Annotated in this window: 51 protein-coding genes (1 of these 51 cut by a window edge); 34 read left to right on the top strand and 17 right to left on the bottom strand. The window is 70.7% G+C overall.

Annotated features, from left to right (window positions below):
* Nucleotides 1–44: 44 nt before the first annotated feature.
* The 4 genes from hutU to hutI all read left to right on the top strand — a co-directional run bounded on the left by hutU (nt 45) and on the right by hutI (nt 5,603).
* Entirely contained in the window at nt 45–1,706 is a 1,662-nt protein-coding gene (gene hutU / locus OG978_RS16495; protein ID WP_326765954.1) for a urocanate hydratase, read from the top strand.
* 101 nt (nt 1,707–1,807) lie between these two features.
* A complete protein-coding gene (locus OG978_RS16490) occupies nt 1,808–3,022 on the top strand; it encodes an allantoate amidohydrolase (protein WP_326770050.1) in 1,215 nt (404 codons plus the stop codon).
* Complete coding sequence (locus tag OG978_RS16485) at nt 3,013–4,398, top strand: formimidoylglutamate deiminase (protein ID WP_326765953.1); 1,386 nt, start codon at nt 3,013–3,015, stop codon at nt 4,396–4,398. Before OG978_RS16490 ends, OG978_RS16485 begins: the two co-directional genes overlap by 10 nt.
* Nucleotides 4,399–4,430: 32 nt before the next feature.
* The gene (gene hutI / locus OG978_RS16480) at nt 4,431–5,603 is read left to right on the top strand and encodes an imidazolonepropionase (protein ID WP_326765952.1); all 1,173 of its coding nucleotides are present in this window, start codon (nt 4,431–4,433) and stop codon (nt 5,601–5,603) included.
* A gap of 179 nt (nt 5,604–5,782) precedes the next feature.
* On the opposite strand, the gene OG978_RS16475 is transcribed toward hutI, so the two are convergent.
* On the bottom strand, nt 5,783–6,787 hold the full coding sequence (locus tag OG978_RS16475) for an RNA polymerase sigma factor SigF (protein WP_326770049.1): 1,005 nt from the start codon (nt 6,785–6,787) through the stop codon (nt 5,783–5,785).
* 283 nt (nt 6,788–7,070) lie between these two features.
* Here OG978_RS16475 and OG978_RS16470 point away from each other — a divergent pair, with 283 nt between their 5' ends.
* The 6 genes from OG978_RS16470 (at nt 7,071) to OG978_RS16445 (ending at nt 12,595) form a co-directional block, all read left to right on the top strand.
* Entirely contained in the window at nt 7,071–7,439 is a 369-nt protein-coding gene (locus OG978_RS16470) for an STAS domain-containing protein (RefSeq protein ID WP_326765951.1), read from the top strand.
* 192 nt (nt 7,440–7,631) lie between these two features.
* A complete protein-coding gene (locus tag OG978_RS16465; RefSeq protein WP_326765950.1) occupies nt 7,632–8,147 on the top strand; it encodes an ATP-binding protein in 516 nt (171 codons plus the stop codon).
* 190 nt (nt 8,148–8,337) lie between these two features.
* Nucleotides 8,338–9,009, top strand: a complete 672-nt coding sequence (locus tag OG978_RS16460) for an LPXTG cell wall anchor domain-containing protein (RefSeq protein WP_326770048.1) — start codon at nt 8,338–8,340, stop codon at nt 9,007–9,009.
* A gap of 51 nt (nt 9,010–9,060) precedes the next feature.
* Entirely contained in the window at nt 9,061–10,068 is a 1,008-nt protein-coding gene (locus OG978_RS16455) for a hypothetical protein (RefSeq protein WP_326765949.1), read from the top strand.
* Entirely contained in the window at nt 10,065–11,210 is a 1,146-nt protein-coding gene (locus OG978_RS16450) for a hypothetical protein (RefSeq protein WP_326765948.1), read from the top strand. The genes OG978_RS16455 and OG978_RS16450 overlap by 4 nt, the downstream gene beginning before the upstream one ends.
* Nucleotides 11,211–11,248: 38 nt before the next feature.
* Nucleotides 11,249–12,595, top strand: coding sequence for a hypothetical protein (locus OG978_RS16445; protein ID WP_326770047.1), 1,347 nt, complete (start codon nt 11,249–11,251; stop codon nt 12,593–12,595).
* 112 nt (nt 12,596–12,707) lie between these two features.
* Here OG978_RS16445 and OG978_RS16440 read toward each other — a convergent pair whose 3' ends face one another.
* Nucleotides 12,708–14,198, bottom strand: a complete 1,491-nt coding sequence (locus tag OG978_RS16440; protein ID WP_326765947.1) for a peptide MFS transporter — start codon at nt 14,196–14,198, stop codon at nt 12,708–12,710.
* 490 nt (nt 14,199–14,688) lie between these two features.
* On the opposite strand from OG978_RS16440, the gene OG978_RS16435 reads away from it, so the two are divergent.
* Both OG978_RS16435 and OG978_RS16430 read left to right on the top strand, forming a co-directional pair.
* Nucleotides 14,689–15,366 (top strand): response regulator transcription factor, encoded by a 678-nt coding sequence (locus tag OG978_RS16435; RefSeq protein WP_072488330.1) that lies wholly within the window; start codon nt 14,689–14,691, stop codon nt 15,364–15,366.
* A gap of 60 nt (nt 15,367–15,426) precedes the next feature.
* Nucleotides 15,427–16,692 (top strand): ATP-binding protein, encoded by a 1,266-nt coding sequence (locus tag OG978_RS16430; protein ID WP_326765946.1) that lies wholly within the window; start codon nt 15,427–15,429, stop codon nt 16,690–16,692.
* 13 nt (nt 16,693–16,705) lie between these two features.
* On the opposite strand, the gene OG978_RS16425 is transcribed toward OG978_RS16430, so the two are convergent.
* Nucleotides 16,706–17,254 (bottom strand): GtrA family protein, encoded by a 549-nt coding sequence (locus tag OG978_RS16425; protein WP_326765945.1) that lies wholly within the window; start codon nt 17,252–17,254, stop codon nt 16,706–16,708.
* 175 nt (nt 17,255–17,429) lie between these two features.
* Between OG978_RS16425 and OG978_RS16420 the strand changes: the two genes are divergently transcribed.
* The 3 genes from OG978_RS16420 to OG978_RS16410 are packed head-to-tail and all read left to right on the top strand — an operon-like array spanning nt 17,430 to nt 20,332.
* A complete protein-coding gene (locus OG978_RS16420) occupies nt 17,430–18,569 on the top strand; it encodes a 5-(carboxyamino)imidazole ribonucleotide synthase (protein ID WP_326765944.1) in 1,140 nt (379 codons plus the stop codon).
* On the top strand, nt 18,566–19,105 hold the full coding sequence (gene purE / locus OG978_RS16415) for a 5-(carboxyamino)imidazole ribonucleotide mutase (RefSeq protein WP_326765943.1): 540 nt from the start codon (nt 18,566–18,568) through the stop codon (nt 19,103–19,105). Before OG978_RS16420 ends, purE begins: the two co-directional genes overlap by 4 nt.
* Before the next feature lie 6 nt (nt 19,106–19,111).
* The gene (locus tag OG978_RS16410; RefSeq protein WP_326765942.1) at nt 19,112–20,332 is read left to right on the top strand and encodes a dipeptidase; all 1,221 of its coding nucleotides are present in this window, start codon (nt 19,112–19,114) and stop codon (nt 20,330–20,332) included.
* A gap of 58 nt (nt 20,333–20,390) precedes the next feature.
* Here the strand turns inward: OG978_RS16410 and OG978_RS16405 are convergent, their stop codons facing one another.
* Nucleotides 20,391–20,753, bottom strand: a complete 363-nt coding sequence (locus tag OG978_RS16405; RefSeq protein ID WP_326765941.1) for a VOC family protein — start codon at nt 20,751–20,753, stop codon at nt 20,391–20,393.
* Nucleotides 20,754–20,869: 116 nt separating this feature from the next.
* On the opposite strand from OG978_RS16405, the gene OG978_RS16400 reads away from it, so the two are divergent.
* The gene (locus OG978_RS16400; protein ID WP_326765940.1) at nt 20,870–21,379 is read left to right on the top strand and encodes a CGNR zinc finger domain-containing protein; all 510 of its coding nucleotides are present in this window, start codon (nt 20,870–20,872) and stop codon (nt 21,377–21,379) included.
* A gap of 16 nt (nt 21,380–21,395) precedes the next feature.
* Here the strand turns inward: OG978_RS16400 and OG978_RS16395 are convergent, their stop codons facing one another.
* Complete coding sequence (locus OG978_RS16395; RefSeq protein ID WP_326765939.1) at nt 21,396–22,739, bottom strand: UDP-glucose dehydrogenase family protein; 1,344 nt, start codon at nt 22,737–22,739, stop codon at nt 21,396–21,398.
* A gap of 244 nt (nt 22,740–22,983) precedes the next feature.
* Here OG978_RS16395 and OG978_RS16390 point away from each other — a divergent pair, with 244 nt between their 5' ends.
* Both OG978_RS16390 and OG978_RS16385 read left to right on the top strand, forming a co-directional pair.
* Nucleotides 22,984–24,141: an acyl-CoA dehydrogenase gene (locus OG978_RS16390; RefSeq protein ID WP_326765938.1), complete on the top strand. Its 1,158-nt coding sequence runs from the start codon at nt 22,984–22,986 to the stop codon at nt 24,139–24,141.
* A gap of 316 nt (nt 24,142–24,457) precedes the next feature.
* On the top strand, nt 24,458–24,793 hold the full coding sequence (locus OG978_RS16385) for a hypothetical protein (protein WP_326765937.1): 336 nt from the start codon (nt 24,458–24,460) through the stop codon (nt 24,791–24,793).
* 262 nt (nt 24,794–25,055) lie between these two features.
* On the opposite strand, the gene OG978_RS16380 is transcribed toward OG978_RS16385, so the two are convergent.
* Both OG978_RS16380 and OG978_RS16375 read right to left on the bottom strand, forming a co-directional pair.
* Nucleotides 25,056–26,027, bottom strand: coding sequence for a helix-turn-helix domain-containing protein (locus OG978_RS16380; protein WP_326765936.1), 972 nt, complete (start codon nt 26,025–26,027; stop codon nt 25,056–25,058).
* 204 nt (nt 26,028–26,231) lie between these two features.
* Entirely contained in the window at nt 26,232–26,723 is a 492-nt protein-coding gene (locus OG978_RS16375) for an ATP-binding protein (protein WP_326765935.1), read from the bottom strand.
* A gap of 165 nt (nt 26,724–26,888) precedes the next feature.
* On the opposite strand from OG978_RS16375, the gene OG978_RS16370 reads away from it, so the two are divergent.
* The 3 genes from OG978_RS16370 (at nt 26,889) to OG978_RS16360 (ending at nt 28,186) form a co-directional block, all read left to right on the top strand.
* Complete coding sequence (locus OG978_RS16370; protein ID WP_326765934.1) at nt 26,889–27,767, top strand: helix-turn-helix domain-containing protein; 879 nt, start codon at nt 26,889–26,891, stop codon at nt 27,765–27,767.
* Nucleotides 27,764–27,973, top strand: a complete 210-nt coding sequence (locus tag OG978_RS16365; protein ID WP_326765933.1) for a DUF397 domain-containing protein — start codon at nt 27,764–27,766, stop codon at nt 27,971–27,973. The genes OG978_RS16370 and OG978_RS16365 overlap by 4 nt, the downstream gene beginning before the upstream one ends.
* An 87-nt stretch (nt 27,974–28,060) precedes the next feature.
* Nucleotides 28,061–28,186, top strand: coding sequence for a DUF5954 family protein (locus OG978_RS16360; protein WP_442817697.1), 126 nt, complete (start codon nt 28,061–28,063; stop codon nt 28,184–28,186).
* Here OG978_RS16360 and OG978_RS16355 read toward each other — a convergent pair.
* Nucleotides 28,173–29,465: an LCP family protein gene (locus OG978_RS16355; RefSeq protein ID WP_326765932.1), complete on the bottom strand. Its 1,293-nt coding sequence runs from the start codon at nt 29,463–29,465 to the stop codon at nt 28,173–28,175. The two genes, OG978_RS16360 and OG978_RS16355, sit on opposite strands and share 14 nt — an antisense overlap.
* A gap of 119 nt (nt 29,466–29,584) precedes the next feature.
* Between OG978_RS16355 and OG978_RS16350 the strand changes: the two genes are divergently transcribed.
* Nucleotides 29,585–30,133, top strand: a complete 549-nt coding sequence (locus OG978_RS16350; RefSeq protein ID WP_326765931.1) for an acyl-CoA thioesterase — start codon at nt 29,585–29,587, stop codon at nt 30,131–30,133.
* A 33-nt stretch (nt 30,134–30,166) separates the two neighbouring features.
* On the opposite strand, the gene OG978_RS16345 is transcribed toward OG978_RS16350, so the two are convergent.
* Nucleotides 30,167–31,663 (bottom strand): LCP family protein, encoded by a 1,497-nt coding sequence (locus OG978_RS16345; RefSeq protein WP_442817696.1) that lies wholly within the window; start codon nt 31,661–31,663, stop codon nt 30,167–30,169.
* Between the two features lie 182 nt (nt 31,664–31,845).
* Here OG978_RS16345 and OG978_RS16340 point away from each other — a divergent pair, with 182 nt between their 5' ends.
* Entirely contained in the window at nt 31,846–32,859 is a 1,014-nt protein-coding gene (locus OG978_RS16340) for a glycosyltransferase family 2 protein (protein ID WP_326765929.1), read from the top strand.
* Between the two features lie 63 nt (nt 32,860–32,922).
* On the opposite strand, the gene OG978_RS16335 is transcribed toward OG978_RS16340, so the two are convergent.
* The 4 genes from OG978_RS16335 to OG978_RS16320 form a co-directional block, all read right to left on the bottom strand.
* Nucleotides 32,923–34,608 (bottom strand): LCP family protein, encoded by a 1,686-nt coding sequence (locus tag OG978_RS16335; protein ID WP_326765928.1) that lies wholly within the window; start codon nt 34,606–34,608, stop codon nt 32,923–32,925.
* Nucleotides 34,609–34,657: 49 nt separating this feature from the next.
* Nucleotides 34,658–36,190, bottom strand: a complete 1,533-nt coding sequence (locus OG978_RS16330) for an LCP family protein (RefSeq protein WP_326765927.1) — start codon at nt 36,188–36,190, stop codon at nt 34,658–34,660.
* 490 nt (nt 36,191–36,680) lie between these two features.
* The gene (locus tag OG978_RS16325) at nt 36,681–37,922 is read right to left on the bottom strand and encodes an LCP family protein (RefSeq protein WP_326765926.1); all 1,242 of its coding nucleotides are present in this window, start codon (nt 37,920–37,922) and stop codon (nt 36,681–36,683) included.
* 181 nt (nt 37,923–38,103) lie between these two features.
* Nucleotides 38,104–38,856 (bottom strand): TIGR03089 family protein, encoded by a 753-nt coding sequence (locus OG978_RS16320; RefSeq protein WP_326765925.1) that lies wholly within the window; start codon nt 38,854–38,856, stop codon nt 38,104–38,106.
* Nucleotides 38,857–38,993: 137 nt separating this feature from the next.
* Between OG978_RS16320 and OG978_RS16315 the strand changes: the two genes are divergently transcribed.
* The 3 genes from OG978_RS16315 (at nt 38,994) to OG978_RS16305 (ending at nt 42,779) form a co-directional block, all read left to right on the top strand.
* Nucleotides 38,994–40,415, top strand: a complete 1,422-nt coding sequence (locus OG978_RS16315; RefSeq protein ID WP_326765924.1) for a peptidoglycan recognition protein family protein — start codon at nt 38,994–38,996, stop codon at nt 40,413–40,415.
* 122 nt (nt 40,416–40,537) lie between these two features.
* On the top strand, nt 40,538–41,629 hold the full coding sequence (locus tag OG978_RS16310; protein WP_326765923.1) for an NDP-sugar synthase: 1,092 nt from the start codon (nt 40,538–40,540) through the stop codon (nt 41,627–41,629).
* Nucleotides 41,630–41,780: 151 nt separating this feature from the next.
* Complete coding sequence (locus tag OG978_RS16305; protein WP_326765922.1) at nt 41,781–42,779, top strand: DNA-3-methyladenine glycosylase family protein; 999 nt, start codon at nt 41,781–41,783, stop codon at nt 42,777–42,779.
* Between the two features lie 15 nt (nt 42,780–42,794).
* Here the strand turns inward: OG978_RS16305 and OG978_RS16300 are convergent, their stop codons facing one another.
* From OG978_RS16300 to OG978_RS16290, 3 genes are read right to left on the bottom strand one after another with little or no spacing between them, the layout of a single operon-like run.
* Nucleotides 42,795–44,117 (bottom strand): coenzyme F420-0:L-glutamate ligase, encoded by a 1,323-nt coding sequence (locus OG978_RS16300; protein ID WP_326765921.1) that lies wholly within the window; start codon nt 44,115–44,117, stop codon nt 42,795–42,797.
* Complete coding sequence (cofD, locus tag OG978_RS16295; protein WP_326765920.1) at nt 44,114–45,070, bottom strand: 2-phospho-L-lactate transferase; 957 nt, start codon at nt 45,068–45,070, stop codon at nt 44,114–44,116. The genes OG978_RS16300 and cofD overlap by 4 nt, the downstream gene beginning before the upstream one ends.
* 13 nt (nt 45,071–45,083) lie before the next feature.
* Nucleotides 45,084–45,584 (bottom strand): cysteine dioxygenase, encoded by a 501-nt coding sequence (locus OG978_RS16290; RefSeq protein WP_326765919.1) that lies wholly within the window; start codon nt 45,582–45,584, stop codon nt 45,084–45,086.
* Between the two features lie 709 nt (nt 45,585–46,293).
* Here OG978_RS16290 and OG978_RS16285 point away from each other — a divergent pair.
* The 3 genes from OG978_RS16285 to OG978_RS16275 all read left to right on the top strand — a co-directional run bounded on the left by OG978_RS16285 (nt 46,294) and on the right by OG978_RS16275 (nt 52,242).
* A complete protein-coding gene (locus OG978_RS16285) occupies nt 46,294–46,557 on the top strand; it encodes a WhiB family transcriptional regulator (protein WP_003968728.1) in 264 nt (87 codons plus the stop codon).
* Between the two features lie 373 nt (nt 46,558–46,930).
* Nucleotides 46,931–50,728: a glycosyltransferase gene (locus OG978_RS16280; RefSeq protein WP_326765918.1), complete on the top strand. Its 3,798-nt coding sequence runs from the start codon at nt 46,931–46,933 to the stop codon at nt 50,726–50,728.
* Nucleotides 50,725–52,242: a DUF5719 family protein gene (locus OG978_RS16275; protein ID WP_326765917.1), complete on the top strand. Its 1,518-nt coding sequence runs from the start codon at nt 50,725–50,727 to the stop codon at nt 52,240–52,242. Before OG978_RS16280 ends, OG978_RS16275 begins: the two co-directional genes overlap by 4 nt.
* 53 nt (nt 52,243–52,295) lie before the next feature.
* On the opposite strand, the gene OG978_RS16270 is transcribed toward OG978_RS16275, so the two are convergent.
* Nucleotides 52,296–52,724 carry a metallopeptidase family protein gene (locus tag OG978_RS16270; RefSeq protein WP_326765916.1) on the bottom strand — a complete coding sequence of 143 codons (429 nt, stop codon included), beginning with the start codon at nt 52,722–52,724 and terminating at the stop codon, nt 52,296–52,298.
* A gap of 322 nt (nt 52,725–53,046) precedes the next feature.
* Between OG978_RS16270 and OG978_RS16265 the strand changes: the two genes are divergently transcribed.
* The 5 genes from OG978_RS16265 to manA form a co-directional block, all read left to right on the top strand.
* Nucleotides 53,047–53,424, top strand: coding sequence for a DUF3499 domain-containing protein (locus OG978_RS16265; protein WP_206433804.1), 378 nt, complete (start codon nt 53,047–53,049; stop codon nt 53,422–53,424).
* Between the two features lie 85 nt (nt 53,425–53,509).
* A complete protein-coding gene (locus tag OG978_RS16260) occupies nt 53,510–54,883 on the top strand; it encodes a phosphomannomutase/phosphoglucomutase (protein ID WP_326765915.1) in 1,374 nt (457 codons plus the stop codon).
* A gap of 294 nt (nt 54,884–55,177) precedes the next feature.
* Complete coding sequence (locus OG978_RS16255) at nt 55,178–55,360, top strand: Trm112 family protein (RefSeq protein ID WP_326765914.1); 183 nt, start codon at nt 55,178–55,180, stop codon at nt 55,358–55,360.
* Between the two features lie 75 nt (nt 55,361–55,435).
* Complete coding sequence (locus OG978_RS16250) at nt 55,436–56,572, top strand: SIS domain-containing protein (RefSeq protein ID WP_326765913.1); 1,137 nt, start codon at nt 55,436–55,438, stop codon at nt 56,570–56,572.
* Nucleotides 56,573–56,668: 96 nt separating this feature from the next.
* On the top strand, nt 56,669–57,671 hold the 5' portion of the coding sequence (gene manA, locus OG978_RS16245) for a mannose-6-phosphate isomerase, class I (RefSeq protein WP_326765912.1). Its footprint extends 203 nt past the window's final position; 1,003 of the gene's 1,206 nt are visible here — the first part of the coding sequence; its start codon is at nt 56,669–56,671; its stop codon lies beyond the right edge, outside the window.

Genomic DNA, 57,671 nt, shown 5'->3' with positions numbered 1-57,671 from the left:
TCAGGATGTGAATAGGAGACTTACAGTCGCGAGGAGGCACCGCCATGTCAGGACCCCGCCCCGTACGGGCACCGCGCGGTACGGAACTGAGCGCCCTGGGATGGCAGCAGGAGGCCGCCCTGCGCATGCTGCAGAACAATCTCGACCCCGAGGTCGCCGAGCACCCCGACAAGCTCGTCGTCTACGGCGGCACCGGCAAGGCGGCCCGGGACTGGCGCTCGTTCGACGCGATGGTGCGCACGCTGCAGACGCTCAAGCAGGACGAGACGATGCTCGTCCAGTCCGGGCGCCCGGTCGGTGTCATGCAGACGCACGAGTGGGCGCCGCGCGTCCTGATCGCCAACTCCAACCTGGTCGGCGACTGGGCGAACTGGGAGGAGTTCCGCCGCCTGGAGGCGCTCGGGCTCACCATGTACGGCCAGATGACCGCCGGATCGTGGATCTACATCGGTACGCAGGGCATCCTGCAGGGCACGTACGAGACGTTCGCCGCCGTCGCGGCGAAGAAGTTCGGCGGGACGCTGGCCGGCACGATCACCCTGACCGCCGGACTCGGCGGCATGGGCGGCGCCCAGCCGCTCGCAGTGACCATGAACGACGGCGTCGCGATCTGCATCGACTGCGACCCGCGCGCCATCGAGCGCCGGATCGAGCACCGCTACCTGGACGTGCGCGCCGACTCCCTGGAGCACGCCCTCCAGCTGGCCACCGAGGCGCGGGACGCCCGCAGGCCGCTCTCCATCGGGCTGCTCGGCAACGCGGCGGAGCTGCTGCCCCGGATGCTCGCCGAGGGTGCCCCGATCGACATCGTCACCGACCAGACCAGCGCGCACGACCCGCTGGCCTACCTCCCGCTCGGGGTCGACTTCGACGACATGGCCTCGTACGCCGCCGAGAAGCCCGCCGACTTCACGCAGCGCGCACGGGAGTCGATGGCCAAGCACGTCGAGGCGATGGTCGGCTTCATGGACGCCGGGGCCGAGGTCTTCGACTACGGCAACTCGATCCGCGGCGAGGCCCAGCTCGCGGGCTACGACCGGGCCTTCGACTTCCCGGGCTTCGTGCCCGCCTACATCCGGCCGCTCTTCTGCGAGGGCAAGGGGCCGTTCCGCTGGGCCGCGCTCTCCGGTGAGGCGTCCGACATCCACAAGACCGACAAGGCGATGCTCGAACTCTTCCCGGAGAACGAGTCGCTGCACCGCTGGATCAAGATGGCCGGCGAGCGCGTCCACTTCCAGGGGCTGCCCGCCCGCATCTGCTGGCTCGGCTACGGCGAGCGCGACCGGGCCGGCGAGCGGTTCAACGACATGGTGGCGAGCGGTGAGCTGGCCGCGCCGCTGGCCATCGGGCGCGACCACCTGGACTGCGGCTCCGTGGCCTCCCCGTACCGGGAGACCGAGGCCATGCTCGACGGCTCCGACGCGATCGCCGACTGGCCGCTGCTGAACGCCATGGTCAACGTGGCGTCCGGGGCCTCCTGGGTCTCGATCCACCACGGCGGCGGCGTCGGCATGGGGCGCTCCATCCACGCCGGGCAGGTGACCGTCGCCGACGGCACGAAGCTGGCCGGCGAGAAGATCCGCCGGGTACTCACCAACGACCCGGGCATGGGCGTCATCCGGCACGTCGACGCCGGGTACGACATCGCGGAGTCGGTCGCCGCCGACAAGGGTGTGCGTGTGCCGATGACAGAGGATGGACAGTGAGCCTTCCGTCCGGGAACGGGAACGGGAACGGGGCAGGGACGGGGCCGGGGACAGTGACCGGCACCGGCGCAGGGGGCGGCGGCTCGTCGTCGTTCCAGGCCATGTGGCGGGAGCTCCTGCCGATCGGCCGGAACCAGGACAGCGGGGGATACCGCCGCTACGCCTGGACCGGGGCCGACGCCGACTGCCGTGCCTGGTTCCGGGCGCAGGCCGAGGCGCGCGGGCTCACCTACGAGGTCGACCGCAACGGCAACCAGTGGGCCTGGCTCGGTGACCCCCTGGCCGGGGACGCCGTCGTCACCGGATCGCATCTCGACTCCGTACCCGACGGCGGCGCCTTCGACGGGCCGCTCGGCGTGGTCTCCTCCTTCGCCGCGCTCGACGAACTCCGCCGCAGGGGAGCGGAGTTCACCCGGCCGCTGGCCATCAGCAACTTCGGCGACGAGGAGGGGGCCCGCTTCGGGCTCGCCTGTGTGGGCTCCCGGCTCGCCGCCGGACAGTTGACCGTCGATGCGGCGCACCGGCTCCGCGACGGCGACGGCATCACGCTGCCGCAGGCCATGGAGGCGGCCGGATACGACCCCGACGCCATCGGCCCGGACCCCGAACGGCTCGCCCGCATCGGCGCGTTCGTCGAACTCCATGTCGAGCAGGGGCGCGCCCTCGACCTCACCGGCGACCCGGTCGGCATCGCCTCCGCGATCTGGCCGCACGGCCGCTGGCGGTTCGACTTCCGGGGCGAGGCCAACCATGCGGGCACCACCCGTCTCGCCGACCGGCGCGACCCGATGCTCACGTATGCCGAGACCGTGCTCGCCGCCCGCCGCGAGGCGGAACTCGCCGGCGCCCTCGCCACCTTCGGCAAGATCGCCGTCGAGCCGAACGGCGTCAACGCCATCCCCTCCCTCGTCCGCGGCTGGCTCGACTCCCGCGCCGCCGACCAGGAGGCCCTCGACACGGTGGTCACCGGCATCGAACGGGCCGCCAGGGAACACGCCGAGCGGGCCGGGATCGACCTCGATGTCGTACGGGAGTCCTTCACGCCCGTCGTCGAGTTCGAGCACGCCCTGCGCGACGAGCTCGGCGCGATCCTGAAGGGCTCCGCCACCCGGGACACCGGTCGCGACGTTCCCGTCCTGGGTACCGGCGCCGGACACGACGCGGGTATTTTGTCCGCTTCGGTCCCTACCGCCATGCTGTTCGTACGGAACCCCACCGGGATCTCGCACTCGCCCGCCGAGCACGCGGGGGAGGACGACTGCGTGGCCGGGGTGATCGCACTCGCCGACGTACTGGAAGGTCTCGCGTGCAGCTGACAACGGAACCGACGGGCAGGCCCGCCACCGTGACGTACTGGTTGTCCCACGCCTGGCTCGGCACCCACGTCGAGCCGGGCGTCGCCCTGGACGTCTCCGGCGGGCTGATCGCGGGCGTCCGCACCGGCGTCGCCACCCCGCCGCCAGGCGCCACCGTGCTGCGCGGGCTCACCCTTCCCGGGCTCGCCAACACCCATTCGCACGCCTTCCACCGCGCCCTGCGCTCCACCGTCCAGGTGGGCTCCGGCACCTTCTGGACCTGGCGCGAGACCATGTACCAGGTCGCCGCCCGGCTCACCCCCGACTCGTACTACGACCTCGCCCGCGCCGTGTATGCCGAAATGGCGCTGGCGGGCATCACCGCGGTCGGCGAATTCCACTATCTGCACCATGCGCCGGGCGGCACCCCGTACGACAACCCGAACGCGATGGGCGAGGCCCTGATCGCGGCGGCGGCCGAGGCCGGCATCCGGATCACGCTGCTGGACACCGCCTACCTCTCCGCCGGATTCGGCAAGCGCCCCACCCAGTACCAGCAGCCCGACCGGCACCAGCTGCGCTTCTCCGACACCACCGCGGACGCCTGGGCCGAACGCGCCTCCCTCCTCAAGGGCGGCGACCACGCCACAATCGGCGCTGCCGTCCACTCCGTGCGCGCCGTGCCCGCCGCGCAGCTCGCCACCGTGGCCGCCTGGGCCGAGGCGCGGCAGGCCCCGCTCCATGTCCACCTCTCCGAGCAGACCGCGGAGAACGACGCCTGCCTCGCCGCCCACGGCTGCACGCCCACCCGGCTCCTCGCCGACCACGGCGTCCTCGGCCCGCGCACCACCGGCATCCACAACACCCACCTCACCGCCGAGGACATCGCACTCCTCGGCTCCTCGGCGACCGGCACCTGCATGTGCCCCACCACGGAACGCGACCTCGCCGACGGAATCGGCCCCGCCGTCGCCCTCCAGCGCGCCGGCTCGCCGCTCTCCCTCGGCAGCGACAGCCACGCCGTGATCGACCTCTTCGAAGAGGCCCGCGCGATGGAGCTCGACGAGCGCCTGCGCACCCGGGCACGCGGTCACTGGACGGCGGCCGCCCTGCTGCGCGCCGCGACCGTCGACGGGCATGCCGCGCTCGGCCGGCCCGAGGCGGGCGTCATCGAACCCGGTGCGCCCGCCGATCTGGCGACCGTCGCCCTGGATTCGGTCAGAACAGCGGGACCGGTGCCCAGGCTCGCTGCCGAAGCGGCCGTATTCGCCGCCTCCGCGGCCGATGTGCGGCACACGGTCGTGGCAGGCCGGCACATCGTCCGCGACGGGCGGCACGCGCTCGTCGAGGACGTACCCGCAGCACTCGCCTCGGCCATCGCCGCCCTGCACGGCTGACGCCGGACCCCCGCAAGGAGAGCAGCCCCCCGATGACGACGACCGCCATCACCAACATCGCCAGTCTGGTCACCAACGACCCCTCCCTCCGCACGGATTCCCCCCTGGGCACGATCCGGGACGCGGCCGTCGTCATCGAGGGCGACCGGATCGTCTGGACCGGTGAATCCAGCAAAGCACCCGCCACTGACAACGCCGTCGACGCGGGCGGCCGGGCGGTGATCCCCGGCTTCGTCGACTCCCACTCCCACCTCGTGTTCGCGGGCGACCGCACCGAGGAGTTCAACGCCCGGATGTCCGGCCGCGCCTACAGCGCCGGCGGCATCAGGACCACGGTCGCCGCCACCCGCGCCGCCACCGACGAGGAGCTCGCCGCCAACGTCGCCCGCTACCTCGCCGAGGCGCTGCGCCAGGGCACCACCACCTTCGAGACCAAGTCCGGCTACGGCCTCACCGTCGAGGATGAGGCCCGCGCCCTGCGCATCGCCGCCCAGCACACCGAGGAGGTCACCTACCTCGGCGCCCACATCGTCTCCCCGGACTACGCCGACGACCCGGCCGGCTACGTCGACCTGGTCACCGGAGCGATGCTCGACGCCTGCGCCCCGTACGCCCGTTGGGTCGACGTCTTCTGCGAGAAGGGCGCCTTCGACGGCGACCAGGCCCGCGCGATCCTCACCGCGGGCATGGCGAAGGGCCTGCACCCCCGCGTCCACGCCAACCAGCTCGGCCACGGCCCCGGCGTCCAGCTCGCCGTCGAACTCGACGCCGCGTCCGCCGACCACTGCACCCACCTCACCGACGCAGACGTCGACGCCCTGGCCCAGGGCAACACCGTCGCCACCCTGCTCCCCGGCGCCGAGTTCTCCACCCGGGCCACCTGGCCCGACGCCCGTCGCATCCTCGACGCGGGCGCCACCGTGGCGCTCTCCACGGACTGCAACCCGGGCTCGTCGTTCACGTCCTCCATGCCCTTCTGCATCGCCCTCGCCGTGCGCGACATGGGCATGACGCCGGACGAGGCCCTCTGGTCCGCCACCGCGGGCGGCGCCGCGGCCCTGCGCCGTACGGACGTCGGCCGCATCGCCCCCGGCGCCCGCGCCGACCTGGTGCTCCTCGACGCACCCAGCCATGTCCACCTCGCCTACCGGCCGGGCGTTCCGCTGGTCCACGCGGTCTGGCAGCGCGGGGAACGCGTCGTCTGAGCACCGCTCAGCCCGGCCCGCGATGCTCATGCCCGACGCCCGTGACACGGCGTCAAACACGCATCAGACATGCATCAGACATGCGGAAGGACCCGCCCCTTTGCCGGGGCGGGTCCTTCCGCACGGTTCCGCGGTGCGCCGCTGCTCGGATGCTGAACGGGCAGGCGACACACGGCCGTTCACTCCTCCAGAGTCAGGCCCTTGCGGAGCTTGACCAGTGTGCGGGAGAGCAGCCGCGACACATGCATCTGGGAGATGCCCAGCTCCTCACCGATCTCCGACTGCGTCATGTTGGCGACGAACCGGAGCGAGAGGATCGTGCGGTCGCGGCGCGGCAGCGCGGCGATCAGCGGCTTCAGGGACTCGACGTACTCGATGCCTTCGAGCCCGTGGTCCTCGTAGCCGATTCGGTCGGCCAGCGAGCCTTCGTTCTCGTCCTCCTCGGGCTTGGCGTCCAGCGAGCTCGCGGTGTACGCGTTGCTCGCGGCCATGCCCTCGACGACCTCGTCGCGGGTGATGCCGAGGCGGTCGGCGAGCTCGCCCACGGTGGGCGATCGGTCCAGTCGCTGGGCGAGCTCGTCGCCCGCCTTGGCCAGGTCGAGCCGCAGCTCCTGCAGCCGGCGCGGGACGCGCACGGACCAGCTGGTGTCGCGGAAGAAGCGCTTTATCTCACCGACGATGGTCGGCATCGCGAACGTCGGGAACTCCACGCCCCGGCTGAGCTCGAAACGGTCGATCGCCTTGATCAGGCCGATGGTGCCGACCTGGACGATGTCCTCCATCGGCTCGCTGCGGGAGCGGAACCGGGAGGCGGCGAACCTGACCAGGGCCAGGTTCAGTTCGACGAGCGTATTGCGGACGTACGAGTACTCGTGGGTTCCCTCTTCGAGGGATTCGAGCCGTGCGAAGAGCGTCTTCGACAGCGCCCTGGCGTCCAGCGGCCCCACTTCGTCGTAGGGCGGGATCTCGGGAAGTCCTTCGAGACCGTCACTCACGCCGTGGCCGTCGGCGCCGACGTGGTCGAAGCCACCGATGTGGCCGGTGTCGCTGATGTTGCTGGTGGTGCTTGTGCTGCTGCGGGTGCCGTCTCCGGCGTTCGCGGCAGGGGAGTCTGAGTGGGTCAGTCCCTGAGGACATGCTGACGTCGCGTTGTGGGGACGCGGTCCGTCGAGCCGGGGTGACATGGTCTCCTCCATCGTTCTCGGCATATGGCTGCCGATGCCCATACGTGTTCCTGCGGTGAAGCGGCGCCTCCGAAGCCGGCCGTGTTTTGGGTGTCCTCCTACCCTTACCCGGTCCGGACGGACAGTTACAAGCGCCAATTGACGCTATATGTCCGGTTTGTTGAGGTCTTCGAGTATCGCGTGGCGCACAGACCGCGTACTGTTTCAAGAACGTCAGAGACAGCACATACGCATCTGCGCACGCTAAGACGCAGGCAGTGACGAACGGCGAAGAGGGACGGGCATGGACCGCGGGACGGTCGGCAGTGCGAACCGGGGTCGGCTTCAGGTCGAGGTCCGGACCGAAGGGCGCAGCGAGGTCGTGACGCCGGTGGGTGAGCTGGATCACCACACGGCGGATCTGTTGCGAGAGCCCCTGGAGCACGCGGTCGAGCAAGGGCGGGTGCGCCTGGTGGTCGACTGCTCGGGACTCGAATTCTGTGATTCCACCGGGCTCAATGTGCTGCTCGGTGCCCGCCTGAAGGCGGAAGCGGCCGGGGGAGGGGTCCATTTGGCCGGAATGCTGCCGGTGGTGGCGAGGGTCTTCGAGATCACCGGGGCCGAGGCGGTCTTCACCGTCCACGACTCCCTCGAAGAGGCCCTGAACACCTGACCGCGGCGCGCATCGCGACCCCGGGCGCCCCATGTGTTGCCCGTGTCACGCGATCCGCGCAGACGAAGTGGGTGTTGTCACGATTCGGCCGGGCAGAAGACATCCGGCGGAGCCGTGGGCGACCAGCACGCTCTGTATCTGTACTTGTAACTGTTAGATGGCGACATGGTGAATCGGTGAGGTGAAGCGCTGATGAGCACCACCCGGCAGCATCCGCCGGGCGACCTCGGCCGCGAGCCGCAGGACGCCGGCGTGGACGCGGACGCGGGCGCCGGTGCGGCCTCCCCCGAGCCGGTCGAGCGGCAGTGGCGCACCCTGTCGCTGCGGGGTGTCAGCGGCATCGTGCCGACCGCCCGCGACTTCGCCCGCCAGGCGCTCCACGAATGGGGCTGGCTCCCCGCGTCGAGCGCCGACGGCAGGGCCGCCGCCGAGGACGTCCTGCTGGTCGTCTCCGAGCTGGTCACCAACGCCTGCCTGCATGCCGACGGGCCCGAGGAGATGCGTATCGCCTGCACGGCGAAGGTGCTGCGGGTGGAGGTCGCCGACGCGGGCGCGGGACAGCCCGCGCCGCGTACCCCGCACCGGGCCGGACGGCCCGGCGGGCACGGCATGTTCATCGTGCAGCGGCTCTGCCTGGACTGGGGCGTCCTGCGGGTGCCCGGCCGGTCCGGGAAAACCGTCTGGGCGGAGCTGGCAGCCCCCGCATAGCCCGCCGGTACGACCCCGGGGGCGCACCGCCCCGCCATTTGCACCACCGAAGAGCGTGCCGGATCGGCGCGCTCTTTGTCTTCCCTCCACAAGGCGCCGGGCGTACCTTGAGCGCCGATCTGATGTGTCGTCAGTAACTTGCGTCGGTGGGAACCGGCGTGCGGCGACTTCCGGCATGAGGGGAACTCAGGTGTCCTACCAGAAGCGAACAGCTCTCGCGCTGGCGTCCGCGCTGGCGGGCACGGTGGTGCTGATGGCCGCGCCCGCCGCCCACGCCACGGTCGTGGACGTCGACTACAAGTGCAAGACCCCGATCGGCGACAAGAGCGCCGTGTCTCCCATCGACATCAAGAGCGTCAAGAGCGACGGCGGCTACAAGCTCACGATGTCCTTCCAGAAGGGTGTTTCCTCCAGCCCCGTCGAACTGGGCAAGGGCGCGATGAGCCCCAGCGCGGTAATCGAGGTGGGCGGCGCCGACTCCGGGCAGGTCCAGGTCTCCGGCGCGCCGAACTCCGCCGCGATACCCGCCAACACCCCCATCAAAATCAGTGACTTGTCGGGTACGTACACCCCGAAGAAGAGCGGCAAGGTCGACTTCACCGCCGGAGTACTCACCATCAAGGCACTCGGCACGACCACGACCTGCACCCCCGCCAACAGCCCGGGGCCGTCGCTCCAGCTCGATGTGACGGCCGCGGGCAACACACAGAGCGCCCCGGACGACGGCGGCGGGCAGCTGCCGAAGACCGGTCCGCTCGATTCGGCCGTGGCACTCGGCACGCTGGGCGGCACGGTGCTGCTGACCGGTGCGGCCGGGGTGCTCTGGCTGACCAGGCGCAGGCAGGGGGCCGTCGGCCGATAGGGCGCCTCCCGCCGGACCCAGCCGCCGCCGTCACGCACCAGGGAGCCGTCCATGCCGTCGCCGACCGGTCACGCCGCCCGACTCGCTCTTGCCGTACTGCTGTGCGCTCTCGCCATGACACCGGTGGCCGGTGCCGCGGCGGGGCCTCCGTCGCGGACGGGCGCCGCTTCGTGGACGGCGCAGCCCGCGGTGAGCGGTTCCGGCACGGGCGGCAGACCGTACTTCTACCTGGAGGGCCCGCCCGGCACCGTTCTGCGGGACCGGATCTCCGTCACCAACCCCGGCCGGTCCCCGGTCACCGTGCGGCTGAGCGGCGCCGACGCGTACGACGCGAAGGGCGGCGACTCCGGCGTACGCGCCGACGGCACCGGAGGCAGCGGCTCCACCGGGACCGGGCGCTGGCTGCGGACCGCCGCCACCGAGGTGACCGTCCCGGCCCGCACCCGGGCCGATGTGCCGTTCACCGTCACGGTGCCGGCCGGTGCGACGCCCGGCGACCACCCCGCCGCGATCGTCGTGCGCGGCGGCGACCGCTCGGTGGGCGTACGGGTCCGGCTGCGGGTCGGCGGGCCGACGCTGGCCGCGCTCACCGTCGAGGACGTCACCGTGTCCGGGCGGGCCATCCACTACACGCTGGTCAACCGGGGCAACGCGGTCCTCGCCCCGCGGATCGCCGTCCGCGCCGACGGGGTGTTCGGGACGCTGCTGCGGCGCGAGGCCCGCACCCTGCCGGTGGAGGTGCGGCCCGGACAGCGCGTCAGGCTCACCGAACCGTGGCGGGACGTCCCCGCACTCGACTCGGCGACCGTACGGCTGCGCGTCACGGCGGCGGGCGGCGCGCACGGCGAGGCGACGGCCCGTGCGGTCTTCGTCCCGTGGGCGCCGCTGACCGCCGGCGCACTGCTGGTCCTGGCCGCCGCCGGCGCGGGCACGTACGCGTACCGGCACAGGCGGTCGCGCGACCGGCGGCCGGACGACGAAGAACGGCCCGGCCGGTCACCGGGCGATCAACAGCACTCCGGAAGCAGGCACTTGGCGAAGGCGGGAGCGGAATCGTGACTGGACAGGCCGGACCGGCAGCACCCCGCAGATCAAGCCGTCGGTGGGCCGCCGCGCTGTTCGCCCCGCTGCTCGTGGCCCTGCTGCCCGCCCTGCTGATGCTCTCCGCGACCGGCGCCGACGCGGCGGATACGAGGGCCGCGGACGCGAAGCCCGTGGTCACCCTCTCCAAGCAGCAGGCGGGCAAGGGCGGTGAGATCACCGTGAAGGGCAGCGGCTGGCGCCCGAACGCGCTGCTGATGATGCTGATCTGCGGACGGTCCACGACGGACCGGGGCGTGATCGGCGGTACCAACTCCTGCGCCAACGCCGAGGGCCGGGCCGTCACTACCGATGCCAAGGGCGCCTTCCGCAAGAAGATGCCGGTCGCCGAACCGCCCGTGCCCTGCCCCTGCGTGGTGCATGTCGCCACCGTCACCGGGGAACAGGCCGTCGCCGACGCCGTGTTCGTCGTCGCGGGCCACCCGCTCGCCCCGCTGCCGAAGGAGACCGGGGGCGGGCGGCTCGCGGTGCTGGCCACCACCCGGCTGGAGGGCGACAGCGGGATCCTCACCTGGTTCGGCGCCCCGCCCGCGCGGCAACTGGTCCTCACCGTGGGCAACCTCGGCTCCGCCCCCGTCAAGGACCCGGTCTTCGAGGTCGGCACCGCGCACGGCGTCTTCGCCCCGCAGTGGGAGGAGCGGCAGTGGCGCGGCACCATCGCCTCCGGCCGCAAGGCGCAGATCAAGCTCCCGGTCGAACTGACGGCGGGCGCCCACGGCGACTACCAGGTCTCGCTCAAGTACGGCGGCAAGGTGCTGGCCGAACAGCCGTGGGGGGTCGGCCGCCCCTGGGGCGTCACGCTCTTCTGGATCCTGCTCTGCGTGGTCGTACCGGCCGCCGTGTTCCGGATCGGCATGGCGATCGTCGACAAGGTACGGCCCCGCTCCTCGCGCGCCCCGGGCCGCGCCCGGCGCCGCCGCCCCTTGCGAGGGGCCGACGCGACCGCGAGGACCCCGAAGCCGCGCCGCGCACCGAAGCCCGCCGCGGGTCCCACGGCCGCGCCCACCGACGGCCCGTCCACCACCACGGCCGCGCTGCCGTGGTTCACACCCGATTCCGCACCGTCAGAGAACGGACCGACGACGAAGGGACATTCGTGAGTACGCAACGCAGGACGGTCGCGACGGGAGTCGCGATGATGCTCGGCGGCGCGGGCATGCTGCTGGCCGCGAGTCCGGCCCAGGCTGCCGACGTCTCGTACGCGACGGAGTGCATTCCGCCGCCCATCTCCGGGCTGCCGGCCGTGCAGGGCACCACCAAGGTGCAGCTGACCGCGCCCGCCGAGGCCAAGGTCGGGGACACCGTCGAGGTGGTGTGGAAGACGGTCGAGGCCGCCTCCAAGAACCCCGACATCCTCGACCTGGACAAGGACACCGTCAAGCCGACCGGCACCCTCAAGGTGGGCGGCGCCGCCACGGGCACCGTACAGATGGAAGGGCCGCGGCAGAACCCGCCGATCCCCAAGAACAGCGCCATGGTGCTGTCCGACATGAAGGGCACGCTGAAGCTGGAGAAGGCCGGTGAGATCACGCTGACGCCGGACGCGTACAACATCAACGTCTCCAAGCCGATCTCCACGGACACCAAGTGCACCCCGAAGGAGACCGTGCAGCCGGGCGCGACCATCAAGGTCACGGACGGCGGCGGATCCACCACCGCGGGCGGTACGACGAGCGGCTCCACGAGCGGTTCCACCACCGCGGGCGGCACCACCTCCGGCTCCACTGCCTCGGGCGGCACGACCTCCGGCACCACCGCAGGTGGCACGAGCTCCGGCGGCAGCGACTCCGGCGGCTCCACCTCCGGCTCCGGCGGCGGCAGCGGACAGACCGACTTCCCCGGCAAGGAGGTCGCGGTCCACTTCACCTGTACGTCCCCGGGACCGGCCGACATCGCCTCCAAGGTGACGATCAACGCCAAGAAGAGCGGCGGGAGCTACGCCCTCACGGTGAAGACGGCCAAGGGCGTGATGGACAGCCCGGCCGCACTGCCGGCCGGTGCGCTCAAGCCGTCCATGGACATCACCATCGGCGGCGCGGACAAGGGCTCGGTGAAGGTCACCGGCCCGGCCAACGCCGAACCGTTGGAGCAGGGCAAGCCGGTCGACCTGTCCGACATGACCGGCACCTACAAGCCGGGCGCGTCCGGCAAGTCCACGCTCAGCCCCGGCACCCTGACGATCGACGTCACCCTGGGCGCCTCGAAGATCAACATCCCGTGCAAGGTCAAGGGCTCGGTGACCCCGTCGCTGGAGCTCGACACCACCGCCCAGCAGGGCGGCGCCTCCGGCTCCGCCACCTCGGGCTCCACGGGCGCCACCGGCTCCACGGCCGGTGGTACGGACTCCGGCGGCGGACTGGCCGCCACCGGGGCCGAGGACAACGGCACCCTGCGCGCCCTCGGCCTGGTCGCGGGCACGGCGATCCTGCTGGGCGGCGCCGTGTTCACCTTCACCCCGTGGCGCAGGCTGCGCGGCACCAGGTGAGCCGGCTCCCGTAACAACAGCGCGAGGGCCGCCGCACCGGTCGACGGTGCGGCGGCCCTCGTGTGCGGGCGATCAGCGCATCAGCACGCCAGTGCATCGGCGCGTCAGGTCATCAGCGCACGTTGCCCATGAGCTGGGTGACCTTCTTGCGGTACATCCAGATCGCGAATGCGGCGACGATCGCGAGCGCCGCCTCCAGACCCACTATGCCGGTCTTGTTCAGATCGACCCCCGCCAGCGACAGCAGGCTGGTGGTGCAGTCGCCCGCGGTGACCGCGAGGAACCAGACACCCATCATCTGGCTGCCGTACTTCGCGGGCGCCATCTTCGTGGTGACCGACAGGCCGACCGGGGAGAGGCAGAGTTCACCGACGGTCTGCAGGAAGTAGATCGACACCAGCCACATCGGGCTGACCTTGTCGCCGTCCGTCGCCATGGTCAGCGGCATCATGAAGACGAGGAAGGAGACACCGACCAGGAAGAGACCCGAGCCGAACTTGACGACCGTGCTCGGCTCCTTGCCGCGCCGGTTCAGCGCCAGCCATATCCAGGCGACGACCGGGGCCAGCGCCATGATGAAGACCGGGTTGACCGACTGGTACCAGGAGGTCGGGAAGTCCAGGCCGAACAGGCTGTTGGTGGTGGAGGACTCACCGAAGAGCGACAGCGTGGAGCCGCCCTGGTCGTAGATCATCCAGAACGCGGCCGCGGCGACGAAGAACCAGATGTAGCCGGACATCTTCGACTGCTCGGTCTTCGAGAGGTCCCGGTCCCGCTTGATCCGCACCAGCACCGCGACCGGGATGAGCAGACCGGCGACGGTGATCGGGACGAGCGCCCAGTTCAGCGTGTAGACATCGGTGGCGACGAGCACGCCGTAGAAGACGACGGCCACTATCAGCCACAGCAGACCCTTGCGCAGGGTCGTACGGCGCTCCTCGGCCGACAGCGGCTTCGGGACGACGCTGCTGCGCTCGCTGAGGTGGCGCGTACCGATGAGGAACTGGGCCAGACCCAGCGCCATGCCGACCGCGGCGATGGCGAAGCCGAGGTGCCAGTTCACCTTCTCGCCGACCGTGCCGATGATCAGCGGCGCGGCGAAGGCACCGAGGTTGATGCCCATGTAGAAGACGGTGAAGCCACCGTCGCGACGCGGGTCGTCCGGACCGTTGTAGAGGTGGCCGACCATCGTCGAGATGTTGGCCTTCAGCAGACCGGATCCGAGCGCGACCAGCGCCAGACCGGCGAAGAAGGTGCCGGAGCCCGGCAGTGCGAGCGTCAGGTGGCCCAGCATGATGACGGCGGCCGAGATGGTGACCGTCTTGCGCGGCCCCCAGACCCGGTCGCCGAACCAGCCTCCGGGCATGGCGAGCAGATACACCATCGCCATGTAGATGGAGTAGATCGCGGTGGCCGTGGCCGCGTTCATGTGCAGGCCGGAATTGGAGACCAGGTAAAGCGGAAGCAGGGCCCGCATGCCGTAGAAGCTGAAGCGCTCCCACATCTCGGTCATGAAGAGAGTGGCCAGGCCGCGGGGGTGGCCGAAGAAGGTCTTCGCGGATCCAGATGTACTGGCCGGGTCCTTCGTCAGGCTGGACGCCATGGTCGATCCTTGTGTGCTCGGGACGCGACGCCTTGTGAGCGTGGTGCGCCCGGTGGGGGGAGGCCGGCACCGGCGCGGACAGGCCCCACCCCTCACGCCTGAGAGGGGATTCGTCCCGACCGCCGGACTCACGAAGGAGCCGGCTGAAGGGGACGGGGACCGACCGCGTCGGGATCCACGCCCGGTGCGCGTCTCACGCTCCGGGCCCGGCCACAGGTCATTCACTGACTCCGCGACTGGCGGGTACCAGTCGGCCAACAAAAGAGACCCTTGGCGCTAAAAGCTGCCCAAGGGTCCTTGAGTAGTGCAACAGGCGTCGAGCCACCATACGCCACGACAGAGCGGGATATGAATGGACTTGAGAGATGGATCACAGGTCTTGATGGAGCCGCGCTCCCATATTCAAAGGCATCTGCCCGTTTATTTCGCAGACCCGTAGGGGTTGTGGATCACCTCACAGCATCCGCTCCGCGCGGACTACCATCACTCCATGACCCGTGTACTGCTCGCCGAGGACGATGCATCCATCTCGGAGCCGCTGGCCCGCGCCCTGCGTCGGGAGGGTTACGAGGTCGAGGTCCGCGAAGACGGTCCGACCGCGCTCGACGCCGGCCTCCAGGGCGGAATCGACCTGGTCGTGCTCGACCTGGGTCTGCCCGGGATGGACGGCCTCGAAGTTGCCCGCAGGCTCCGTGCCGAGGGTCACACCGTGCCGATCCTGGTGCTGACCGCCCGTGCCGACGAGGTGGACACCGTCGTCGGCCTCGACGCGGGTGCCGACGACTACGTCACCAAGCCCTTCCGCCTCGCCGAACTGCTCGCCCGCGTCCGGGCCCTGCTGCGTCGCGGCGCCACCGAGCCCGCGCCGCAGCCCGCGACGCACGGCGTCCGGATCGACGTCGAGTCGCACCGCGCCTGGATGGGCGAGGAGGAACTCCAGCTCACCGCCAAGGAGTTCGACCTGCTGCGGGTCCTGGTCCGCGACGCGGGCCGGGTCGTCACCCGGGACCAGTTGATGCGCGAGGTCTGGGACACCACCTGGTGGTCGTCGACGAAGACCCTCGACATGCACATCTCCTGGCTCCGCAAGAAGCTCGGCGACGACGCCGCCAACCCCCGCTACATCGCGACCGTGCGGGGCGTCGGCTTCCGCTTCGAGAAGAGCTGACGTTCCGGGAAGAGCTGACGTTCCGGAAACACCGGAGAGAGACGACGAGCAGAAGCACTCATGCGCCGCAGACTGATCAACTCCACGCTCGCCGTAGTGCTTGTGGTGATCGCCGTCTTCGGCGTCTCCCTCGTCATCGTCGAGACCCGCACCATCAGCAACAGCGCCCAGGAGAGCGTCGACTCCGAGGCGCTGCGGCTGATAAGCGTCGTCGAGAGCCGGCTGGTGGAGGACGAGCGGATCACCTCCGTACTGCTGTCCCAGCAGGTCGACATCAAGCGCTACGCGCTGGTCAAGATCCCCGGCCGCGCCCCCCTCGAACTCGGCAAGCGCCCCACCGGCAGTGTGATCCGCGGCACGGCCGAGGGGGAGCACGGCGAGAAGGTCATCGTCGAGCAGTCCAGCTCCACGGTCACCAGCGAGGTCGGCCGCACCCTGATGATCATCGGCGCGGTGGCGCTGCTGGCCATCGTCTCCGCCGTGCTCCTGGCCGTACGCCAGGCCAACAAGCTGACCTCACCGCTGACCGACCTGGCCGAGACCGCCGAACGCCTCGGCTCCGGCGACCCGCGACCGCGCCACAAGCGGTACGGAGTGCCGGAGCTGGACCGGGTCGCCGACGTCCTGGACGCCTCCGCCGAACGGATCGCCCGGATGCTGACCGCGGAACGCCGGCTGGCCGCCGACGCCTCTCACCAGCTCCGCACGCCGCTCACCGCGCTCTCCATGCGGATCGAGGAGATCTCGGTCACCGACGACCCGGACACGGTGAAGGAGGAGGCGAACATCGCCCTCACCCAGGTCGAGCGGCTCACCGACGTGGTGGAGCGGCTGCTGACCAACGCCCGCGATCCGCGTACCGGCTCCGCCGTCGTCTTCGATCTCGACGAGGTCGTCAAGCAGCAGATCGAGGAGTGGCGTCCCGCCTACCGGAGCGCGGGCCGCGCCATCGTCCGCTCCGGCAAGCAGGGGCTGCGGGCCGTAGGCACGCCGGGCGCGGTCGCCCAGGTGCTGGCCGCGCTGATCGAGAACTCACTGATGCACGGCGGCGGTACGGTCGCGCTGCGCACCCGGGTCACCGGCAACCAGGCGGTCATCGAGGTCACGGACGAGGGCCCGGGGGTTCCCCCCGACCTGGGCGCCCGGATCTTCGAGCGGACGATCAGCGGCCGCAACTCCACCGGCATCGGCCTCGCGGTGGCCAGGGACCTCGCGGAGGCGGACGGCGGCCGCCTCGAACTGCTCCAGCAGCAGCCCGCGGTCTTCGCCCTGTTCCTCAGCCGGGTGGCCCTGAAGAGGCGGGAACCGGAACGCCCGGTGCGGTGAGCCGCGCGGTCCGCTACCGCCGTACCGAATCCGCCTCGACCCGCGGCACCTGCTCCGTGCGTCCCTGCTTCAGGAACCCCTCGGCCCCACCGGCCACGGGGTTCTCGACGGCCGGTGCGGGCTTCTCCACGGGCAGCGCCTTGAACACCCACGTCCGGTAGGACCAGAAGCGGAACAGGGTCGCGAGGCCGATCCCGAGGATCTTGAAGACATTGCTCTGGACCGGGCTGTTCCATCCGAAGCCGTACGTCGCCGCGTACAGCACACCGGTCTCGATGACCGCGCCCACCGCGCTGAACAGCAGGAACAGCGTCAGCTCGCGGGTCCGTCCGCTCTTGTCGCGGTCCTGGTACGTCCAGTAGCGGAAGCCGATGTAGTTGCCGAGGATGGCGACGAAGGTGGCCAGCAGACCGGCCCGTACGGTCGGGATGGTTGTGTACCGCCAGAGCAGGTTGGACACCGTGATGTTGACCACCAGGCCGACCGCGCCGACCGCGCCGAACTTGGCGACTTCCCGGGCCAGCAGCTCCAGCCGGGTCCGCAGTCCACCCTGTTCGCTCATGGTGATCGCTCAGCCCGTCAGTCGGTTACGTCAACCCGGTCATGCTAACCAGCCCGTCCTCGCGTCGCCCGTGGATGCCGTGAGAGGTGTGGCGATGCTGTGACACGACCGCCCGGCCCGGAGCAGCCGGAGGGCGTCGTCGGGAGCTCCCCGGGGCGGCGGATACCCTGGAGGAGTGACGTTCCCGGTAGTCGGCATGGTCGGTGGCGGTCAGCTCGCCCGAATGACCCACGAGGCGGGCATCCCCCTCGGCATCAAGTTCAAGCTCCTCAGCGACACCCCCCAGGACTCGGCGGCCCAGGTGGTGAGCGAAGTCGTCGTCGGCGACTATCGCGACCTGGACACGCTGCGTGCCTTCGCGCGCGGCTGTGACGTGATCACCTTCGATCACGAGCACGTACCGACCGAGCATCTGCGGGCCCTGGAGGCGGACGGCATCCCCGTGCGCCCGGGACCCGACGCGTTGGTGCACGCCCAGGACAAGGGGGTGATGCGCGCGAAGCTCAGCGAGATCGGCGCGCCCTGCCCCCGCCACCGCATCGTGAAGGACCCGGCCGATGTCGGCGCCTTCGCCGAGGAGACCGGGGGCTTCCCCGTCATCCTCAAGACGGTCCGCGGCGGCTACGACGGCAAGGGCGTCTGGGTGGTCCGCTCCGAGGCGGACGCGGCCGAGCCCTTCCGGGCCGGTGTCGCGGTCCTCGCCGAGGAGAAGGTCGACTTCGTACGGGAGCTGGCGGCCAACATCGTCCGCTCGCCGCACGGCCAGGCCGTCGCCTACCCGGTCGTCGAGTCGATCCAGGTCGACGGGGTCTGCGACACGGTGATCGCTCCGGCCCCCGAGCTGGACGAGCGGCTCACCGGCGAGGCCCAGCAGCTCGCGCTCCGGATCGCCTCCGAGCTCGGTGTCGTCGGCCACCTCGCGGTCGAACTCTTCGAGACCCGTGACGGGCGCATCCTGGTCAACGAGCTGGCCATGCGCCCGCACAACTCCGGCCACTGGACGCAGGACGGCGCGATCACCTCGCAGTTCGCCAACCACGTCCGGGCCGTGCTCGACCTGCCGCTCGGCGACCCGCGCCCGCGCGCCACCTGGACGGTCATGTCCAATGTCCTCGGCGGCGACTTCCCGGACATGTACCAGGCGTACCTGCACTGCATGGCCCGCGACCCGCAGCTCAAGATCCACATGTACGGCAAGGACGTGAAGCCCGGCCGCAAGGTCGGACACGTCAACACCTATGGCGACGACCTGGCGGACGTGCGGGAGCGCGCCCGGCACGCGGCCGACTACCTGCGAGGAACGATCACCGAATGACCTCCCCCGGCACCGCCGCGCCGCTCGTCGGCATCGTCATGGGCTCGGACTCCGACTGGCCCGTCATGGAAGCAGCGGCCAAGGCCCTCGACGAGTTCGAGATCCCGTACGAGATCGACGTCGTCTCCGCCCACCGCATGCCGCGCGAGATGATCGCGTACGGCGAGCAGGCGGCGGACCGCGGCCTCAAGGCGATCATCGCGGGCGCGGGCGGCGCCGCCCACCTGCCCGGCATGCTCGCCTCCGTCACCCCGCTGCCCGTCATCGGCGTGCCGGTCCCGCTGAAGTACCTCGACGGCATGGACAGCCTGCTCTCCATCGTGCAGATGCCCGCCGGTGTGCCGGTCGCGACCGTCTCGGTCGGCGGCGCGCGCAACGCGGGCCTGCTCGCCGCCCGCATCCTCGCCGCCCACGACGGCGAGCTGCTGGCCCGGATGCGGGAGTTCCAGCAGGAGCTGAACGACCAGGCGACGGAGAAGGGCAAGCGGCTCCGCAGCAAGGTCCAGGGCGCCGACTCCTTCGGCTTCGGGAAGTAGGCGTCCGTGGAGCAGACGGAGCAGACGGAGCAGGCGGACCGGCTGGAGCGGGCGAGGGAGTTCCTCGCCGAGTACCCCGTCGTCGACGGACACAACGACCTGCCGTGGGCGCTGCGCGAACAGGTCGGCTACGACCTCGACGCCCGTGACATCGCCACCGACCAGTCGGCCCATCTGCACACCGACATCCCCCGGCTGCGCGCGGGCGGCGTCGGCGCCCAGTTCTGGTCCGTCTACGTACAGACCGACATGGCGGGCGACGAAGCCGTCAGCGCCACCCTGGAACAGATCGACGTGGTCGCCGAGCTGATCGGCCGCTACCCCGCCGACCTGCGGCGCGCACTGACCGCCGACGGCATGGAGGCGGCCCGCACCGAGGGCCGCATCGCCTCCCTGATGGGCGCCGAGGGCGGCCACTCCATCAACAACTCGCTGGGCACCCTGCGCGCCCTGCACACCCTGGGCGTCCGCTACATGACGCTCACGCACAACGACAACATCGCCTGGGCGGACTCGGCGACCGATGAACCGGGCGTCGGCGGTCTCTCGCCGTTCGGCCACGAGGTCGTACGGGAGATGAACCGCACCGGCATGCTGGTCGACCTCTCCCACGTGGCGGCCACCACGATGCGCGACGCGCTCGACACCTCCACGGCGCCGGTGATCTTCTCGCACTCCTCGTCGCGGGCGATCTGCGACCACCCGCGCAACATCCCCGACGACGTCCTCGGCCGGCTCCCCGCCAACGGCGGCATCGCCATGGCGACCTTCGTGCCGAAGTTCGTCCTGCCGGAGGCCGTCGCCTGGACCGAGGCCGCGGACGAGAACATGCGCGCGCACGGCCTGCACCACCTCGACACCACCGCGCAGGCCATGAAGATCCACGCCGCCTTCGAAGCGGCCAACCCGCGCCCGATGGCCACCGTGGCGACCATCGCCGACCACCTCGACCACATGCGCGAGGTCGCCGGCATCGACCACATCGGCATCGGCGGCGACTACGACGGAACGGCCTTCCTCCCGGAGGGCCTCCAGGACGTCGCCGGCTACCCGAACCTGATCGCGGAGCTGCTCGGCCGCGGCTGGTCCACCGCCGACCTCGCCAAGCTCACCTGGCAGAACGCCGTACGGGTGCTGCGCGACGCCGAGGACGTGGCGCGCGAGCTGCGCACCCGCCGCGGCCCGTCCCACGCCACGATCGAGCAGCTGGACGGCGCGACCGGCTGAGCCGGTCCCGCGTCACGTGTGTGGGGGCACCCTCCGGGGCGCCCCCACACGTCGTCCACTACCCCGCGCAGAGACAGAACGGGTGCCCCGCGGGATCCGCATACACCCGGAAACTCCGCTCCCGGTCCTCCGCCTCCAGCACGGTGGCGCCCAGCGCGAGCGCCTCCTTCTCCGCCGCGTCCAGGTCCGGCACGGTCAGATCCAGATGGATCTGCTGCGATGCGTCCGCGCTCGGCCACCGCGGCGGTACGAAACCGGGCGCGGCCTGGAACGCGAGGAGTGTGCCCCCGGCCCCGGTCAGCTCCAGCCAGTCCTCCCCGCCGGGCACGATCTCTCCGCCGAGCAGCCCCGCGTAGAAACCGGCGAGCGCGGCCGGGTCGGGGCAGTCCAGAACGACGGCACCCAGTGTGGCGACAGCCATGACAATTCCTCCTCCGGACGGATGGATACAGTCGGTTACCTGTACACACGCTCAACAGGTAACCGTTACTGCATGCTCTCGCAAAGGAGGTAACGTCGCAACCATGAGGTCGCACCATGAGTGAGAAGGAATCCGCCCCCGGTGCACTCGCGCTGATCGAGGCCCTGGTCAACACCCTGGACGTCGAGACGGGCGCGGACACTCTCGATACGGCGGACGGACGCGCCGCCTTCGGCCTCACCGAACCGGAGGTCCAGGACGCCCGCATCCTGCGCGAGGCGCTCCGTACCGCCTGCCTCGCCCACGCCGGCCACCGCCCGCCGGACGACGCCGCGTCCCCGCTCGACCGGCTCCTCGCCGAGGCGCCCCTGCGCGTCACCGTGGACGCGGCGGGCGCCGCCGCACTGCGCCCCGCCACCGAACCGGCCGGGCTGACCGCACGCGTCGCGGCGGCCATCGCCACCGCGTCGGCCGACGGCACCTGGGCCCGGCTCAAGGCCTGCGAGGCGGAGGACTGCCGCTGGGCCTACTACGACCGCAGCCCGGCGGGGCGCCGCCGCTGGTGCTCCATGTCGGTGTGCGGCGCCCGCGCCAAGATGCGCACCTACCGCGCGAAGCGCGGCTGAGGTTCTTCTCTCCGGCTCAGGCCGTCGGGCGCCCCATCGCCCGGTACGTCCAGCCGCCCCCGCGCCACAGCTCACTGTCGAGCGCGTTGCGGCCGTCCAGGATGATCCGGCGGGACGCGACCTCGCCGAGCGCCGCCGGGTCCAGCTCGCGGAACTCGCGCCACTCCGTCAGATGCAGCACCACATCGGCGCCGCGCACCGCGTCCAGCGCCGTGTCCGCGTAACCGAGGGTCGGGAAGAGCCGCCGGGCGTTGTCCATGCCCTTCGGGTCGAAGACCGTGACCTGGCCGCCCTGGAGGTGGATCTGCCCGGCCACGTTCAGCGCCGGCGAGTCCCGTACGTCGTCCGAGTCCGGCTTGAACGTCGCGCCCAGCACCGCCACCCGCTTGCCGAGGAACGAATCGCCGCCCACGGCCTCCCGGGCCAGCTCCACCATGTGGCCGCGGCGCCGCATGTTGATCGAGTCGACCTCGCGGAGGAAGGTCAGCGCCTGGTCCGCGCCCAGCTCACCGGCGCGCGCCATGAAGGCCCGGATGTCCTTCGGCAGACAGCCGCCGCCGAAGCCGATCCCGGCCCGCAGGTACTTCGAGCCGATCCGCTCGTCGTGCCCGATCGCCTCGGCCAGCTTCTTCACATCGCCGTCGGCGGCCTCGCAGACCTCCGCCATGGCGTTGATGAACGAGATCTTCGTGGCCAGGAACGAATTGGCCGCGGTCTTCACCAGCTCGGCGGTCGGGAAGTCCGTCACCACGAACGGCGACCCCTCGGCGACCGGCACCGCGTACACCTCGCGCAGCAGCTTCTCGGCCCGCTCGCTCGTCACACCGACGACGATCCGGTCCGGGTGCAGGGTGTCGTTCACGGCGAAGCCCTCGCGCAGGAACTCCGGGTTCCAGGCCAGCTCCGCGTCGGCACCCACCGGCGCCAGCTCCGCCAGCCGCGCCGCGAGCCGGGCCGCCGAGCCCACCGGGACGGTCGACTTCCCGACGACCAGCGCGGGCCGGGTCAGGTGGGGCGCCAGCGACTCGAAGGCGGCGTCCACGTAACTCATGTCGCAGGCGTACTCACCATGCTTCTGCGGAGTGTTCACACAGACGAAGTGCACATCGCCGAAGTCCGCCACCTCTTCCGGGGAGGTGGTGAACCGCAGCCGCCCCGTGGACCCCTCGATGCCCTCGACGTGCTTGCGCAGCAGCTCCTCCAGGCCCGGTTCGTACATCGGGACCTTGCCGGTGCCGAGCATCTCGATCTTCTCGGGCACGACATCGAGGCCGAGCACTTCGAAGCCCAGCTCGGCCATGGCCGCGGCGTGGGTGGCACCGAGGTAGCCGGTGCCGATCACAGTGATCCTGAGGGCCATGAATTGCTCCTGGGAGATGCGGACAGACGTGCGGTGAACGAGCATAGTCGTGCTCCCGAAAACCCGGATTCCGCCCGCCCGCACAGCTTCCCGCCCCCTTCTCCACCCCCTTCCCCGCCCCTTTCCTCACGATTTCACCCACCCCTGTCGCGAAGCTCACGCGGGCGTTGCATAGGCCATCGCGGGGGCCGCGCTCTAAAATTGGGTTACTTAACGGTAGTTAGCGTCTTGGGGAGTGAGCGTCTTGGCGGGTTCGACCGATTTCGACCTGTACCGTCCGGCCGAGGAGCACGAGATGCTCCGGGAGACGGTGCGTGCGCTCGCCGAGGCGAAGATCGCCCCGTACGCGGCGGCGGTCGACGAGGAGGCGCGCTTCCCGCAGGAAGCGCTGGACGCCCTGACCGCGGCGGACCTGCACGCGGTGCACGTACCCGAGGAGTACGGCGGTGCGGGTGCCGACGCCCTCGCCACGGTCATCGTGATCGAGGAGGTGGCCCGTGTCTGCGCCTCCTCCTCCCTCATCCCGGCCGTGAACAAGCTCGGCTCCCTCCCGGTGATCCTCTCCGGCTCCGAGGACCTGAAGAAGAAGTACCTGGGCCCGCTCGCCAAGGGCGACGGAATGTTCTCGTACTGCCTCTCCGAGCCCGACGCGGGTTCCGATGCGGCCGGCATGAAGACCAAGGCCGTGCGCGACGGCGACTTCTGGGTGCTCAACGGCGTGAAGCGCTGGATCACCAACGCGGGCGTCTCCGAGTACTACACGGTCATGGCCGTCACCGACCCGACCAAGCGCTCCAAGGGCATCTCGGCCTTCGTCGTCGAGAAGTCGGACGAGGGCGTCTCCTTCGGCGCCCCGGAGAAGAAGCTCGGCATCAAGGGCTCCCCGACCCGCGAGGTCTACTTCGACAACGTCCGCATCCCCGCCGACCGCATGATCGGCGAGGAGGGCACCGGCTTCGCCACCGCGATGAAGACCCTGGACCACACCCGCATCACCATCGCGGCCCAGGCCCTCGGCATCGCCCAGGGCGCCCTCGACTACGCCAAGGGCTACGTCCAGGAGCGCAAGCAGTTCGGCAAGCCGATCGCCGACTTCCAGGGCATCCAGTTCATGCTCGCCGACATGGCCATGAAGCTGGAGGCGGCCCGCCAGCTCACCTACTCGGCCGCCGCCAAGTCCGAGCGCCTCGACGGCGACCTCACCTTCTTCGGCGCCGCGGCCAAGTGCTTCGCCTCCGACGTCGCGATGGAGATCACCACGGATGCGGTCCAGCTGCTCGGCGGCTACGGCTACACGCGGGACTACCCGGTGGAGCGGATGATGCGCGACGCGAAGATCACCCAGATTTATGAAGGAACGAATCAAGTCCAGCGGATCGTGATGGCGAGGAACCTGCCGTAGCGACTTCGTCCCGACTACGTCAACGTCACGGCCCCCGGCGCCATGCCGGGGGCCGTGACGTGCTCTGTCCGCTTGGCAGTCGCGGTTCGTTCCGGCGCGTTGCCCACTTATGTCCCTTTTTTTAGGGTCTCCTTGAATGCGTACTCTTGCGCGGGAATCTGGAATTCCATATTCCGGAAATATATTCCATTGGCTCCGTTGTGGTGCGTGCTACAGTCCTCAACTGTAAGATCACCGGGATTTTGAAAGGGTGAATATGGGCAAGCTCAAGGTTATCGGTGTGGCATTTTTTGCCTCGGTGGCGGTTGCTGCCGGAATGGGTACCGCGAACGCTTCATCCGGTTGGGATCCTGTCGGATCGAGCACTTTCAAGCACCGTGACGTAAACCTGGGCCAGTGGTTCACCGACTACGTCTACTCGTCCGGTGGCAATTTCATGGCCTGCGTCGACTCCACGTCGAGATCCCACTCGTACACCCTGTGGGAGCATGACCCCAGTGGTTCCAAGAAGGTCGCGACGAAGTCCAGTTCGGGTGGCTGTCTCACCTTCAACGACATCGGCGACTATGTCGACGGCGACAACAAGAAGGCGGAGTTCATGCTCTCGACGAACAACCCCGAGGGCGGTTACGGAGTCCTCTTCTACGACTAGGCCGCGGAATCGGGCGACATTAAATAATACGGGGACGTCATATGCTCGTGGGTCGATCGCGAGCATATGGCGGCTTTTCTGTTTTCATCACCCATTTTGTTCTCTGCCGCCCAGGCGGCCCACCGGTACGGGCAAAAGTCGACCTCCGGCCGGTGTTTCGTATCAGGCCATGCCTGTCCGTTCTTGCGGAACCGGGGTCCGATCGATATTCCTCCGTTGCCATGCGGCCGGGCGGCTACCCGGGTGTTGCGTGATATTTCGGTCAGGCGGCTGTGTGGAGGTCTGTCCGGCAGTCGCGGCAGTGGCCGGGGTGGCGGGAGCGGAAGGCGCGGTCGCAGCGGTCGCAGTTCTGGAGCGGGATGACGATGGCGCCGGGGCGTGCGCGTGCGGTGACGTCCTGGGCTCCTGGCAGCGGTGGTGGCAGGAGCGTCGTGATCCGGTGGCGGAGGAGCTTCGCCGGGTGTTTCAGGGGGACGGGGAGGTCGGTGGTGAGTGTGTGGCGGATGGTGTCGGGGTGGGTGTCGCGTTCGAGCCAGGCGGCGATGCCTGGGGCGAGGGCGTGGATGTCGTTCTCGCAGAGGACCAGCTGGGGTGCGTGGCGGCGCAGGTCGGCGAGGGGGGCGGTGGCCGCGCGCTGGAGCTCCGGAGTGAGCTCCTGCGGCCGGGGGAGCGGCGGAGGCGGCGTCGTGCGTGCGGTGGGGGCCGGTACGAGGACGGGGGCGGGTTGCGGCGTGAGTGCCGGGGGTGGTGCGGGGGCCGGACCCGGACGCGGTTCGGGAGTGGTTGCGCGGGGTGGCGGTGCGGACTGTGGGGTCGGCTTGCTGGGTGCCGTCCGGGGCCGGGGAGCCGCTACGGGGTGGGTGACAGCGCCGGGCTGGTTGTACGAGACGGTGCGGGTGACGATGCGGCCGTCGGCGAGGCGTACGCGGCTGCGGTGGAGGTAGCCGTGGGCTTCGAGTTCGCGCAGGGCGGCGGCGATGCGGGTTTCGCTCTCGGGGAAGCGTTCGGCGAGTTGCTTGATGCCGATCCTGGCTCCGGCGGGGAGCGACTGGATGTGGGCGGCGAGCCCGATCGCGGCGAGGGAGAGTCCGCGGTGCTGGGTGAGGTGGTTGCCGATGACGGTGAAGCCTGCGGCATGCCGGAAGTTGATGTGGATGACACCGGATGACGGTGTGGCGTCTCCGGGTACGGGGGACGGGGCGCGCGGGGGCGCGGTAATCTGCGGGGTATCCATCGGGAAGGGCCTAACTTCCTCGGTGGTCAGGCCCCCGGTTGAGACTGTGAATCTCGTCGGGGGCCGTCGCATGTCTGGAGTTGTCGCGGCGAGCATATGCCAGCCAACCCGTATGAAATCCAGCTCAGTTGCCCCATGTCACCCGCGTGAGTGACGGGGTCGGGTTTGGGTGGGGAGGGTAATTTCCCCAGGTTCTTTAAAGCTCTATGCGTCGTGGAACGCGGGGACGTGGTGCACCGGGTCGTGGGTTTCCGCGACCCGGTGGAGCGGTCGCGGTACGAGGTCGAGTTCGGCCCAGATCGTCTTGCGCGGGACGGGTCCCACGTCGATGCCCCAGCGGTCGGCGAGTGCCTCGACGATCAGCAGGCCGCGCCCGCTCTCCGCGTGCTGGTCGGGGGTGGATGCGACGGGCAGTTGCTCGCCCCGGGTGTCGGTCACCTCGATCCGCAGGAGCCCGTCGCGGTGGGCGGTGAGGCCGAGTCGGAAGTCCCGTCCGGATACGCGGCCGTGGACGGCGGCGTTGGCGGCCAGCTCGGCGACGATGTGCGCGGCCGACTCCGTAGGAAGCCCCCAGTCGCCCAGATGAGCCATGGTGAGGAGGCGGGCGAGCCGCGCGCCCCGGCGGGTGGGGGAGAGCAGCACGGTGAACTGCCGGGCGGGAGCGGAATGTTCGGTTCGGGTGATGTGTTGGTTCACGTCGCTCAGCGTGGCCGTGGCGTGCGTACCGTGAACAGCGACGAGCCCCCTACGTACGGGGATTGTCCCGTGCTTGTCCAGTGCTGTCCCGGCTGTCCGGGGTGACGTGCCGGGGACACCAGGGGTTGAACCAAGAACGGCATGCACATCGGAAGTGGGGCACGGATGAGCGTGGATGAGACCGGTACGGAACGCGGCGACGCCGAGGCGGACGAGCCGGGCTGGGACGTCGATCCCGATGACGAGTCGGGGGCGGCCGTGGTCGCGGCGGTGGGCCGCCAGATCAAGGCATGGCGGGAGGCGGCCGGGCTGCGGGCCGGCGACTTCGGGTCTGCGATCGGGTACGGGGAGGACCTGGTCTACAAGGTGGAGGGCGGCCGTCGCATCCCCCGGCCGGAGCTCCTGGACAGGGCGGACGAGGTGCTCGGGGCGCGCGGGAAGATCGCCGCGATGAAGCAGGACGTGGCGGAGGTCCGGTACCCGAAGAAGATCCGGGACCTGGCGAAGCTGGAGGCGCGGGCCGTCGAACTGTCGGCATACGGCAATCACAACATCCACGGCCTGCTGCAGACCGAGGCATACATGGGCGCGCTACTCGCTACGCGTCGGCCTGCGTACTCGCAGGAAGAGCTTCAGCGGATGGTCGATGCACGCATGGCCCGGCGCTCTATTTTCGCACGGGAGCCCGCCCCGGAACTCAGCTTTGTCCAGGAAGAGGTGACGCTGCGCCGCCCCATCGGAGGGACAATGGTGATGCGCAAGCAGCTCGAACACCTCCTGGAGGTGGGACAGCTGCGGAACGTAGAGATCCAGGTGATGCCGACGTGTTGCGGGGATCACCCTGGAACGGGCGGGCGGATCCAGGTGTTGAAGTTCGGCGACGGCTCGGCGGTAGGGCGCACCGACAACGAGTTCGCCGGTCGCCCTGTCTCCGATCCGAAGCAGCTCCGGATCCTCGAACTGAGGTATGGCATCATCCGGGCTCGGGCTCTCTCGCCAGGAGAGTCACTGGCCTTCATCGAGCAAGTGCTGGGAGAGACATGATCCGCAAGAGCTCTGCAGGGGACGCCTCCGGCTTGGAGTGGTTCAAGAGCAGCTTCAGTGACAGCAGCGACGGCAATGACTGCGTCGAGGTCGCCGCTGCCCCCGGCGCGGTTCACGTCCGGGACTCCAAGGACGCCCAAGGCCCACGCCTCGCCTTCGGCCCCAACGCCTGGGCGGGCTTCGTCTCCTACGCCACCGAGCGCTGATCCCGCAGTCAGTCCTCCTCGCCCTCCTCGCCCTCCTCGTCCTCCCCGTCGAAGCGGTCGAAGGGGCTGAAGGAGGGTCTGGACCGGATGGGCCTGGTGCCGGTCTCGTACACCTCGGAGCGCTTCCCGCCCGATGTACTGGCGGATTCGCAACGGGCGTTGCGGACCCATCCGGGCCTGGTGCTGCTGCCAGGTGTCGTCAGTTCTCGGTGACGGTGACCTTCTCGTCGTTCTTGAGCTGCTCCACCAGCTGCTTGACCTTGTCCTTGTCCCAGAGCACGTTGCCGTTCCTGAAACCCGCGACCGGCATGTTCATCGACTTGCCGTCGCCGCCCGTGACGTCCTTCATGGCGAAGAACATCTGGCTCAGGGACCAGAGCGACATGTCCTTGTCCACGATCAGGGTGTCCAGGCCCGCCCCCATCGTCGGGTACAGCTTGAACGGGTTGAGGATCGTGGAGGGCGTCGCCGTCTGGCTCGCCAGCGCCGCGAGGAACTTCTGCTGGTTCTTCGTACGGGCCAGGTCCGCCTCGGCGAAGGCGTACCTGGTGCGGACGAAGGCCAGCGACTGCTCGCCGTTCAGTGTCTGCTTGCCCGCCTGGAAGTCGGCGCCGGACTTCTTGTCCTTGAAGGCCTTGGGGATGTCCAGCTCCACCCCGCCGATCGCGTCCACGATCTTGGCGAAGCCGCCGAAGCCGATCTCGCAGTAGTGGTCGATGCGCAGTCCGGTGTTGAACTCGACGGTGCGGACGAGGAGTTCGGGACCGTCCATGGCGTACGCGGCGTTCAGCTTGGTGAAGCGACCGCGGCCCGGGTAGACCTTGCCGGACTCGGAGCCCTTGAACGAGGGGATCTCGACGTTCGAGTCGCGCGGCAGGGAGATCAGCGTCGGCCCGTTGGATCCGTCGTGCAGGATCATCATCGAGTCGGTCCGCTTGCCCTCGGCGGAACCCGTGTGGAGCTTCTTCTTGTCCTCGGCCGTCATGCCCTCGCGGCTGTCGGAACCGACGATCAGGTAGTTGGTGCCGTCGCCGCTGCTCGGCCGCTCGATGACCTTGGAGAGGTCCACCTCGCGCTTGAGCTTGGAGTCGGCCCAGAAGTACGTGCCTATGGAGACCGCGAGCACCACGACCACCAGGGACAGCGAACCTATCTTGATGCGGCGGCGCCAGTCGGGCGCCGAGCGCCCCTGCGCGTAACCGCCACCGCCCTGGCCGCCGCCGTTGCCCTGGCCGCCGCCGTTGCCGCCGCCGTAGACCTGGCCCGTGTTGTAACCGCTGTCGTACCCCGCGCCGTCCTCATGACCGCCGGGGTACTGCTGCGGCTCCCCCTGGCGCTGCCGGGGCGGGGCGGGGCGCTGCTGCGGCGGGGCGGGCGGACGCTGGACGTGCCGCATGACGCGGGCGCCCTCGGGTCGCTCGCCGGCGCTGCCCTGCCCGTAGCGGTTGCCGCCACGGTTGTCGTCGGACCATCCCTCGGGCCAATCGTTCATGCGGTCCAGTGTGCAGGCCAGGTGTGCTGGTATTACAGGGGGTGCGGGAAATCGCACCAGGGCTGTTGCGAAGCTGATGCATTGCCGCTGGGAGGAAGCCCCCGCATAAGGTGGACGGTATGACAGATCAGGCCCCGCGCCCGGAGGGCGACATTCCGGGCAAGCCGACCACCGCTTCCCGGACCACCCTCAGCCACATCATGACCGGCAGCGACACCAATCTGCTGGGTACGGTGCACGGTGGCGTGATCATGAAACTGGTCGACGACGCGGCGGGCGCCGTGGCCGGCCGGCACTCCGGCGGCCCCGCCGTGACGGCTTCGATGGACGAGATGGTCTTCCTGGAGCCGGTCCGCGTCGGTGACCTCGTTCACGTCCGCGCCCAGGTGAACTGGACCGGCCGCTCCTCGATGGAGGTCGGCGTCCGGGTCATGGCCGAGCGATGGAACGAATCCACCCCCGCCCAGCAGGTCGGCAGTGCCTATCTGGTGTTCGCCGCGGTCGACGCGGACGGCAAGCCGCGCCCCGTACCGCAGGTGATCCCGGAGACGGAGCGCGACAAGCGGCGCTACCAGGAGGCGCAGATCCGGCGCACCCACCGCCTCGCCCGCCGCCGCGCGATCAGGGAACTGCGCGAGAAGCGTGCGGCGGAAGGCATCGAGGACTGAGAGCGCCCGGCAGCAGGCCTCGCGGCGTCGCGGTCACGGGCAGGCCGCCTGGTCGCCCGTGACCGTGTCGAACTCGCCGTTGTCCGTCTCCTCGGCCCGTACCCGCTGCACCTTCTCGAAGTCCGCGCCCGCCGTCACCCGCATCGTGGCGCCCTGCCCCTGTACCGCCCGCAGCTCGGCCCCCGGCAACGCGACGGCCAGCGACTTCGCGGACCGGTCCCAGCGCGGGTCGTAGGTGATCAGCGTGTGCTCGACGCCGCGCAGCTCCCCGTTCCCGCGCACCTCCCCGTTCCCGCGCACCTCCCCGTTCAGCGGGGCGCGCGTGGTGTCGAAGCCGGTGGCGCGCAGCGCCTCGTCGACCGTCTTGCCGAGCCCGTCCTTCGGGGTCCCGTTGTAGACCTGGACCCGGATCTGCCGGGGGGCGACGTCGACCTCCACCGCCTTCGGCTGCTTGGGCCGCACCGGGGCGAGCGGCTTGTCCTCGCGCAGTGCCTGGAAGAGCTTCTTCGACTTCGCCTCGTCCCATTTGACCGTCGAGCCGATGCCCTTGACCGGGTAGGAGACGTTCCCCATCGGTACGGAGGCGAACTCGGACGAGGCCGGGGAGAAACCGCGCATCGCCCGGCCGAGCTCCAGCATCTGCTCCGTACCGAACCCCTTGTCGGCCCGGACCGAGCTCAGCATCGTCGAGGCGGCGTCCCGGAACTTCACCGGATTCAGCAGCACACCGCTGCTGGTCGCCTGCTCGATCAGCGCGGCGAGGAACTTCTGCTGGCGCTGCATCCGGCCCAGGTCGGCGGCCCCGTCGATGTGCCGGGAGCGTACGTACTGGAGGGCCTGCCCACCGTCCAGCTCATGGGTGCCCGCGGCGAGATCGAGACCGGTGTACGAGTCCTTCATCGGCCGGGGCGTGCAGATCTTCACCCCGCCCAGGGTGTCCACCGTTTTCATGAAGCTGGTGAAGTCGACTTCCAGATAGTGGTCGACCTTGACGCCCGTCATGTGCTCGACGGTCCGCACGGTCAGGTTCGGCCCGCCCTCGGCATAGGCCGCGTTCAGCTTCACCGGGTGCGCGGAGTGCTGCTCACCGGTGTTCCGGTCCTTGTGCTCGGGGATCTCGGCGTAGCTGTCGCGGGGCAGCGAGACGATGCTCGCGCGCTCCTTGTCCGCCGACAGATGCACCAGCATGACCGTGTCGGTGCAGTGGCAGGGCGCACCGCCCAGCCGGTACTTCTTCTTCTCCTCCGGGGTGATCCGGTCGCGGCCGTCGGTGCCCACGAGCAACAGATTCATGCCGTTGCCCGCGCGTGGCCGGTTCTTCATGTCCTTGAACGGATCGATCCGGTCGATCCCGGTCTCCAGATTGGTCACCACCGCATGGCCGATCCCGCCGGCTCCCAGCACCAGCACGGAGAGACCGGTCACCATCCGCATGCCCCAGCGTGGTCGCTCGTCCTGCTTTCTGGACCTGCGCTGCGGCGGAACCGCGCGGGACTGCGGCGGACGGGGGGAGCGGTGCGGCGTGGGCACTTGGGGGACCTCCGCGGTGCGAGGGGGACCGTTCGCACAGTAGGTCCATACGATCAACGGCCCGGTGCGCAACTCGGCGGGGGCGCGCCGGTGTCCCCCATTCGCGGTAACGTGGCGGCCGAATAACGCCGCCTGGTGGGGTGCGAACCCCCGGCGCCCCCGAGGACCACCCGAGGACCACCATGTCTGCCGCGCAGCACCCCGCCGTCTCCGTGATCATGCCGGTGCTCAATGAGGAACGTCACCTCAGGAACTCCGTCCGGCACATCCTGGAGCAGGAGTACGCAGGTGAGATGGAGGTGGTCATCGCGCTGGGCCCCTCCACGGACCGTACGGACGAGATCGCCGCGGAGCTGGTGCGCGAGGACCCCCGGGTCCACACCGTCCCGAACCCGACCGGCCGCACCCCGGCCGCCCTCAACGCCGCGATCAAGGCCTCCCGCCACCCGATAGTCGTACGGGTCGACGGCCACGGCATGCTCTCGCCGAACTACATCGCGACCGCCGTCCGCCTCCTGGAGGAGACCGGGGCGCAGAACGTGGGCGGCATCATGCACGCCGAGGGCGAGAACGCCTGGGAGGACGCCGTCGCCGCGGCCATGACGTCGAGGATCGGCGTCGGCAACGCGGCCTTCCACACCGGCGGCCAGGCGGGCCCGGCGGAGACCGTCTACCTCGGCGTCTTCCGCCGCGAGGCGCTGGAGAAGGCGGACGGCTACAACGTGGAGTTCATCCGGGCCCAGGACTGGGAGCTGAACTTCCGCATCCGCGAGGCCGGCGGCCTGATCTGGTTCTCGCCCGAGCTGAAGGTGCAGTACCGGCCGCGCCCCTCCGTGCGGGCGCTGGCCAAGCAGTACAAGGACTACGGCCGCTGGCGGCACGTCGTCGCCCGCTACCACTCCGGCTCGATCAACCTGCGCTACCTGGCGCCGCCCACCGCCGTCTGCGCGATCGCGGCGGGCATCGTGGTCGGCGCGGCCGTCACCCCGTGGGCGTTCGTCGTCCCCGCCGGGTACGTCGCGGCGATCGTCGCCGGGTCCGTACCGGCGGGCAAGGGGCTGTCGCTGAAGGCCCGGGCCCAGATCCCGGTGGCCCTCGCGACCATGCACATGTCGTGGGGGTACGGCTTCCTGACCAGCCCGCGCTCGCTCGCGAAGAAGGTCATCGCCAGCCGCCGCCCGGCCGTGACCGTCTGAGCACCGGAACCACGCGGGGGCCCTCCGATGTGCCGGAGGGCCCCCGCGGTGCGTCGTACCCCGCTACCAGCCGAAGCCCGGCTGGATGTCCATGCAGGCCTTGTCGTCGTCGCCGTTGAGCGCCCGTGCGCTGTCCGGCGTCTTCTTCTCGGCGGCGGGCGCGTGGTAGTCCCCGTCCTCGCGCCAGTCGGCTCCCACGGTCAGTGTGATGCCCGAGACATCGGTCGACTTCTTCACCGCCGACAGCGGGATGCCGAGCGCCTTGGCGACCGCCTGGGCGTTGCCCTCCATGTCCACGCTGGGGAAGAGGATCCCGGTCCGCTTCGCCGGTTCGGTGTTCTGCGTGTCGATCGTGGTCTGGGTGAAGTCCTTCCCGGCCAGCAGGTCCTTGACCGCCGTCGCCCGGCCCTTGACCGGATAGTCGATGTCGGTACGCGTTCCGTTGCGGACCGTCACCGGGATGTCGGCGGGGGACGCGGTGGGCTTCTTGGCGGCAGGTGCCTTGCGCTTGGACGACTTGCCGTCTAGCGGGACGTCGTCGCGGACCATCTGGAAGAGCTGCTCGGCGTCGCCGGGCTTGGGGAGCACCCGCTCCTTGAGCGTGCCCGTTCCGTAGACGTTCGGCATCGTCGTCATGGTGATGCGCTTGGTGGGAGCCTTCTTGAGCTCCTCCGCGAGGTCGTACAGCTTCTTGACCGTGCCGATGGCCGGGTCGACCGTGAGCGCGTTGGTCGCCGCCTCGGCGAGGCCGGTCAGCTTGCCCGGGTCGGTGAGCTTGGTGCCCTTGCGCAGCTCACGGACCATCGAGTTCATGTACATGTGCTGGGCGTGGGTACGGCCGAGGTCGGTGCCGTCCTCGAAGCCGTAGCGGGTTCGCAGCCACTGGAGGGCCTGCTTGCCCTTGATCTTCGTGGTGCCCTTCTCCAGCTTCAGCCCGGAGCCCTTGCCCTCGCTGGTGTGCGAGTAGACGTTGCCCTTGACGCAGACCGGGACACCGCCGATCGCGTCGGCCATCGAGATCACACCGGAGAAGTCGATCATCATGAAGTGGTCGATGGTGATGCCGGTGAGCTCGTACCAGGTCGCCACGGTGCATCCGGGACCGCCGCGGCCGAGCGTCTCGTTGGTCATCGCCAGACCGGTGGTCGCGGGGTAGACGCGCTTCGTCTTCGGGTCGGTGCACTTCGGGATCTTCAGCATGGTGTCGCGCGGCATGCTGATCACCGACATGTTGCTGCGGTCGGCCGAGAGATGGAGCAGCATCTGTACGTCGGCCAGGGGCGGCGCCCCGAAGGTGTTCTTCCCCCCGCCGAGCTTCTGGTTCTCCTTGGAGTCCCGCGCGTCCGAGCCTATGAGCAGGATGTTCAGCGGGGTCTGACCGGCGGCATTGGCCTTGTGATCGGCCATCTTCTTGTCGCCGAGGGTCAGATCGGCCTTCTTGAGATTGCCGTTGAGGTGCTCGTAGTAGAGGTAACCGGCGCCCGCGCCGCCGATTATGAGCAGCGCGAGTACCGACGCACCCCAGCGCAGCACCCGGCGTTTGCTCTTCTTGCCGTGCCGCTTCGCGCCACCGCGCCGGTGGCCGCTCTCGGCGGGCGTGGCCCGCCGCTTCCCGGAGCCGGAGTCCGTGCCCTTCTCCGGTCCCTCCTTCTCCGCCCCCTCCTCGTAGAGCTTGTCGTCCCAGCCGAGTTGGCCGGCGTGCCGGACGCGTGGCCGCGTCCCCTCCCCGGGCGTACTGCTCCGTGCCACCAGGACCCCCCTGCTGCTCAGACTCGTGGTTCCGCGCAGTGACCCGGTGTCACTTGGCGCACTCTGCCTTGTCGGCGTTTGCTTGCTGAATGTCGGCCGGCACCTTTGCCGGCCCGGTGATGGGAGTGCCCGCGCCCTTGAAGTCGTCCCCCAGGGTCAGCACCATCGCCTGGAGCCCTTCGGCGTCCGTGGTGCCCTTCTTCATGGCCGAGCCGGGCAGGCCCATCATGGCGGCCAGCGCGCGGGCCTGGTCCGCCTGGTTCGGCGCGTACTCCAGCGTCGTCTTCGCGGCCTTCGCCGGGGCGTTGGCCTTGTTGGTGGACCTGAGTACACCCTGCTCGTTCTGGAGCCAGGCGACCGTCGCCTGCGCGGCGCCGGGCACCTTGCCGCCGTTGTACACATCGACGCGTACGTCGCCCGCAGCCGCCTTGGAGCCCTTGAGGAGCGCGTCCTGCTTGCTCTTCGCGGCCTTCTTCTTCGACTTCACCTCGGTCAGTGAGGTGTCGTCGCGCATCATGGCGAACAGCGGGTCGGCCTTGGCCGTGTCCGGTACGACGGTGACCGGTGTCTTCTCGGCCGGGTTGTCCTTCACCGGCACCGTGGTGAAGGTGATGTTCTTCGTGTTGACCTTGCTGAGCTCCTGGGCCAGCGATGCCAGCTTCTTCCCCGTGCCGATGCCGGTGTCGACGGTGAGTGCCTTGGTCGCCGCGTCCGCCAGCTTGTACAGCTTGGGCAAGCTGGTCAGGGTGTCGTCCGACTGCATCTGCCGGATCATCGACGCGATGAACTGCTGCTGGACCCTGATCCGGTCCAGGTCGCCATGATTGCCGAAGCTGTGCCGGGTCCGCACGAACGCCAGGGCGTCCTCGCCCTGGATGCGGTGCTTGCCCTCCGGCAGGTCCAGGTGCGAGTCCGGGTCCTTGACCGGCTTGGCCAGGCAGATCTCGACCCCGCCGACCGCCGTGGACAGCTCCTTCACCGCGTTGAAGTCGACCATCATGAAGTGGTCGACCTTCAGGCCGGTGATCTCCTTGACCGTTTCCATGGTGCAGCCGGCGTTACGGCCCTTCTGGCCGAGGCTCTGGTTGAAGCGGACGTTCGGCGTGCCCGAGACGACCTTCTCCGAGCCGTCCGGCTGCTTGACCTTGCAGTCCGGGATGTCGGTGATCAAGTCGCGGGGGATGCTCAGTGCCGTCGCGTTGGTGCGGTCCTCGGAGACGTGGAAGAGGATGTTGGTGTCGGCGTGGCCCACGCTGCCCTTGTCGCCGTAGCCCTCGTTGCCCTTGCCGGTGCGCTTGTCGGTACCGATGATCAGGATGTTGATCGGGGCGTCGGTGTCGAAGACGTTCTTGTTGCCGGACCCGCCCACGTCGATCGCGTTGAGGTTGCTGTTGAAGTGCTGGTACAGCGCGTACCCGCCCACCGACAGGCCGACGAGTACGAAGGCCATCGTGCCGCCCGTCCACAGCAGCGCCTTCTTGCGGCGGGCCTTGGGGGCCTTGCGGCTGCGGCGGCCCGCCGGGCCGGAACTCTCCTGGCCACGCGCGCCGTTGGCCGAACGGCGGCCGCGCTGACCGGGCACCTCGCGGCCCGGACCGGAACCCTGGCCCTCGCGGGCCGTATCCCGGCGTTCGCCCCCGCCGTCGCGGGAGGCCCCTCTGCGTCCGCCGGCACTGTCGCGAACCGGCCCTCTGCTATGGGGAACACGCGCGCCGGAAGTACGGGAAGGGGAATCCGAATCCCCTCCGGAATGATTCAGTCGCAGTTCGTAATCGCCGGTGTCCGGGTTGAGGACCCACTGGTCTGCGGGGTCGATTCCGTCCGCCCGCCCACGGCTTTGCGCATCCACGGTTACTTGAGTCCTCCGTCGGTGCCACGCGAGGCGCCTCCCCCGATCAGGCGCTCGATCTTTCGCTCCAGAAGTGCGCGGCCTGATGGCCGGCAGCACCGGATCGCGTCACACTATCGGCCTTGTTCCACGTCGAGCGACGTGCGTGACAAATTCCACGGTCCTTACAACTGGTCATACTGCTCATTACACGCCGATCACCGGCCTCTGTTTGGGAATTGCTTTACTGCTTGCACAGGTCCGCCGCCGCGTTGTTGCCCGAATAAGTAGGTGTGGGACTGGGGCCCGAAGCGTCCGGGGTATCGGTCGCGGCATTGTTTTTCCCATTGTTCTTCTCGTCGTCACGCTTGAGCTCGTCCGCCGGGACCACGGCGACCGGATCGTCCTGACGCAGCCGCTTGAAGAGCCGGTTCGCATCGGGCTGTACGAGTTCGTCCCGGTTCCGGTTGGCGACGTAGGGCTGCCGGGGCACGGTCAGGAACTGCACCTTGTCGGTCGGTACGTTGCGCATGCCGCGCACCAGCTCGTACAGGTCCTTGAGGCTGTCCAGCCCCGGGTCGGTGGTCAGCGCCTTGGTGGCCGCGTCCAGCACCGGGTAGAGACGGGTCGGATTGAGCAGGACGCCGTCGCTCTGGACCTTGTTCACCAGCGCGCCCAGGAACTGCTGCTGGCGGTCCATCCGTTCGGTGTCGCTGCCGTTGCCGATCGACTTGCGGGCCCGTACGTACCCCAGCGCCTGCTCGCCGTCGAGCGTCTGACGGCCGGCGGGGAGCTTCAGATGGGCGTCGGCATCGTCGACCGGCTTCTTCAGGCAGATCTCGACCCCGTCCACGGCATCGACCATGTCCTTGAAGCCGTTGAAGTCGACGACCATGTGGTGGTCGATCCGAATGCCGGTCATCTTCTCGACCGTACGGATCGTGCAGGCGGTGCCACCGAGCTCGAAGGCCCAGTTGAACTGGGCGAATTGCTTCTTCGTGGTCGTGCCGTCCGCCTGGTGGCAGACCGGGATGTCCACCATCAGATCGCGCGGCAGGGACATCGCGGTGGCGCTCTTCCGGTCCGCGGCGAGGTGGAGCAGGATCGTGGTGTCCGAGCGCTGGCTGCCGCCTTCGTCACGGCCGTACTTGCGGTTGTCACCGGCCCGGCTGTCCGAGCCGATGAGCAGGATGTTCTCCGCGTCGTGCACCACGGAGACGGGCCGCTCCCGCTCGTACGCCTTGAGTTCGGCGGCCGCGGAGGTGTCGGTCCTGATGTTGCCGTCGAGCTTCTTGTACAGCCACCAGCCGGCGCCCGCCGCGACCAGGACGACGAACGAGGCGCCGAGCGCGGTCCAGCGCAGCCAGTGGTGCCGGTGACCGGCTCCGGTCACCGGGGTGGCGCCGGATCCGTCCCCGGACGGCGCCCTGTCCCCGCCCGCCGCCGAGTCGTCGGAGTCGTCCGGCGGGCCGGCGCTTTCGCTCACGTCTGCGTCCATCCTTCACGTTCGGCGGCGCGTCGGGCCGCCGGTCGCAGAAGTAGACGGCTGAACCTCACGCTTGGTTGTGTCCCAGGTGGTCTGTACCGCCGATCATGTACCGGAGTTGACGCGAAGCCCCGAGGACTCGGCCCGGTTTGGGCCGGACGAGTGGTCCTCAGGGTGCTTGTCATACCGTGCTGTTGGTGACCCGTTCACTCTCGACGCGCTTCGCCAGGCCCTCTTCGCCCAACTGCCCCAGGTGCCGGCACAGCACCACGGACCCCCCGGCGGCCAGCGGCGCGAACAGCCCCGCGCTCAGCCCCTCCCAGGTGTCGTACGTACGTCCCGTGAGCAGCCGCGATCCTGCGGTCAGGCCGAGCTTGTCCGCGTCCTCGCGGGACCGCGCCACCAGTTGCGCCGACGTCAGCTCGACGCCGTCCACCGCCAGCGCGGGGGCGTCCGGGTCCACGGGGGTGAACGGTGCGAACCGGTCGCCCTGGCTCGGCACCTCGACCGCGTAGTCCGCGAAGCCCTCGGGTGTCTGCGGGAACCTGCCGCCCAGCGGGCGCAGCGCCAGGGCGACCCGCTCGCCGCGGCAGGCGCGCGCGGCCTCCAGGGTGTCCGGGCCGGTGACGACGAGGTCGGCGTCGGCCGGGTCGCCCTGCACATCGACGAGCACGCCGACCGAGGAACAGGCGAGCAGCCAGACCGCGGACTGCCAGTGCGCGGGCAGCAGCAGCGCGAGCCGGTCGCCCGGCTCGGCGGCGAGGTCGCCCTGCAGGAGATTGGCGGTCTTGGCCACCCAATTGGCGAAGGTGGCCACCGACAGTTCGACGCGTTCTCCGGTGGCGTCGTCGTAGAAAGTGACCAAGGGGCGGGCCGGGTCCGCGGCGAGCGCGGAACGCAGCAGGTCGGCAGGGGTGCGGTCGGTGGCGTTCATCCGCGCAAGGGTACGCGGCGGCGGTGGGCCCGGCGGGGCGGAAGAGTGTCGGCTACACCGGATCGGCAGACGGGCCGTCAATTGTACGGAGATACCCGGGTCGCCGGAGTTGCCGGAGTATGCCCAGGATTATTCGTATGCGTGCCTTCATCACATCCTCGATCGGTGTCACCTGCGCGGCAGTTCTCGTGCTGCCGCTGGCCGTGCCCGCGGGCGCCGCCCCCGACACCAGCACCTTCCCCGCCGAGTCGGCCGAGCCCGTCGATGTGCCGGGCTCGACGCAGTCCCTGTCGATGCGGACCCTGTCGGCGCCGTTCGACCGGGCCACCGGCGTACCCACCCGGGCCGCGGCCGCCCCCGAACAGGGGCTGCCCGAACGCGAGGTCCGCCCCTTCTCCCTGGTCGGCGTCGTCTGGGACGACGCGAACACCGAACTCCACGGCACCGTCCAGGTCCGTACCCGCGCCACCGGCACCGGGGAGTGGTCGGACTGGCAGGACGTGGAGACGCACAACGCCGAGCACTCCGCCGACCCCGGCACCGCCGAGCGCGAATCCGGCGCAGTCCGGGGCTCCACCGCCCCGCTCTGGGTCGGCGACTCGGACGGCGTCGCGGTCCGGGTACACCCCGAGGCCCCGGACCCGCTGGACCGGACCGCCACCGCCGTACCGCTGCCCGCCGGGCTGCGCCTCGAACTCGTCGACCCCGGCGAGGACCCGCAACAGGCCCCCGCGACCGGCCCCGAAATCGCGACCGGCCCCGAAACCGCGACCGGCCCCGAAACCGAGGCAGGTGCGGAAGCGGAGGCGGGCGCAGAGTCCGCGGCGGGCGTCCCGGCCGCCGTGGACGGACGCATCGCACCCCTCGCCCCGAGCGTGCTTCCCGCCCTGAGCAAGGCGGAGTCCCAGGCGCGGGGCGAGGCGCAGGCCGGCCTCGCACCCGGCGCCCAGCCGTACATCGGTCCCCGTCCGAGCATCATCACCCGCAAGGGCTGGGGCGCCGACGAGAAGCTCAGGGAACGCACATTCGTCTACACCAGCAAGGTCAAGGCCGCCTTCATCCACCACAGCGCCACGGGCAACAACTACAAGTGCTCCCAGGCAGCCTCGATCCTGCGCGGCATCTACCGCTACCACGTCAAGAGCAGCGGCTGGCGCGACATCGGCTACAACTTCGCCGTCGACAAGTGCGGAAACATCTACGAAGGACGGGCGGGAGGCGTGACGAGGGCCGTCCTGGGAGCGCACACGCTCGGCTTCAACACCAACAGCATGGGCATCGCGGTCCTCGGAACCTTCACCAAGTCGAACCCGCCCGCCGCCGCGGTGAACGCCGTCGCGAAGCTCACCGCCTGGAAGCTCGGCCTGTTCGGCGCCGACCCGCGGGGCAAGGCCACGCTCGTCTCGGGCGGCGGGAACAAGTACAAGAAGGGCAAGAAGGTCAAACTCAACGTCATCTCCGGCCATCGGGACGGCTTCGCAACCGATTGCCCCGGAGTGCGTCTCTACGAGAAGCTCGGCTCGGCCCGGACCAGCTCCGCCAAGCTCCAGGGCCGCTGACGGAACGACACGAAGGCTGCTGCGGACCGCTGCGGGCTGCTGACCTGGGACGACCGAACCGGGCTGCATACACTGGCCAGCCGAAACCCGGCCAGGCCCCAGCAGGAAGCAGAGTCAGTGCTGTGACAGAGGCAAAAGAAGCGATCCTCCTGGTCGGCGGAAAGGGAACCCGGCTGCGCCCGCTCACGGTGCACACGCCCAAACCCATGGTTCCGGCAGCGGGCGTTCCGTTCCTCACGCACCAGCTGGCGCGCGCCCGGGCCGCCGGGGTCGAGCACATCGTGCTCGCGACGTCGTACCTGGCGGAGGTCTTCGAACCGTACTTCGGTGACGGCTCGTCGCTCGGCCTCCACATCGAGTACGTCACCGAACGCGAACCGCTCGGCACCGGCGGCGCGATACGCAACGTCGCGTCCCGGCTGACCGCGGGCCCGGACGACCCGGTGCTCATCTTCAACGGCGACATCCTCACCGGCCTGGACATCCGGGCGCTGGTCGCCTCGCACGCGAGCTCCGGGGCGGATGTCTCCCTCCATCTCACCCGCGTCGAGGACCCGCGCGCCTTCGGCCTCGTGCCGACGGACGGCAGCGGCAGGGTCACCGCGTTCCTGGAGAAGCCCGAGACGCCCGAGGAGATCGTCACCGACCAGATCAACGCCGGGGCGTACATCTTCCGCCGCTCGGTCATCGACACCATCCCGGCCGGGCGGCCCGTCTCCGTCGAGCGCGAGACCTTCCCCGGACTGCTCGCCTCCGGAGCGCACCTCCAGGGCATGGTCGACTCCACGTACTGGCTGGACCTCGGCACCCCGCAGGCCTTCGTACGCGGCTCCGCCGATCTGGTCCTGGGCCGCGCCCCGTCCCCGGCCGTTCCCGGCCGGTGCGGCGACGGGCTCGTGCTGCCGACGGCCTCCGTCGCCGACGACGCCAAGATCAGTGGCGGTACGGTGGTCGGAGAGGGCGCCCTGATCGGCGAGGGAGCCCGGATCGACGGCTCCGCGATACTGGCCGGTGCGGTCGTCGAGCCGGGGGCCGTGATCAAGGACTCGTTGGTCGGAGCCGGTGCCCGGATCGGCAGTCGTACGGTGCTCACGGGCGCGGTCGTCGGGGACGGGGCCCGGATCGGCGCCGACAACGAACTGCGCGACGGCATCCGCGTCTGGTGCGGGGCGGTCCTCCCGGACGCGGCAGTGCGCTTCTCCTCTGACGAATAGACGCGGCAGTGCGCTTCTCCTCCGACGAATAGACGAACAGACGAGCAGCCGGGCGCGGTCCGGCCTACGGCGCGGCTCGTACCGACGGACATCCGCACACCGGCCACAGCGCATACCCTCGACAGGCACCCCGACGACCGAGGACCTCACCGTGGCAGGACGATTCGCACCCCGCAGCACCCCCCGCGCGGCCGTCCCGCACCAGGTGGCGGCTCCGGCGGCGGACGCGCTGACCCGTGAGTGGACCCCGCCCGGCCCGTTCGACCTGCGCCTGGTCGTCGGCCCACTGCGCCGCGGCCCCGCCGACCCCACGTACCGGATGACCGGGGACGGCACGGCCTGGCGGGCCAGCCGCACACCCGCGGGTCCCGGCACCCTCCGTCTCACCGCCCGGGGCGGCCGGATCGAGGCGGCGGCCTGGGGCCCCGGCGCACCGTGGCTGCTGGACCGGCTCCCTACGCTGCTCGGCGCCACGGACGACCCCGACGCCTTCCGCCCGCGCCACCGGCTGCTCGCCCTGACCCGGCACCGCCGGCCCGGCCTGCGTCTGCTGCGCACCGGCCTGGTCATGGAGTCCCTGATCCCGTCGATCCTGGAACAGAAGGTCACCACGGACGAGGCCTACCGAGCCTGGCGCCTCCTGGTCCGCAAGCACGGCACCCCGGCGCCCGGTCCCACGGACCACGCCGCGTTCACCGCGCTGGGCCTGCACGTCATGCCGGACGCCCGCACCTGGTCCCTGATCCCGTCCTGGGAATGGCACCGCGCGGGCGTCGACGCCAAACGCTCGGGCACGATCCTGCGCGCGGTACGCGTGGCCCGCCGCCTGGAGGAGGCGGCGGCCATGGAGCTCCCGGAGGCCATGGCCCGCCTGGAACTGATCCCCGGCATCGGCCCCTGGACCTCGGCCGAGACGCTCCAGCGCTCCAACGGCGCCGCGGACGCGGTCACGGTCGGCGATCTCCACCTCCCCGGCATCGTCGGCCACGCCCTGGCGGGCAACAGGGACGCCGACGACGAGGAGATGCTGGCCCTGCTCGCCCCCTACGAGGGCCAGCGCCACCGGGCGACCCGCCTCATCCTGCTCTCGGGCCACACCCCGGCCCGCCGGGCCCCGCGCATGACCCGCGGCGACATCGCCCGCCTGTAGAACCCGCGCCCCGCCTCAACGCACCTCGATGAACCCCTCCGCGTCCCGCTCCGCCCGCGCCGCGGGCCGGGCCGCCGCGTGCCCCACCGCCACCGCACCCAGCGGATCCCAGCTCCCCGGCAGGTCCAGCACCTCACGCACCACGGAGCGGCAGAACATCGTCGACGACACCCACGCCGAACCCAGCCGCTCGCCCGCCAGCGCCACCAGGAAGTTCTGGATGCCGGCCCCCGCGGCGACCACGAACATCTCGCGCTCCGCCGCGTCCCGCCGCTCGTCCCCGTACGTGTGGGAGCCGTCCATCACCAGACACGGCACCACCAGATAAGGCGCCCGGCGCAGCACATCGCCCCGCCGCACCCGCTTGGCGATCGACTCCTCGCTCTTGCCGTCAGACCGCAGATCCGCGATCCACGCGTCCCGCATCGCGTCGAGCAGCCGGGTCCGCGACTCCTCGGACTCCAGCAGGACGAACCGCCACGGCGTCGTGTGATGTGGAGCGGGCGCCGTCACCGCCGCGGCCACGGCCCGCCGCACCGCCCCCGGGTCCACCGGATCGTCGGTGAACTCGCGCACCGTACGCCGCAGTGTCACCGCTTCCCGTACCGCCTCCGACGTGCCGAGCCGGAACATGTCGTCGGCCGCGACCCGCACCATCGCCCGGGCGCCACCGGCATCCGCCGGGTCCAGGACATGGCCGAGCCCCCGCACGACTGCCACGGGCAGCCCGTCCGCCTTGCCCTTGACCAGATCGCCGGCCGAGGCCAGCTCGTCGGCGGTGGCGACCACGGTGGCGCTCAGCGGATTGCCGTACGCGTCGGTTCCACCGCGCAGATCGTCCAGCACCCGGACCCCGGCCGCCCCGATCGCCACATCGGTCAACCCGTTGCGCCACGGACGCCCGAAGGTGTCCGTGACGACGACCCCGACCTCGACGCCGAGCGTGTCCCGCAGCCCGTCGCGGATCGCACGCGCCGAGGCGTCGGGGTCCTCGGGCAGCAACAGCACCGTCCCGGCGGGGGTGTTCGAGGCGTCGACCCCGGCCGCGGCCATGACCAGACCCTGCCGGTTCTCGACGATCCGCAGCGTGCCGCGTCGCGCCACCACCCGTACCGTCTCGGCGTCGATCGCAGCCTCGCGGTCGGCCGCCTCGACGATCCGGCCCTCCGCCTTGGAGACGATCTTCGAGGTGACCAGCAGGACATCGCCGTCGACCAGATCCGGCCCGGTCGCGGCGATCAGCTTCGCCAGGTCGTCCCCGGCCCGCACCTCGGGCATCCCGGGCAGCGCCCAGATCCGGTACGAGGGCACCGCACCGGAGGCCGCGCCGACGCTCACGCCCGTACCTCCTCGGCCAGCACCAGGGCCTGCCGGGCCATCTCCGCCGTCGCGTCGACATCGGTCATCATCAGCGGCACGGAACGGCAGCGGATGCCCGCGGCCTCCACCTCGCCGACCGCCCCGGCGTCCACCGTGTCGACGAGCCAGCCGTCGAGCAGGCCGGAGCCGTAGTGCGTGGCCACCGCCGCAGCCGTCGACTCGACGCCCACCGCGGCGAGCACCTTGTCCGCCATGCCGCGCACGGGCGCGTCCCCGACGATGGGGGAGAGGCCGACGACCGGCACCCCGGCCTCCGCGATGGCCTCCCGGATCCCGGGCACGGCAAGAATGGTCCCCACCGACACGACGGGGTTGGACGGCGGGAAGAGGATCACGTCGGCCTCGGCGATGGCCTCCAGCACTCCGGGGGCCGGCTCGGCCTGCTCGGCGCCGACCGGCACGATCGCCTGCGCCTCGACCGAGGCGCGCAGCTTCACCCAGTACTCCTGGAAGTGGATCGCCCTGCGCTCGCCGTCCATGTCGACAGCGACATGCGTCTCGACCCGGTCGTCGGACATCGGCAGCAGCCGGACCCCGGGCTTCCAGCGCGCGCAGAGCGCCTCGGTGACGGCGCTGAGGGGATAGCCCGCGCCCAGCATCTGCGTGCGGACGATGTGCGTCGCGAAGTCACGGTCGCCGAGCCCGAACCACTCCGGCCCCACGCCGTACGCCGCGAGCTCCTCCTTGACGTGGAAGCTCTCGTCCGTACGCCCCCAGCCCTGCTCCTCGTTGATGCCACCGCCCAGGGTGTACATCACGGTGTCGAGGTCGGGGCAGACCTTCAGCCCGAACAGATGGATGTCGTCACCGGTGTTGCCGATCACCGTGATGTCCGCGTCGGGCGCGGCCTGCTTGAGGCCACGCAGAAAACGAGCACCACCGATACCGCCGGCCAGAACCACAATGCGCATGCACAGCAGTTTGTCAGGCGGGTACGACATCCACGGCCGCCGGGGCGCACTGCGCCGCGTGCATCGGCATCTCGGTCAGTCCCGGGTAGTAGATGTGCAGACTGACGGCCGGTTCGAGGGAGTCGTTGACCACTTCGTGCACATAGCCGGGCGCGAAGACCCGCTGCGCGCCGGAGTCCAGCGCCCGGGTGGCGCGCTCGGTGCGCTCGGTCAACCGGCCGTCCAGGACGGTCAGTACGCCGGAGGACAGGCCGTGGTCATGGAGCCCGCTGCCCTGGCCGGGCACCCAGCTGAGCAGCCAGACCTCGTAGCCGGGGCCGGTGCGCAGCCGGTGGTACCAGCGGGTGGTGGTGTCGTACTGGACGAGCGGCGCCCACTGGGCACGGTCGGCGGCGATGCTGCGGGCGAGTCCGACGAACTCGGCCACGGTGGAGGGGTGCTCGCGGGCCGGCTGGAGGAGGTGCTGGACCTCGAGGATGTCGCCGGCGATCTGAAGGTCGCTGTCGCTGTTCATGGATGAGGTGGTTCCTCGGCATGGGGGGTGCATGTGCGGGGTGTCTCTGGGACCGGAGAGCCTCGGCGGCGCGGAGAACGCAGAGAAGAAGTCCTGCGGAAGCGCTGCGGAGAGGCATCTGCGAGAGGAGCTGGATCAGAGCCGGCGCCCTGGGGGCATCAACAGCTGTGACAGCTGGAACAGCAACAGCGGGCCTGGACAGCGGTGCGGAACCCACGGACGTGGGTGGCGTACATCGCGGCGGTCGCTGGCATGCATTAAAGGAGACCGGCTGGATCCTCCCCTGTCAACCCGATGCCCGATTTGGGGGTAATGTTTCACCTCATCCGGTTACTGGGGGCGGGGAAAGGTTTGTGCGGCCACCGCGCCGGAGATGTGGCGCATCAACCGTGCCCGCAAACGTCGTTGAGGTCCCGTGACCCGAATGTGATCTTGGTCGCTTCGGTGATCGAATCGAAACATTGGGGCGGCCCTGGTCGTCTCGCTCAGCGAGAAGCGGGGGCGCGGCGAGACCCATGGCATATGTCAGGTTTTTGGTGATTTGCACACTTTCCGCATACGCTTGGTTCCGCAGGGTGAATACCTGGGCCAATAGCAGATCTTTGCTTGACTGGCCTGGAGCTACACACTTGTAATTTCACTCGTGTCGTTCGGCCGCAATCAGTAACGGCTGCATCACGGGGACGCAAGAGACAGACGAGGGGCGCACATGACCGAGCTGTTCCAGCAACTGCTGGTCGAGGACGCGGACGAGGAACTCGGCTGGCAGGAGCGCGCACTGTGCGCCCAGACCGATCCCGAGTCCTTCTTCCCCGAGAAGGGCGGATCCACCCGCGAGGCCAAGAAGGTCTGTCTCGCCTGTGAGGTCCGGTCCGAATGCCTTGAATATGCCCTTTCCAATGATGAACGCTTCGGAATCTGGGGCGGTCTCTCGGAACGTGAACGGCGCCGACTGAAGAAGGCCGCCATCTGAAGGAGGCCGCCGTCCGACCGCGGAACACCGCGACGACGGAACACCTCATCGCCGGAAGACCCACCGGAAGACCCGGGGGACCCCGAACATCCGGAAGACCCCGAACGCCCTGACAACCGAACATCCGGACCGCGACCGACCATGGCCCGCCGCCTGCGCCCTGCCCGCAGACGACGGGCCATCGCCGTACCTGCCGCGGCTCCACCCCCGCCCGGCCGCGGCCCCGTTCGAGCGCTCGGCGCCACCGCGGTTATCCGTACCGTTAGTGTGGGGCCCCGTCCGAGACGCGCCAACGCCCCGACAGGGCGCGCGTGTACACCGATGCAGCCCCCGGGGAGACGCCCCCGGACCCGGCCGGAGGGCCCGTACCTCGATGTCCGTGCACAGCCAATCGGCGGCGCCGTACGCGGCCGCCACCGCCCCAGAGTTCCCCCGGCATGTCGTCACCGCCGTGCTCGTCTCCCACGACGGCGCACGCTGGCTGCCCGACGCGCTCGCCGGGCTGCTCGGGCAGGAACGCCCCGTACAGAACGTCGTCGCCGCCGACACCGGCAGCGCCGACGACTCCGCGCGGCTGGTCACCGAGGCGCTCGGCGCCGAACGGGTCCTGCACCTCGCGCGCCGTACGAGCTTCGGCACCGCCGTCGACGAGGCGACCCGCACGGCCGGCGTCCTCACCCCCGAGGACCTGCCGTACCTGAAGCGCCCCAGCAGCTGGGACCCCGTCAGCAGGGCCTGGCGCGACGACGCCTACGACCTGCCCGAACTGCCGCACGGCGAACCGGTGCAGTGGCTCTGGCTGCTCCACGACGACTGCGCACCCGAACCCGACGCGCTCGCCGAACTGCTGCGCGTCGTCGACACCGACCCGCACGCCGCGATCGTCGGCCCCAAACTCCGCGGCTGGTACGACCGCAAGCAGCTGCTCGAGGTCGGCGTCTCCATCGCCAACAGCGGACGCCGCTGGACCGGACTCGACCGCCGCGAGCAGGACCAGGGCCAGCACGACCAGGTCCGTACCGTGCTCTCCGTCTCCACCGCGGGCATGCTGATCCGCCGTGACATCTGGGAGGAGCTCGGCGGGTTCGACCGCAGGCTCCCCCTGATGCGTGACGACGTCGACCTGTGCTGGCGCGCGCACGTCGCGGGACACCGGGTGCTCGTCGCCCCCGACGCCGTCCTCAGGCACGCCGAGGCCTCCGCCCGCGAACGCCGCCCCATCGACTGCGCGGGGCGCTCGGTCGCCTCCCCGCACCGTGTCGACAAGGCCGGCGCGGTCTACACGATGCTGGTCAACGCCCGTGCCAAGGCCCTGCCCTGGGTGATGCTCCGGCTCGTCGTCGGCACCCTGCTGCGTACCCTCGCCTATCTCGTCGGCAAGGTGCCCGGCCAGGCCCTCGACGAGGTCGCCGGGTTCTTCGGCACCCTGCTGCGTCCCGGGCGGATCCTCTCGGCCCGGCGCAGCCGCGGCAAGGGCGCCGTGGACCAGACCGAGTTGCGCGGCCTCTTCCCGCCGCCCGGTGCCACCGTCCGCGCCACCGTGGACCAGGTCGCCGGGAACTTCGGCAACGGCTCCGACGCCGACTCGGGCGGCTCCCGGCACGGCGCCGTGGAGTCCGGCCCCGGCGGTGACGACGCCGACTTCCTGGAGATCGAGCAGTTCGCGCGGCTCAAGCGGATCGGGCGCAAGCCGGGCCCGGTGCTCTTCGCCGTCCTGCTCCTCGTCTCGCTGGTCGCCTGCCGCGGCCTCCTCGGCGGCGGAGCGCTGACCGGCGGCGCACTGCTGCCCGCCCCCGCCGACGTCTCCGACCTGTGGAGCAAGTACGCGGACGGCTGGCACACGGTCGGCACCGGCGGCACGCAGACCGCGCCCCCCTACCTCGCCGTGCTCTCGGCCCTGTCCGCGCTGTTCCTCGGCTCGACCGGCTTCGCGCTCACCCTGCTGCTGGTCTGCTCCGTACCGCTCGCCGGGCTCACCGCGTACTTCGCCTCCCGGCCGCTGCTCGAATCGAGGCTGCTGCGGGCCTGGGCGAGCATCGCGTACGCCTTCCTGCCCGCCGCGACCGGCGCCCTGGCGACCGGTCGCCTCGGCACCGCCGTACTGGCCGTCCTGCTCCCGCTGATCGCCCGCGCGGCCGTCTCCGCGTACGGCATGCGAGCCGGCGGCGACGCCCGCGGCAGCTGGCGCGCCACCTGGGCGTACACCCTGATCCTCACCTTCGCGATGGCGTTCACGCCGATCGTCTGGCCGCTCGCCGTGGTCCTCGGCATCGGCGTGCTCGTGCTGCGCCGCGACGACATCGCCGCGTACGGGCTCCGGTTCCTCGCCACGATCGGTACCCCGCTGCTCGTTCTCGCGCCCTGGTCGCTCTCGCTCCTCACCAGCCCGTCCGGCTTCCTGAAGGAAGCGGGCATGGACATCGGTACGGGCACGGCCTCCGCGCTCGACCTGCTCGGCATCAGCCCCGGCGGCCCCAAGGCGGCCGGCGGAGTGCTGCTGCTCGGTATCGTGCTCGCCGCGCTGGCCGCGCTGCTGCGCGGGGAGCGGCAGTTCGCGGTACGCACCGCGTGGGCGGTCGCGCTCGTGGCGCTGGTCTTCGCCGCGCTGGCCAACGGTTCGGGCTGGGCCGGTCCCGCCACCCTCGTCTACGGCATCGCGCTGATCGCCGCCGCACTGGTCGGCGCGGACGGTGCCCGGGTACGCGTCGCCGAGCTCAGCTTCGGCTGGCGGCAGCCGGTCGCCGCGCTGATCGCCCTCGCCGCGGGGCTCGCCCCGGCGCTGGCCGCCGTGGGCTGGATGATCGGCGGCGCGGCGGGTCCGCTGGAGCGCCGCGACCCGGTGCAGGTGCCCGAGTTCGTGGCGGAGGAGAGCACCACCCGCGACCAGCCGCGCACCCTGGTCCTCGGCGGCACCTCGCCCGCCACCGTCTCGTACACCCTGGTACGCGGCTCCGGCGCGCGGCTCGGCGACGCCGAACTGGTCGAGGCGGGCGGCAGCAACAGCCACCTCGACAAGGTCGTCGCCAACCTGGTCGCGGGCTCCGGAGCCGACCAGGGCAGCCAGCTCAGCGGCTTCGCGATCCGTTACGTACTGGTCCGCGACGGCGCCCCGAAGCAGATGAGCCGGGTCCTCGACGCGACCCCGGGCCTCAGCCGGCTGAGCCAGCTGGACGGCAGCGCGCTGTGGCGGGTCGACCGCCAGGTCGCCCGAGTCATGATCATCCCGTCCGGTTCCGACGGGGAACCGCTGCCCGTCGGCTCCCTCCCCGTCGAGGCGCACACCAAGGTCCCGGCGGGCGGCTCCGGCCGCGTGCTGCGGATCGCGGACGCCGCCGACCCCGGCTGGCAGGCCACGCTCGACGGCCGGGCGCTCACCCCGAAGACCGTCGACGGCTGGGCACAGGGCTTCGAACTCCCCGCCGAGGGCGGCACGCTGGACCTCACGTACGACACCCCGCTCACCCACACCGCCTGGATCTGGGCCCAGTCGGCGCTGGCCGTCGTCCTGCTGGTCCTCGCCCTGCCCGGCCGCCGCCGGGAGATCGACGACGACCTTCCCGAGGAGGCCGTGACGGTCCCCGCGGAGCCGGTCGCCGGCGAGGGACGCCGGGCCCGCAGGCTGCGCGCGGCCGCCCACGCGGAAGCGGAGGCCGAGCCGGCCGGGAACGGTCCGGCCGAGGAGGCACCGGACGCGGCGGGCCAGTACATCCCCGCCCAGCAGACGGGGGAGTACACCACCGCCGAGCAGCCTCCCGTCCAAGAGCCCGCCGAGCAGCAACCGCGCCGGAGCGACGACCAGGACACCTTCGCCCCGCAGGCCGACGACGGCCAGTACGCGGCGGTGCCGCAGCAGCAGTACGGCGAATGGGACGCGCAGCAGTACCAGGGCGCCGGCTACCAGCAGTACGAGGGCGAGCAGTACCAGGACGTCCAGTACGGCACGCAGCAGGACCACCTCGCCGCCGACCCGTACCAGCAGAACACCTACGACCCGTACGGCTACGCCCCACAGCAGCAGTACGACCCGCAGGCCCAGGCCCAGGCCCCGTACGACCCCCAGGCCCACTACGGGCAGCAGGGCCAGTACGACCCGCAGAACCCCGACGAGAACCCCGCCCCGGGCCAGAACCCGTGGCCGACCGGTAACGCATCGCGAGGCGAGTCCGAGTGAAGTCCAGCAGCCTGTCCCTCATCGCGGGCACCGTAGCCCTCGCCGCCGTCACCGGATTCGCCGCGCTCACCGCGCCCGGCGACGGGGACACGGCAGAGGCGAAGACCGCCGCACGGCTGCCGGTGGAACGGTCCAGCCTGCTCTGCCCGGCCCCCGGTCTCTCGGACCTCGCGGAGACGACGTACACCTCCTTCGCCCCGGCGGGCGGCAGCGGCGGCGAGGCCGGTGCGGCCGAACTGCAGGAGGCCACCGCCACCGCGGCCGACGACGGGAAGAAGGGCGAGAAGAAGGACGAGGAGAAGGGCGGGAAGGACGAGAAGCCGGTCGTCTCGCTCAAGGAGCCCGGCAAACCGGCCACCGCCGAGGTGTCCGGTGCCGGCGCCCCCGCGCTGGTCGGCACCGCCACCGGCCGCCTGGCCCCCGGCTGGACCACCCAGCAGACCACCATGGTCGAGGCGGGCGGCGCCCGCGGCCTGCTCGGCGTCAGCTGCACCGGCCCCGGCACGGACTTCTGGTTCCCCGCCGCGAGCACCGCGAAGTCCCGCGAGGACTACGTCCACCTGACCAACCCGGACGACACCGCGGCCGTCGCCGACATCGAGCTGTACGGTCCGGACGGCTCCCTCAAGTCCGATGTCGGCGAGGGCACCACGGTGCCCGCCCGCTCCAGCGTGCCGGTCCTGATCTCCACGCTGACGAGTGAGGTCGCCGAGGACGTGACCGTCCACGTCACCACCCGTACCGGACGCGTCGGCGCGGTCGTCAGGACCGCGGACGAGGCGACCGGCAGCGACTGGCTGGCCGCCTCCGCCGACCCGACGGGCACCCTGGTGCTCCCCGGTATCCCCGCGGACGCCACCTCGGTCCGTCTCGTGGCCTTCGCATCGGGCGACGACGACGCCCACCTGACGGTGAAACTCCTCGGCAAGACCGGCGCGATCTCGCCCGCCGGACACCAGGACCTCCACGTCAAGTCGCGGATGACCGCGGGCGTCGACCTGAAGGACATCACCAAGGGCGAAGCCGGCTCCCTGCTGCTGACCCCGGCCGGGGGCAGGAAGGGCACCCCGGTGGTCGCCGCACTGCGCGTGGTCCGCGGCACCGGCGACAAGCAGGAGGTCGGCTACATCCCGGCGACCGGCCCGGTGGGCGCACGGGCGACCGTGGCCGACAACCGGGACAAGGGCTCGGTCCTCTCGCTCACCGCACCCGGGGCCACCGCCACCGTGAAGGTCACCGCGTCGGCGGGCAGCGAGGGCGGCGAACAGACCGTCAAGAAGTACACGGTCAAGGGCGGCACGACCCTGGCGGTCACCCCGCCCGTACCGTCCGGGCTCAAGGGCGGCTACGCCCTGACGGTCGAGACGGAGTCGGGCGGCCCGGTCCACGCCGCACGCACGCTCACCCTCACGCAGGACGGCATCCAGATGTTCACCGTGCAGACCCTGCCGGACGACCGCGGAACGGTCGAGGTGCCCGCGGCCGAACAGGACCTGTCGGTCCTCGACGACTGAGCGGGCGGTACGGGCGGGGGCCGGAACACGGGCCCCCGCCCGTACGGCTGCCGCTACTCCTGCCCGTACCGCGGGTCCACGGACTCCGGGGCGAGCCCGAGCAGCTCCGCGACCTGCTCCACCACGACCTCGTGCACCAGCAGGGCGCGCTCGTCGCGGTTCTTGGTACGGATCTCCACGGGCCGCCGGTAGACCACGATCTGCGCGGGCCGGCCCTTCTCCGCGGAGACCGCCTGCCCCAGCGGCACGGTCTCCTCCTGTGTTCCCGGCACGTCGAGCACCACGAAGTCGACGTCGGCCAGCTGCGGCCAGCGCCGCTCCAGCCGTTCCACCGAGTCCTGCACGAGATCGCGGAAGTTCTCCGCCCTGCTGGCCGAGAGCGGCACCTGGGGCGGGGCGACGGGCCCCCGCATGCCGCGGCCATGGCGGTCACGGCGGCGTGGGCGCGGCTCGGACGGGTGGGGCGGTACGGGACTGTCCATCACTGACGCAGGGTAACTCTCTGCGGGGCAGGTGGATCGCTGCTCCCTGACAGGGCATCGGCATGTCCAATCCTGAACAATCCGGCCAACCGGGGGCCCGTTTCAGGCCCTGCTCCTGATCGTTGATCTCCTGCTGTATGACAGCTTCGGTGTCGAGTGGTGACCGGAATCGTTGCCGGCACGGCCTCCGCTTCTCCGTCCCCTCGCAGGTCGGAAGGAGTGTCCGGGAGGCGTCCGTACCGGAGGTCACAGGGCGACACGGTGAGGTGACCTGAGGGAGAGTCGTCGCAGCCCGCTCAAGAGTGCGGTACCGTCCAACATCGTGAGCCCTGTACGTCGCTGTTCGCGCACCGCGTGCGGCCGCCCTGCCGTCGCGACACTGACGTACGTCTATGCCGACTCGACTGCGGTCCTCGGCCCGCTCGCCACCTATGCCGAGCCCCACTGCTACGACCTCTGCGCCGAGCACAGTGAGCGGCTGACGGCACCACGCGGCTGGGAAGTCGTCCGGCTCTCCGACCCCTCCGCCCCCACCCGCCCCAGCGGCGACGATCTCGAAGCGCTCGCCAATGCCGTACGGGAAGCGGCGCGGCCGCAGGACCGCGGAACAGACGGGCGGGGCAGCGGTCCGCACGCCGCCGATCCGATGGAGGTCGCGCGCCGCGGCCACCTGAGGGTGCTGCGCTCACCGGACTCCTGAGCCGGCCTCGATGCGGCCCTGAGCCGGGCGTACGAGCCCGCCGGGTAGTTTGGGCGGTCCGCAGGAATCTCAGGAGGACCGGCCCGTGGCTGCTGATCTGTCGCAGATCGTGAAGGCGTACGACGTGCGCGGAGTGGTGCCCGATCAGTGGGACGAATCGCTGGCCGAGCAGTTCGGGGCGGCGTTCGTCGAGGTGACGGACGCGGACGCGATCGTGATCGGCCACGACATGCGGCCCTCATCGCCCGGCCTCTCGGCAGCCTTCGCACGCGGAGCCACGGCGCGCGGCGCGGACGTCACACTCATCGGCCTCTGCTCGACCGACCAGCTGTACTTCGCCTCGGGCAGCCTGGGCCTCCCCGGCGCGATGTTCACCGCGTCGCACAACCCGGCGCGGTACAACGGCATCAAGCTCTGCCGGGCGGGCGCCGCACCCGTGGGCCAGAACACCGGGCTCCTGGAGATCCGCGCCCTGGTCGAGAAATGGTCCGGGACCGGTGTCCCGCAGCCGGTCGCCACCCCCGGCACCGTCACCGAGCGCGACACGCTCGCCGAATACGCGGCCCACCTGCTGTCCCTGGTCGACCTGACGTCCGTCCGGCCGCTGAAGGTCGTCGTCGACGCCGGCAACGGCATGGGTGGCCACACCGTCCCCACCGTCTTCGCGAACCTGCCCGTCGACCTCGTACCGATGTACTTCGAACTCGACGGCAGCTTCCCCAACCACGAGGCCAACCCCCTCGACCCGAAGAACCTCGTCGACCTCCAGGCCCGGGTCGTGTCCGAGGGCGCCGACCTCGGCCTCGCCTTCGACGGCGACGCGGACCGCTGCTTCGTCGTCGACGAGCGGGGCGAGGGCATCTCACCGTCCGCGATCACCGCCCTGGTCGCGGCCCGGGAACTCGCCCGCAACGGCGGCAAGGGCACCGTCATCCACAACCTGATCACGTCCCTCTCGGTCCCCGAGGTCGTCCGCGAGAACGGCGGCACCCCGGTCCGTACCCGCGTGGGCCACTCCTTCATCAAGGCGGAGATGGCCGAGCACGGCGCGATCTTCGGCGGCGAGCACTCCGCGCACTACTACTTCCGCGACTTCTGGAACGCCGATACGGGCATGCTGGCCGCGCTCCACGTGCTCGCCGCGCTGGGGGGTGCGCAGGGCCCCCTGTCCGAACTGGTCGCCCGGTACGACCGCTACGTCGGCTCCGGCGAGATCAACTCCACGGTCGCCGACCAGCCGGGCCGCACGGCAGCGGTACGCGCGTTCTTCGCGACCCGCGACGGCGTCACGACCGACGACCTGGACGGCCTGACGGTCACGGCCCCGGACTGGTGGTTCAACCTCCGGGCCTCCAACACGGAACCCTTGCTGCGCCTGAACGTGGAGGCCCGCGACGAACGGACGATGACAGCGGTACGGGACGAGGTACTGGCCATGGTCCGAGCCCCCGGCGCTTGAGACCCCACCAGCGCTCATTTCCAGCCCCTCCGGCATTTGAGGAGCGGGGGTCCGGGGTGGGGCAGAGCCCCCGGGTGCACCCCCCAGCCCGTCCGGCGATTGAGGGCCGGGGCCCGGGGCAGCGCCCCGGTTACGGGGAGGGGCGGGTAGGGGAACAGGCCCGCCGCAGGCGCACCTACCCACCCGCACCACACTCACCCGCCCTCACACCGCACCGCCCCCACCCGACACCGCCCCCGGCCCCCCGGCGGTAGGCTGACGTCGCCTGATCCGTAGCTTGAAGGGACCCACCCCATGCCGCTCGAAGCCGGCCTCCTGGAGATCCTCGCCTGCCCGGCCTGCCACGCCCCGCTCGACGACCGGTCCGCAGCCGACAGCCCCGAACTGGTCTGCACCGGCAAGGACTGCGGCCTGGCCTACCCGGTACGGGACGGCATCCCCGTCCTCCTCGTCGACGAGGCCCGCCGCCCCGCGTAACGGCGCCCGGGCCCCGCGGCGCCCACCGCCCCGCACCCCGCACGGTGATCAGCACGTGATCGGAGGACCGTTCCCATGCTCGACGAGTCGCTGCTCGACGCCCCGGAAGCCCTGGCCCGAGCCGACCGCCGCGGCCTGCTCCGCGGCGCCGCCGAGGCCGGGGCCCGGGTCCGTACCGCTGCCCGGCACGCCGCCGAGGCGGGGATCGCCGGACTGAACCCGGAGGGCCGCCCCCGCGCCGTACTGGTCGCGGGCTCCGGCACCGCCGCGTCCGGCGTCGCCGACCTGATCACCGCACTGGCAGGCGCCTCCGCGCCCGTCACCCGCATCCACCCCACCGGGGTCGCCCCCGCCGCGGGCGCGATGCGCTGGACGCTGCCCGGCTGGGCCGGCTCCGTGGACCTGCTGCTGATCGTCACGGCCGACGGCTCCGAGCCGGGCCTCTCCCTCCTCGCCGAACAGGCGTACCGCCGAGGCTGCAGCGTCGTCGCCGTCACCCCGCGCCAGTCACCGCTGGGCGAGGCGATCGACGGGGCGCACGGACTCGTCGTACCGATGGCCTCCGCCCCGCACGGCGAGTACGACGCCGAGACGTCGGCCGCGGGCCCCGGCACGCTCTGGGCACTGTTCACCCCGCTGCTCGTACTGCTGGACCGGGTCGGCCTGGTCACCGCGCCTGCCGAGGCGTTGCAGAGCGTCGCCGACCGTCTGGACCGCACCGCGGAACGCTGCGGTCCGGCCATCGCCACGTACAGCAACCCGGCCAAGACCCTCGCGGCCGAACTCGCCGACAGCCTGCCCCTCATCTGGACGGAGGGCGACGCCGCCGCTCCGGTCGGCCGCAGATTCGCCGCCGTCCTGGCCGAGCTGTCCGGCCGCCCGGCCCTCGCCGCCGAACTGCCCGAAGCGCTTCCCGCCCACGGCGCGATGCTGGCGGGCACATTCGCCGCGGGCGCCGACCCGGACGACTTCTTCCGCGACCGGGTCGACGAGCCCGATCCGCTGCACGCCCGCGTCGTACTGCTCCGCGACCGTTCCACCGGGGGACTGAGCGCTGCCCCCGCCGCCCGCGAACTGGCCCTCGGCCACGACACGGCGATCAGCGAACTGGAGCCGGACGAGGGAACCGAACTCGAAGCCCTCGCCGAACTGCTCGCGGTCACCGACTTCGCCGCCGTCTACCTGGCACTCGCCTCGGCAACCGGCGCCTGACCCCGACGAGCCGGAACCGCACCCCACCAGAGGGCCGCCCGCCGGCGCAGCACAGCACCCCCGATCCACGCAACGCATCTCACAAGGACGAACACCATGGACCGGCTCTCCAACACCGTGCGCCCTTACGCCTGGGGCTCCACCACAGCCATCCCCGAACTGCTCGGCATCGCCCCCACCGGCGAACCCCAGGCCGAGATGTGGATGGGCGCCCATCCCGGCGCCCCCTCCCTCCTCACCCGCATAACCGGCACCGGCACCAGCACCGGCACCGGCACCGGAGAGGCAGGTTCCCAACAGCCCCTCACCGATGTCATCGCCGCCGACCCCGAGCGCGAACTGGGCCGGGCCACCGTCGAGAAGTTCGGCCCCCGCCTCCCCTTCCTCCTCAAGCTGCTCGCAGCCGGCGCCCCGCTCTCCCTCCAGGTCCACCCCGACCTCGCGCAGGCCAAGCGGGGCTACGAGGACGAGGAGCGCCGGTCCGTCCCGATCGACGCGCCCCACCGCACGTACAAGGACGCCAACCACAAGCCCGAGCTGATCTGCGCGCTCACCCCCTTCGCCGGCCTGTGCGGCTTCCGCCGGCCCACCGAGGCGGCCGAGGCGATGGCGGCACTCGGCGTCGACTCCCTCAAGCCGTACGTCGACCTGCTCGGCGCCCACCCCGAAGAGGCCGCCCTGCGCGAGGTCCTCACCGCGATCCTCGGCGCAGACCCCGCGGAGATGGCCGAAACGGTGAACCTGGCCGCGGCCGCCGCCGAACGCCTCGGTGGCGCCCACACCCCGTACGCCCGGATCGCCCACCACTTCCCCGGCGACCCCGGCGTCATCGCGGCGATGCTGCTGAACTACGTGGAACTCCAGCCCGGCGAAGCCCTGTTCCTCGGCGCGGGCGTTCCGCACGCCTACCTCGACGGCCTCGGCGTCGAGATCATGGCCAACTCGGACAACGTGCTGCGCTGCGGACTCACGCCCAAGCACATCGACGTACCCGAACTGCTGCGCATCGTCCGCTTCGAGGCGACCGAGCCCGGCGTCCTGCGTCCCGAGGCGTCGCCTTCCGGCGAGGAGCTGTACGAGACGCCCGTGGACGAATTCC

The organism is Streptomyces sp. NBC_01591, assembly GCF_035918155.1.
In the GTDB taxonomy this organism is placed as follows: domain Bacteria; phylum Actinomycetota; class Actinomycetes; order Streptomycetales; family Streptomycetaceae; genus Streptomyces.
This window is presented reverse-complemented; position numbering and strand designations above follow the sequence as displayed.

Bases quoted from the DNA above. Each gene is read 5' to 3' on its own strand.
- hutU (WP_326765954.1), top strand. From the start codon at position 45: ATGTCAGGACCCCGCCCCGTACGGGCACCGCGCGGTACGGAACTGAGC.
- OG978_RS16490 (WP_326770050.1), top strand. From the start codon at position 1,808: ATGTGGCGGGAGCTCCTGCCGATCGGCCGGAACCAGGACAGCGGGGGA.
- hutI (WP_326765952.1), top strand. From the start codon at position 4,431: ATGACGACGACCGCCATCACCAACATCGCCAGTCTGGTCACCAACGAC.
- OG978_RS16475 (WP_326770049.1), bottom strand. From the start codon at position 6,787: ATGTCACCCCGGCTCGACGGACCGCGTCCCCACAACGCGACGTCAGCA.
- OG978_RS16470 (WP_326765951.1), top strand. From the start codon at position 7,071: ATGGACCGCGGGACGGTCGGCAGTGCGAACCGGGGTCGGCTTCAGGTC.
- OG978_RS16465 (WP_326765950.1), top strand. From the start codon at position 7,632: ATGAGCACCACCCGGCAGCATCCGCCGGGCGACCTCGGCCGCGAGCCG.
- OG978_RS16455 (WP_326765949.1), top strand. From the start codon at position 9,061: ATGCCGTCGCCGACCGGTCACGCCGCCCGACTCGCTCTTGCCGTACTG.
- OG978_RS16445 (WP_326770047.1), top strand. From the start codon at position 11,249: ATGCTCGGCGGCGCGGGCATGCTGCTGGCCGCGAGTCCGGCCCAGGCT.
- OG978_RS16440 (WP_326765947.1), bottom strand. From the start codon at position 14,198: ATGGCGTCCAGCCTGACGAAGGACCCGGCCAGTACATCTGGATCCGCG.
- OG978_RS16435 (WP_072488330.1), top strand. From the start codon at position 14,689: ATGACCCGTGTACTGCTCGCCGAGGACGATGCATCCATCTCGGAGCCG.
- OG978_RS16430 (WP_326765946.1), top strand. From the start codon at position 15,427: ATGCGCCGCAGACTGATCAACTCCACGCTCGCCGTAGTGCTTGTGGTG.
- OG978_RS16425 (WP_326765945.1), bottom strand. From the start codon at position 17,254: ATGAGCGAACAGGGTGGACTGCGGACCCGGCTGGAGCTGCTGGCCCGG.
- purE (WP_326765943.1), top strand. From the start codon at position 18,566: ATGACCTCCCCCGGCACCGCCGCGCCGCTCGTCGGCATCGTCATGGGC.
- OG978_RS16405 (WP_326765941.1), bottom strand. From the start codon at position 20,753: ATGGCTGTCGCCACACTGGGTGCCGTCGTTCTGGACTGCCCCGACCCG.
- OG978_RS16400 (WP_326765940.1), top strand. From the start codon at position 20,870: ATGAGTGAGAAGGAATCCGCCCCCGGTGCACTCGCGCTGATCGAGGCC.
- OG978_RS16395 (WP_326765939.1), bottom strand. From the start codon at position 22,739: ATGGCCCTCAGGATCACTGTGATCGGCACCGGCTACCTCGGTGCCACC.
- OG978_RS16385 (WP_326765937.1), top strand. From the start codon at position 24,458: ATGGGTACCGCGAACGCTTCATCCGGTTGGGATCCTGTCGGATCGAGC.
- OG978_RS16380 (WP_326765936.1), bottom strand. From the start codon at position 26,027: ATGGATACCCCGCAGATTACCGCGCCCCCGCGCGCCCCGTCCCCCGTA.
- OG978_RS16370 (WP_326765934.1), top strand. From the start codon at position 26,889: ATGAGCGTGGATGAGACCGGTACGGAACGCGGCGACGCCGAGGCGGAC.
- OG978_RS16365 (WP_326765933.1), top strand. From the start codon at position 27,764: ATGATCCGCAAGAGCTCTGCAGGGGACGCCTCCGGCTTGGAGTGGTTC.
- OG978_RS16360 (WP_442817697.1), top strand. From the start codon at position 28,061: ATGGGCCTGGTGCCGGTCTCGTACACCTCGGAGCGCTTCCCGCCCGAT.
- OG978_RS16355 (WP_326765932.1), bottom strand. From the start codon at position 29,465: ATGAACGATTGGCCCGAGGGATGGTCCGACGACAACCGTGGCGGCAAC.
- OG978_RS16350 (WP_326765931.1), top strand. From the start codon at position 29,585: ATGACAGATCAGGCCCCGCGCCCGGAGGGCGACATTCCGGGCAAGCCG.
- OG978_RS16340 (WP_326765929.1), top strand. From the start codon at position 31,846: ATGTCTGCCGCGCAGCACCCCGCCGTCTCCGTGATCATGCCGGTGCTC.
- OG978_RS16320 (WP_326765925.1), bottom strand. From the start codon at position 38,856: ATGAACGCCACCGACCGCACCCCTGCCGACCTGCTGCGTTCCGCGCTC.
- OG978_RS16315 (WP_326765924.1), top strand. From the start codon at position 38,994: ATGCGTGCCTTCATCACATCCTCGATCGGTGTCACCTGCGCGGCAGTT.
- cofD (WP_326765920.1), bottom strand. From the start codon at position 45,070: ATGCGCATTGTGGTTCTGGCCGGCGGTATCGGTGGTGCTCGTTTTCTG.
- OG978_RS16290 (WP_326765919.1), bottom strand. From the start codon at position 45,584: ATGAACAGCGACAGCGACCTTCAGATCGCCGGCGACATCCTCGAGGTC.
- OG978_RS16285 (WP_003968728.1), top strand. From the start codon at position 46,294: ATGACCGAGCTGTTCCAGCAACTGCTGGTCGAGGACGCGGACGAGGAA.
- OG978_RS16280 (WP_326765918.1), top strand. From the start codon at position 46,931: ATGTCCGTGCACAGCCAATCGGCGGCGCCGTACGCGGCCGCCACCGCC.
- OG978_RS16270 (WP_326765916.1), bottom strand. From the start codon at position 52,724: ATGGACAGTCCCGTACCGCCCCACCCGTCCGAGCCGCGCCCACGCCGC.
- OG978_RS16255 (WP_326765914.1), top strand. From the start codon at position 55,178: ATGCCGCTCGAAGCCGGCCTCCTGGAGATCCTCGCCTGCCCGGCCTGC.
- OG978_RS16250 (WP_326765913.1), top strand. From the start codon at position 55,436: ATGCTCGACGAGTCGCTGCTCGACGCCCCGGAAGCCCTGGCCCGAGCC.